50 protein-coding genes and 4 riboswitches (1 of these 54 running past the window's edge) are annotated in these 57,671 nt (G+C 41.0%); of the genes, 24 read left to right on the top strand and 26 right to left on the bottom strand.

The features are described 5' to 3' along the window. The 8 genes from ACH8E3_RS11530 to ACH8E3_RS11495 all read right to left on the bottom strand — a co-directional run. Positions 1-1,812 carry the 5' portion of a universal stress protein gene (locus ACH8E3_RS11530; RefSeq protein ID WP_458632799.1) on the bottom strand. The gene continues 513 nt to the left of window position 1, outside the view, so only the first 1,812 of its 2,325 coding nucleotides appear in the window; its start codon is at positions 1,810-1,812; its stop codon lies beyond the left edge, outside the window. A gap of 2 nt (positions 1,813-1,814) precedes the next feature. Then, positions 1,815-2,411: a potassium-transporting ATPase subunit KdpC gene (gene kdpC, locus ACH8E3_RS11525; RefSeq protein ID WP_458632785.1), complete on the bottom strand. Its 597-nt coding sequence runs from the start codon at positions 2,409-2,411 to the stop codon at positions 1,815-1,817. A 67-nt stretch (positions 2,412-2,478) separates the two neighbouring features. Beyond that, positions 2,479-4,509 (bottom strand): potassium-transporting ATPase subunit KdpB, encoded by a 2,031-nt coding sequence (gene kdpB, locus ACH8E3_RS11520; RefSeq protein ID WP_458632784.1) that lies wholly within the window; start codon positions 4,507-4,509, stop codon positions 2,479-2,481. A 17-nt stretch (positions 4,510-4,526) separates the two neighbouring features. Beyond that, entirely contained in the window at positions 4,527-6,206 is a 1,680-nt protein-coding gene (gene kdpA, locus ACH8E3_RS11515; RefSeq protein WP_458632783.1) for a potassium-transporting ATPase subunit KdpA, read from the bottom strand. Between the two features lie 49 nt (positions 6,207-6,255). Beyond that, a complete protein-coding gene (kdpF, locus tag ACH8E3_RS11510; protein ID WP_458632798.1) occupies positions 6,256-6,333 on the bottom strand; it encodes a K(+)-transporting ATPase subunit F in 78 nt (25 codons plus the stop codon). A gap of 146 nt (positions 6,334-6,479) precedes the next feature. After that, entirely contained in the window at positions 6,480-6,875 is a 396-nt protein-coding gene (locus tag ACH8E3_RS11505) for a hypothetical protein (RefSeq protein ID WP_458632782.1), read from the bottom strand. 124 nt (positions 6,876-6,999) lie between these two features. Further along, positions 7,000-7,183: riboswitch (cyclic di-AMP (ydaO/yuaA leader) on the bottom strand. Between the two features lie 28 nt (positions 7,184-7,211). Continuing rightward, a riboswitch (cyclic di-AMP (ydaO/yuaA leader) is annotated at positions 7,212-7,408 on the bottom strand. Between the two features lie 292 nt (positions 7,409-7,700). Beyond that, positions 7,701-8,531: a hypothetical protein gene (locus tag ACH8E3_RS11500; RefSeq protein WP_458632781.1), complete on the bottom strand. Its 831-nt coding sequence runs from the start codon at positions 8,529-8,531 to the stop codon at positions 7,701-7,703. A 146-nt stretch (positions 8,532-8,677) separates the two neighbouring features. Then, positions 8,678-8,980 carry an MTH1187 family thiamine-binding protein gene (locus ACH8E3_RS11495; RefSeq protein WP_458632780.1) on the bottom strand — a complete coding sequence of 101 codons (303 nt, stop codon included), beginning with the start codon at positions 8,978-8,980 and terminating at the stop codon, positions 8,678-8,680. A 202-nt stretch (positions 8,981-9,182) separates the two neighbouring features. After that, a riboswitch (cobalamin riboswitch) is annotated at positions 9,183-9,349 on the top strand. 37 nt (positions 9,350-9,386) lie between these two features. Here ACH8E3_RS11495 and ACH8E3_RS11490 point away from each other — a divergent pair. The 4 genes from ACH8E3_RS11490 (at position 9,387) to ACH8E3_RS11475 (ending at position 15,592) form a co-directional block, all read left to right on the top strand. Next, positions 9,387-11,360 carry an anaerobic ribonucleoside triphosphate reductase gene (locus tag ACH8E3_RS11490; protein WP_458632779.1) on the top strand — a complete coding sequence of 658 codons (1,974 nt, stop codon included), beginning with the start codon at positions 9,387-9,389 and terminating at the stop codon, positions 11,358-11,360. Then, complete coding sequence (gene nrdG, locus ACH8E3_RS11485; RefSeq protein ID WP_458632778.1) at positions 11,357-11,863, top strand: anaerobic ribonucleoside-triphosphate reductase activating protein; 507 nt, start codon at positions 11,357-11,359, stop codon at positions 11,861-11,863. Before ACH8E3_RS11490 ends, nrdG begins: the two co-directional genes overlap by 4 nt. A gap of 41 nt (positions 11,864-11,904) precedes the next feature. Further along, positions 11,905-14,238 carry a ribonucleoside-diphosphate reductase subunit alpha gene (locus ACH8E3_RS11480; RefSeq protein ID WP_458632777.1) on the top strand — a complete coding sequence of 778 codons (2,334 nt, stop codon included), beginning with the start codon at positions 11,905-11,907 and terminating at the stop codon, positions 14,236-14,238. Positions 14,239-14,560: 322 nt separating this feature from the next. Then, complete coding sequence (locus ACH8E3_RS11475; protein ID WP_458632776.1) at positions 14,561-15,592, top strand: ribonucleotide-diphosphate reductase subunit beta; 1,032 nt, start codon at positions 14,561-14,563, stop codon at positions 15,590-15,592. Between the two features lie 423 nt (positions 15,593-16,015). Here the strand turns inward: ACH8E3_RS11475 and ssuE are convergent, their stop codons facing one another. The 3 genes from ssuE to ACH8E3_RS11460 all read right to left on the bottom strand — a co-directional run bounded on the left by ssuE (position 16,016) and on the right by ACH8E3_RS11460 (position 17,744). Next, on the bottom strand, positions 16,016-16,564 hold the full coding sequence (gene ssuE, locus ACH8E3_RS11470; RefSeq protein ID WP_458632775.1) for an NADPH-dependent FMN reductase: 549 nt from the start codon (positions 16,562-16,564) through the stop codon (positions 16,016-16,018). 157 nt (positions 16,565-16,721) lie between these two features. After that, positions 16,722-16,922: a hypothetical protein gene (locus ACH8E3_RS11465; protein ID WP_458632774.1), complete on the bottom strand. Its 201-nt coding sequence runs from the start codon at positions 16,920-16,922 to the stop codon at positions 16,722-16,724. A gap of 180 nt (positions 16,923-17,102) precedes the next feature. Then, positions 17,103-17,744: an NAD(P)-dependent oxidoreductase gene (locus ACH8E3_RS11460; protein WP_458632773.1), complete on the bottom strand. Its 642-nt coding sequence runs from the start codon at positions 17,742-17,744 to the stop codon at positions 17,103-17,105. 189 nt (positions 17,745-17,933) lie between these two features. Between ACH8E3_RS11460 and ACH8E3_RS11455 the strand changes: the two genes are divergently transcribed. Beyond that, a complete protein-coding gene (locus tag ACH8E3_RS11455) occupies positions 17,934-18,797 on the top strand; it encodes a hypothetical protein (protein WP_458632772.1) in 864 nt (287 codons plus the stop codon). Between the two features lie 118 nt (positions 18,798-18,915). Here the strand turns inward: ACH8E3_RS11455 and ACH8E3_RS11450 are convergent, their stop codons facing one another. After that, the gene (locus ACH8E3_RS11450) at positions 18,916-19,338 is read right to left on the bottom strand and encodes an RrF2 family transcriptional regulator (RefSeq protein ID WP_458632771.1); all 423 of its coding nucleotides are present in this window, start codon (positions 19,336-19,338) and stop codon (positions 18,916-18,918) included. A 140-nt stretch (positions 19,339-19,478) separates the two neighbouring features. Between ACH8E3_RS11450 and ACH8E3_RS11445 the strand changes: the two genes are divergently transcribed. Both ACH8E3_RS11445 and ACH8E3_RS11440 read left to right on the top strand, forming a co-directional pair. Then, positions 19,479-19,955 (top strand): CcdC family protein, encoded by a 477-nt coding sequence (locus tag ACH8E3_RS11445; RefSeq protein WP_458632770.1) that lies wholly within the window; start codon positions 19,479-19,481, stop codon positions 19,953-19,955. Positions 19,956-20,162: 207 nt separating this feature from the next. After that, a complete protein-coding gene (locus ACH8E3_RS11440; protein ID WP_458632797.1) occupies positions 20,163-21,908 on the top strand; it encodes an alpha-glycosidase in 1,746 nt (581 codons plus the stop codon). A 591-nt stretch (positions 21,909-22,499) separates the two neighbouring features. Here the strand turns inward: ACH8E3_RS11440 and ACH8E3_RS11435 are convergent. The 4 genes from ACH8E3_RS11435 to ACH8E3_RS11420 form a co-directional block, all read right to left on the bottom strand. Next, complete coding sequence (locus ACH8E3_RS11435) at positions 22,500-24,179, bottom strand: alpha-amylase family glycosyl hydrolase (RefSeq protein ID WP_458632769.1); 1,680 nt, start codon at positions 24,177-24,179, stop codon at positions 22,500-22,502. After that, positions 24,176-25,012, bottom strand: coding sequence for a sugar ABC transporter permease (locus ACH8E3_RS11430; RefSeq protein WP_458632796.1), 837 nt, complete (start codon positions 25,010-25,012; stop codon positions 24,176-24,178). Before ACH8E3_RS11430 ends, ACH8E3_RS11435 begins: the two co-directional genes overlap by 4 nt. After that, the gene (locus tag ACH8E3_RS11425; RefSeq protein WP_458632768.1) at positions 25,012-26,322 is read right to left on the bottom strand and encodes a carbohydrate ABC transporter permease; all 1,311 of its coding nucleotides are present in this window, start codon (positions 26,320-26,322) and stop codon (positions 25,012-25,014) included. The genes ACH8E3_RS11430 and ACH8E3_RS11425 overlap by 1 nt, the downstream gene beginning before the upstream one ends. Positions 26,323-26,400: 78 nt before the next feature. Further along, positions 26,401-27,726: a sugar ABC transporter substrate-binding protein gene (locus ACH8E3_RS11420; protein ID WP_458632767.1), complete on the bottom strand. Its 1,326-nt coding sequence runs from the start codon at positions 27,724-27,726 to the stop codon at positions 26,401-26,403. Positions 27,727-28,199: 473 nt separating this feature from the next. On the opposite strand from ACH8E3_RS11420, the gene ACH8E3_RS11415 reads away from it, so the two are divergent. The 3 genes from ACH8E3_RS11415 (at position 28,200) to ACH8E3_RS11405 (ending at position 32,422) form a co-directional block, all read left to right on the top strand. Next, positions 28,200-29,228 (top strand): LacI family DNA-binding transcriptional regulator, encoded by a 1,029-nt coding sequence (locus ACH8E3_RS11415; RefSeq protein WP_458632766.1) that lies wholly within the window; start codon positions 28,200-28,202, stop codon positions 29,226-29,228. Between the two features lie 171 nt (positions 29,229-29,399). Further along, positions 29,400-30,074, top strand: coding sequence for a beta-phosphoglucomutase (gene pgmB / locus ACH8E3_RS11410; RefSeq protein WP_458632765.1), 675 nt, complete (start codon positions 29,400-29,402; stop codon positions 30,072-30,074). A gap of 41 nt (positions 30,075-30,115) precedes the next feature. Then, the gene (locus ACH8E3_RS11405) at positions 30,116-32,422 is read left to right on the top strand and encodes a glycoside hydrolase family 65 protein (protein WP_458632764.1); all 2,307 of its coding nucleotides are present in this window, start codon (positions 30,116-30,118) and stop codon (positions 32,420-32,422) included. Between the two features lie 52 nt (positions 32,423-32,474). Here the strand turns inward: ACH8E3_RS11405 and ACH8E3_RS11400 are convergent, their stop codons facing one another. Further along, positions 32,475-32,891, bottom strand: coding sequence for a pyridoxamine 5'-phosphate oxidase family protein (locus ACH8E3_RS11400; protein ID WP_458632763.1), 417 nt, complete (start codon positions 32,889-32,891; stop codon positions 32,475-32,477). 149 nt (positions 32,892-33,040) lie between these two features. After that, positions 33,041-33,150: riboswitch (TPP riboswitch) on the top strand. Between the two features lie 105 nt (positions 33,151-33,255). On the opposite strand from ACH8E3_RS11400, the gene ACH8E3_RS11395 reads away from it, so the two are divergent. The 5 genes from ACH8E3_RS11395 to ACH8E3_RS11375 all read left to right on the top strand — a co-directional run bounded on the left by ACH8E3_RS11395 (position 33,256) and on the right by ACH8E3_RS11375 (position 37,086). Further along, entirely contained in the window at positions 33,256-34,266 is a 1,011-nt protein-coding gene (locus ACH8E3_RS11395) for an ABC transporter substrate-binding protein (protein ID WP_458632762.1), read from the top strand. Positions 34,267-34,309: 43 nt separating this feature from the next. Beyond that, positions 34,310-34,603 carry an MTH1187 family thiamine-binding protein gene (locus tag ACH8E3_RS11390; RefSeq protein ID WP_458632795.1) on the top strand — a complete coding sequence of 98 codons (294 nt, stop codon included), beginning with the start codon at positions 34,310-34,312 and terminating at the stop codon, positions 34,601-34,603. Continuing rightward, positions 34,600-35,364, top strand: coding sequence for an ABC transporter permease (locus ACH8E3_RS11385; protein ID WP_458632761.1), 765 nt, complete (start codon positions 34,600-34,602; stop codon positions 35,362-35,364). Before ACH8E3_RS11390 ends, ACH8E3_RS11385 begins: the two co-directional genes overlap by 4 nt. Positions 35,365-35,475: 111 nt before the next feature. Next, positions 35,476-36,234, top strand: coding sequence for an ABC transporter ATP-binding protein (locus ACH8E3_RS11380; protein ID WP_458632760.1), 759 nt, complete (start codon positions 35,476-35,478; stop codon positions 36,232-36,234). Positions 36,235-36,285: 51 nt separating this feature from the next. Continuing rightward, positions 36,286-37,086, top strand: a complete 801-nt coding sequence (locus tag ACH8E3_RS11375; protein ID WP_458632759.1) for a TatD family hydrolase — start codon at positions 36,286-36,288, stop codon at positions 37,084-37,086. Positions 37,087-37,124: 38 nt separating this feature from the next. On the opposite strand, the gene ACH8E3_RS11370 is transcribed toward ACH8E3_RS11375, so the two are convergent. The 7 genes from ACH8E3_RS11370 to ACH8E3_RS11340 form a co-directional block, all read right to left on the bottom strand. Next, positions 37,125-39,563 (bottom strand): heavy metal translocating P-type ATPase, encoded by a 2,439-nt coding sequence (locus ACH8E3_RS11370; RefSeq protein ID WP_458632758.1) that lies wholly within the window; start codon positions 39,561-39,563, stop codon positions 37,125-37,127. Between the two features lie 141 nt (positions 39,564-39,704). Then, a complete protein-coding gene (locus ACH8E3_RS11365; RefSeq protein ID WP_458632757.1) occupies positions 39,705-39,905 on the bottom strand; it encodes a cation transporter in 201 nt (66 codons plus the stop codon). A gap of 39 nt (positions 39,906-39,944) precedes the next feature. Beyond that, the gene (locus ACH8E3_RS11360; protein WP_458632756.1) at positions 39,945-40,313 is read right to left on the bottom strand and encodes a metal-sensitive transcriptional regulator; all 369 of its coding nucleotides are present in this window, start codon (positions 40,311-40,313) and stop codon (positions 39,945-39,947) included. A 179-nt stretch (positions 40,314-40,492) separates the two neighbouring features. Further along, on the bottom strand, positions 40,493-40,666 hold the full coding sequence (locus tag ACH8E3_RS11355) for a hypothetical protein (RefSeq protein WP_458632755.1): 174 nt from the start codon (positions 40,664-40,666) through the stop codon (positions 40,493-40,495). 209 nt (positions 40,667-40,875) lie between these two features. Continuing rightward, complete coding sequence (locus ACH8E3_RS11350; protein WP_458632754.1) at positions 40,876-42,243, bottom strand: MATE family efflux transporter; 1,368 nt, start codon at positions 42,241-42,243, stop codon at positions 40,876-40,878. Positions 42,244-42,476: 233 nt separating this feature from the next. Next, entirely contained in the window at positions 42,477-42,707 is a 231-nt protein-coding gene (locus ACH8E3_RS11345) for a cold-shock protein (RefSeq protein ID WP_458632753.1), read from the bottom strand. Between the two features lie 164 nt (positions 42,708-42,871). Beyond that, positions 42,872-43,072, bottom strand: coding sequence for a cold-shock protein (locus tag ACH8E3_RS11340; RefSeq protein WP_458632752.1), 201 nt, complete (start codon positions 43,070-43,072; stop codon positions 42,872-42,874). Positions 43,073-43,453: 381 nt separating this feature from the next. Between ACH8E3_RS11340 and infC the strand changes: the two genes are divergently transcribed. Both infC and ACH8E3_RS11330 read left to right on the top strand, forming a co-directional pair. Beyond that, complete coding sequence (infC, locus tag ACH8E3_RS11335) at positions 43,454-43,939, top strand: translation initiation factor IF-3 (RefSeq protein ID WP_458632751.1); 486 nt, start codon at positions 43,454-43,456, stop codon at positions 43,937-43,939. 55 nt (positions 43,940-43,994) lie between these two features. Beyond that, positions 43,995-45,065, top strand: a complete 1,071-nt coding sequence (locus ACH8E3_RS11330; protein ID WP_458632750.1) for an undecaprenyldiphospho-muramoylpentapeptide beta-N-acetylglucosaminyltransferase — start codon at positions 43,995-43,997, stop codon at positions 45,063-45,065. 116 nt (positions 45,066-45,181) lie between these two features. On the opposite strand, the gene ACH8E3_RS11325 is transcribed toward ACH8E3_RS11330, so the two are convergent. Beyond that, positions 45,182-45,823, bottom strand: a complete 642-nt coding sequence (locus ACH8E3_RS11325) for a methyl-accepting chemotaxis protein (RefSeq protein ID WP_458632749.1) — start codon at positions 45,821-45,823, stop codon at positions 45,182-45,184. Between the two features lie 27 nt (positions 45,824-45,850). Continuing rightward, positions 45,851-46,900: a methyl-accepting chemotaxis protein gene (locus tag ACH8E3_RS11320; RefSeq protein WP_458632748.1), complete on the bottom strand. Its 1,050-nt coding sequence runs from the start codon at positions 46,898-46,900 to the stop codon at positions 45,851-45,853. A gap of 262 nt (positions 46,901-47,162) precedes the next feature. Here ACH8E3_RS11320 and ACH8E3_RS11315 point away from each other — a divergent pair, with 262 nt between their 5' ends. From ACH8E3_RS11315 to ACH8E3_RS11285, 7 genes are all read left to right on the top strand, one after another. Next, positions 47,163-49,082 (top strand): LTA synthase family protein, encoded by a 1,920-nt coding sequence (locus ACH8E3_RS11315; RefSeq protein WP_458632747.1) that lies wholly within the window; start codon positions 47,163-47,165, stop codon positions 49,080-49,082. Between the two features lie 155 nt (positions 49,083-49,237). Beyond that, positions 49,238-51,001, top strand: coding sequence for a sensor histidine kinase (locus ACH8E3_RS11310; protein ID WP_458632746.1), 1,764 nt, complete (start codon positions 49,238-49,240; stop codon positions 50,999-51,001). 32 nt (positions 51,002-51,033) lie between these two features. Further along, entirely contained in the window at positions 51,034-52,614 is a 1,581-nt protein-coding gene (locus ACH8E3_RS11305; RefSeq protein WP_458632745.1) for a response regulator, read from the top strand. An 84-nt stretch (positions 52,615-52,698) separates the two neighbouring features. Beyond that, the gene (locus ACH8E3_RS11300; RefSeq protein ID WP_458632744.1) at positions 52,699-54,228 is read left to right on the top strand and encodes a glycoside hydrolase family 31 protein; all 1,530 of its coding nucleotides are present in this window, start codon (positions 52,699-52,701) and stop codon (positions 54,226-54,228) included. Positions 54,229-54,507: 279 nt separating this feature from the next. After that, the gene (locus tag ACH8E3_RS11295; protein ID WP_458632743.1) at positions 54,508-55,791 is read left to right on the top strand and encodes an ABC transporter substrate-binding protein; all 1,284 of its coding nucleotides are present in this window, start codon (positions 54,508-54,510) and stop codon (positions 55,789-55,791) included. Between the two features lie 73 nt (positions 55,792-55,864). After that, a complete protein-coding gene (locus tag ACH8E3_RS11290; RefSeq protein WP_458632742.1) occupies positions 55,865-56,761 on the top strand; it encodes a carbohydrate ABC transporter permease in 897 nt (298 codons plus the stop codon). After that, positions 56,758-57,582, top strand: a complete 825-nt coding sequence (locus ACH8E3_RS11285) for a carbohydrate ABC transporter permease (RefSeq protein ID WP_458632741.1) — start codon at positions 56,758-56,760, stop codon at positions 57,580-57,582. The genes ACH8E3_RS11290 and ACH8E3_RS11285 overlap by 4 nt, the downstream gene beginning before the upstream one ends. Positions 57,583-57,671: the final 89 nt, after the last annotated feature.

The following is a 57,671-nucleotide window of genomic DNA, read 5'->3' as shown; positions in this document are numbered from 1 at the left end:
TGTTTTGAAAAAGTGATCTAACGATTGTTGCACTTTATCAAGCGCATATACCTTCCCTTCCCTCAATCTGTGTTGTAGGGACTGTGGCGCTACATCAATTAACTGTATTTCATCTGCTAGACGTATAATATGATCAGGAATGGTCTCTCTTACCCGAACGCCCGTAATTTGCTCAACCGCATCATTTAAGCTTTCTAAATGCTGAATATTCACGGTCGAAATGATAGAAATGCCTGCGTTCAGAATCTCTATCACATCTTCGTATCTTTTCTTATTTTTACTGCCCGGAACGTTAGTATGTGCTAATTCATCTACGAGCACGACATCCGGTAGCTGTCGAATAATCTCCAACGTATCCATTTCTTCAAGCTGCACACCCCGATAATCCATCACTTTCCTTGGAATCTGACGAAGTGAACCGATCTGATCTTTTGTCTCTTTACGTCCATGCGTCTCTAGGAAGCCGATCCATACATCCGACCCCATTCGTTCCAGATCATTTCCCTCTCGCAGCATAGTATATGTCTTGCCTACCCCAGGTGCAGAACCAATATAAATCTTAAACTTACCTCGCTTGATTCTTTCAATATGTTGATCGACTTCTTCAGAACTTAAACGACGATACACCGTGCTTTCATTTATCCCTTTTACTTTGGTAGGTAGAATACGTTCACCCTTATGCTCTGCTCGATCTGCAATAACAAATACATCGATATTCCATGTCTTTTTAACAATGTCATGAATGATCGAACCTTGCCAATATTCTTGCCAGATCGTTTGCTTGGAATGACCCAGTACGATCCGCGTTGCTCGATGTTCCATCGCATACTTAACTAAGTGATTAGGAAGTGACCTCCTACCACGGAAAGGAAGCTCCTCAAATCTACCCTTTAATTTTTCAACCAACTGAATCAGTGAACTTTTGTAAATTTGAGCTTCTCTGCTTGCTTTCTGGCGTGTATTTCGAAAGGCAACAACATCAAGATCCCCATTCAGTCGCTTTGCAATTTGTTGTCCCCGTCGAACGTACAGAGAACTATTCCAATGGTATTGAACAGATACTAGAATCTTCTCCGAGACACCCGTAGGGCCAATATGACCCCTATCCTCGTTGTGCTTCTCCAATGATTCATTCACACCATAAGCAACATGCCGAAGAGCCAATTCACGTAATATCGCTAAATTACTCCGATTGAACACGGTGTCCATCTGATCCTGATGAAGATGAAATTTACCACTTGCCATTCTGTTTAATAATGTTTCTGGGGTGACATCAATAAGTTGAACCTCATCCGCTAGTACTAGCGTATCGCTCGGTACGGTATCTTCTACTTCAATGCCCGTCATTCTTCTCGCTGTTTCTTCTACACCTTCCAGATCGTATATATTCGCCGTCGTGATCACACTAATTCCTTGAACAAGCAAGTATTGGATATCTTCAAGTCTTGTCAGAAATCGTGCATCAGGTCTATTGCGATGTGCAATGCCATCCACTAGAACAACCTCTGGATTTCGTTCTAAAAGAACATCTACATTCAAATCTTTCTGTTCGATCGTATTCTTCGTCCAATGGATACTGGGGACTCGCTCCAAGTCTGCCAGCTCTTCTACCGTTTCAGATCGCTGAGATGTCGTAACCGCACAGATCACGACATCTATACCTTGCGCTTTAAGCATTTGTCCCTCTCTTAGCATATGATATGTTTTTCCTGAACCACTTACGGCACCTAGGAAAATCTTTAATCGTCCTTGACGCAACTTCTGAATAGACAGAAGGATTTCCCCGGACGACTTCCTTTTGAATGTCTCCATCACTATTTAGTCATTTCTTCCATAGCCATATTCAACAACAAGACGTTGACTCTAGGTTCACCGAATACACCCAAGTCCCGGCCTTTCGTATGGGATTCCACCAATTCGAGTAATGTAGCTTGATCCATCCCCGTCTGATGGCTGATTCTTGCGATTTGGACCTTGGCTGATGCAGGGGATATGTCTGGATCTAGTCCGGAACCTGAGTTCGTCACTAGATCAACAGGGAGCTGGGAGATAGGCACTTCCGGATTAGCTACTTCCCAGTTCACGATAGATTCCTTGATACGTACCAACAGTTCTGGATGCGACGGAGCATAGTTGTTAGAACCAGAACCTACCCCATTATTCTCAATACTGGATACACGACCTTGGAACATTGCAGGATTACTGAATGTCTGCCCTATGAGTTGTGACCCCACGACTTTACCGTTTCCATCCTGCACCATGCTACCATTCGCTTGTTGAGGAAAAGCCACTTGTGCAATTCCAGTACTTACGACTGGATAAATCAAACCACACAGTAATATCATCACAAGACTGACACGCACAGCGATACCTATGATTGAATTTTTATTGGATGTCTCTACATGATTCATGTTTGTTCCCTGCCTTTCTCCATTGTTACCTATGATCTATTCTACAAAGTGATCTCATCGCTATATCTTATATCCATATGTGTACAAAAAGGTCGATGATTTTAATTCCAACAAAGGGACTGATCACGCCACCAAGTCCATAAATAAGCAGATTGCGACTTAGCAATTTACTTGCACTCATCGTTTGGTATTTAACACCTTTCATAGCAAGCGGAATGAGTGACGGGATAATTATCGCATTAAATATAAGGGCGGAAAGAATCGCCGATAACGGTGAACCTAAGTTCATGACATTCAGTACATTCATTTCTGGAATAGAAACCATAAACATCGCTGGTATAATGGCGAAGTATTTCGCTACGTCATTCGCAATACTAAAGGTCGTTAACGCACCACGCGTCATTAATAATTGCTTACCGATGGCAACAACCTCAATAATCTTGGAAGGATCTGAATCCAGATCCACCATATTAGCTGCTTCTTTCGCTGCCACTGTTCCGCTGTTCATAGCTAAACCTACGTCAGCTTGTGCAAGTGCCGGAGCATCATTCGTACCATCACCGGTCATAGCAACTAATTTACCCTGATCTTGCTCACGGCGAATGACGGCTATTTTATCTTCCGGTGTACTTTCCGCAATGAAACGATCCACCCCTGCCTCACGGGCAATCGTCGCTGCAGTCAGAGGATTATCACCTGTACACATGATGGTCTCTATCCCCATTTGTCTCAATTGCTCAAATCTCTCTTTCATACCTGGTTTAACCGTATCCTTAAGGTGAATCAATCCATAAATCACGCCATCTACTGCAACCGCAAGCGGTGTTCCACCATCAGAAGCAATCACATTCGTCTTTGCTTCCAAATCGATAGGTATAAGTCCTCCTTGCGACTCAACCCATTTCCTCACAGAGTCAACGGCTCCCTTACGTACCTGACGGCCGTCATTAAGATCGATACCGCTCATGCGTGTCTGAGCTCTGAATTCAATAAATTCACCACCTGTTGCAAGTTGATCCTCTACCTTATAATCAAGTTTTCTCATCAGTTCAATGACAGATCGGCCTTCCGGCGTCTCATCCTTCAACGAGCTGATCCCTGCCCAATGTGCTAACTCACTTTTATTTACTATGCCAACAGGTATAATCTCACTTGCCATTCGATTGCCGAATGTAATGGTTCCCGTCTTATCAAGAATCATCGTATTGATATCACCAGACGCTTCAACCGCTTTACCTGACATCGCCAACACGTTGAATTGAGTGACACGATCCATACCAGCAATACCAATAGCAGATAGTAACCCACCGATTGTTGTTGGTATTAAACATACTAATAATGAGATAAGGACTGGAACCGGCAGATCAATCTGGAAATGCTTAGCGATGGGTGCCAGGGTAACCACAACAATTAGGAATATCAGCGTCAAACACGTAAGTAACGTATTCAGCGCAATTTCATTTGGCGTCTTCTGACGCTTCGCACCTTCTACAAGCGAGATCATCTTATCGATAAAGGATTCGCCTGGATCGGAAGTAATCCGTACAACAATTTCGTCGCTGACTACTCGTGTCCCACCCGTTACGGAGTTGAAGTCTCCCCCAGCCTCCTTGATGACGGGAGCAGATTCACCTGTGATCGCTGATTCATCTACCGACGCCAATCCTTCAATGACTTCTCCATCAGATGGAATCATCTCTCCCCTCGAGACAATAACTACATCACCTTTACGTAAATCTATTGAATTAACAACTTTAATCTCCGAGCCTATACGTTGATTAGCTTGAATCTCCTGCTTACCTTTCTTCAAGGCATCCGCTTGCGCCTTCCCGCGTCCTTCTGCTAAAGATTCTGCAAAGTTAGCGAACAAGATCGTAAATAGCAATATCAAGAATACTGTGATATTAAATCCTATCTGATCTTGCGTTGCAAAATAACTTGGAAATAGTACCATCATCAGTACAATGAATGTCCCGACCTCAACTACGAACATAACGGGGTTTTTAATCATAAACTTTGGATTCAATTTAATAAAACTTTCTTTTACAGCATGTCTGGCTATCTCACCATTGAACATGCTGGTACGGTTATTACTCATCGTTCAAGCACCTCGTTCTAATGGAGTGTTAAAAATTCGGCCACAGGACCCAAAACAATGATTGGAAGGAAGGTTAGCGCCCCAATCAATAAGACAACACCAAGCAAAATAACCATAAATAATTTATTATCTGTACGGAATGTTCCAATCGTCGGCGCTACACATTTCTTAGCGTGTAATGAGCCCGCCACAGCCAGCATGGCAATGATAGATACATAACGTCCAAAGAACATACTCATGCCTGTTGATACGTTCCAGAATACGTTGTTATCTGCAAGCCCTTCAAATCCCGAGCCATTATTGGCTGCAGATGAAGTGTATTCATATAAAGATTGCGTTAAACCATGGAATCCTGGATTACTGATGGAGCCATATCCCAATGGGGTCATAAAGGAGATCGCCGTAGGTACTAAAATAATAAACGGATGTACCAGTATAACGAGTGCGATTAACTTCATTTCCTTCGCCTCAATTTTACGACCTAAGAACTCTGGCGTTCTCCCTACCATAAGTCCACAAATAAAGACCGCTAATATAGCGTACATAAGCATGTTCACAAGTCCAACACCCTTACCACCAAACACGACATTCAGCATCATGCCCGCCAGTGCTGCCAATCCACCCATAGGTGTTAATGTGTCATGCATATTGTTGACCGATCCCGTAGTTGCTGACGTGGTAACAGTAGAGAATAACGTCGATTGTGCAATACCGAAACGGACCTCTTTTCCTTCCATACTCCCTTGCGAAGAATCAATACCTAATGCATTAATCGCTGGATTACCCGTCTTTTCGGATATATAACTAACGCTTAATAGAATCATGAATAGAATCATCATAGATGAGAATATAACCCATCCTTGTTTCTTGTTCTTTGCAAACAGTCCGAACATATACGGTAACGATGCCGCTAAAACCCACATACTTAAGATTTCAATAACATTCGTTAATGGACTGGGGTTCTCAAATGGATGGGACGAGTTGACTCCAAAGAATCCACCACCGTTTGTTCCAAGATGTTTAATGGATTCCAGTGACGCGATTGGGCCCATCGCGATTTGTTGCGTTACCCCCTCAAGCGTTGTTATCGAAGCTGTTGGCTCAAATGTCTGTGGTACTCTTAAGCCCACTAATACGATCGTAACAAGAAGTGCTAATGGCAGATAGATACGAATAATGGCTTTGACGAAATCCTCGAAGAAGTTACCTACACCTTTCGCATGTTGAGTAATTCCTCGAATAAAGCAGACTGCAATCGCAGCTCCCGACGCTGCCGAAGTGAACATCATCATTGTAATGATGGCCATTTGTGTGAAATACGTCAGACCACTCTCACCACTGTAATGCTGAAGATTGGTGTTGGTCATAAAGCTAATGATCGTATTCAGAGCAAGCGATGCTTCCATATTCGTATTGCCCGACGGATTTCCTGGTAGCCATCCTTGCAGACGGAGAATGAAGTAACCAAGGAACACTAATACTGCATTAGTAGCCATTACACTCAGTGCGTATTGTTTCCAATTCATGCTGTTACGGTTTCTCAAACCGATGATCTTGTAAATACCACGTTCAATAGAACCAAATATGTTATCCGTGCGATTGGGTTCATTGGAGAATACATGAAACATATAAGTACCTACCGGCTTTACCAGCAGTATTAGCACAACAATCACAATTCCTATTTGCAGTAAGTCCATGCTTTATATCCTCCTTAAAGGGGTGAACTCTTCATATAATGAATCTTGTCTAGAATTTTTCTGGATTGATCAACGCATAAATGAGGTAGATGAAGATGACTATCATCAACGGAATCAGAATAATCATTGCTCCCCTCTCCCCCTATCTACCTGCTGTTCGCACCAATGTGTGAATAACAACAATAAACCGAAGCTACTGACTAAAGTAATGACCATGTAAACATCCATCATTATGGGTATGCCCCTTTCTTATACCGATTCTGTTCCTTCATTTTATTTCTCTGTTAGAAATCCAACATCCCCATTTTTCGTGTAAATGACATGATCTGCACCCAACCCTCTGTATATACCACGTGGGTTCCAATATCGAGTGACGATGCAAATCGCTTGAGAGGTCCACGGGCGGCAAATCTGAAGGTAACGACAACTCAAGTTAAGACTACTCTCAAAAATATAGATTCTTCCCACGTCAACCTGCGGGATGACCCATCTATTCGTTTTAAAGGTATCAATACGTATAACGTTCTCTACACCCATGTTCCGAAATTTCTGTTCTTCTACACGACTGTTTGTTAAAACTACGAATTTCCTTTTCATATCCATTAAGTGGATTATAAATTTAAGCCCATCCTCATTAGGAGCAACTACCATAATGCTCACATCGTCCATACCCAGAGCCTCCCATACATTTTAAAGGCAACAAAAAAGAAGCTCAGTGAAAAGGTGCTTTTCCCAGAGCTTCTTCGTAAGTTCATGATTAAATAAAACATGAACCAGCCAGAAGGCGGTTTGCTGCCTCTCCCTGTACGCTTACGAGGTTAGCTGTCGGATTCGGGCGAGGAAGTCGCCCTATTCTCAAGTCATTTAACACACACTCAAGAAATTCACCCCATAGAACTATCCGTTGTATCCACAGCAGATATTTCCGATTGGTTCCCCCGTTTCAGTAGTTACACTGAATTCAGCGTTCAAGACCATATCTCAATAACATTTACATATCACATTTCACTCTCAACCTTTTGCTTACGAAGTTAGCTGTCGGATTCGAGCGGTGAGAGTCGCTCTACCTCGTGAAGACTTCATGGTCCCCACAAGGATTCACCCCTGTAGCTACCTAAATTCGACTCTCACACCGAATAAAGATAACCACTTTTGGTTCCTCCGTTCTCCATCAAATGACGGAAATTCAGCCGCATTAACGATTGAATTTATTACCAATCTCTATTTCAATATGAATATTACACCCGTCGCGATCACCCGTAAAGGTGACTCAATGCCTTTCTAGAAGGGAATAAGTAGCGTGTAGATTGATAATAGCGATTACAAATTCAACTATCTCTATCCAAGTCATTCATACTCGCTATATCTCGGTTTCTTGTAAATATATTCATATTTTTGATGATTGCAACACAAAAAGGGTGCCACAGTAAAGTGGCCACCCTATATAATTGTATACCTATCTTCACGAGTGGGCTTGTAGTCAATCTAGACGAATTAAGGATTCTCCACCGTGACAGCCCCCACACTCGACGTCAGTGATAATAATGGCCCGCCCCCATTCCGCTCACTTTTTCCTTTGGGTGCTCCAACCACTTGACCAACATCGCTTTTCGCTTCGATTGTACATTTTAGTTGCTCAGCTAGGATTGCCTTAATACTTCCAACGTCCGTCTTTGCGCTCAGGGTGCTCTTGCTATCCATTTGCTGAATTCCCACAACAACACTGCCAACATTAGATGTGATTGTGGATTTCCCAACAATATGTGCTCCATCAATATCAATCGTGCCTACATCATTATGAATATCATAGGTTCCCGTTAGATTATGAAGCTTGATTTCACCTACGTTACTTCCGATATTAAAATGATCTACGGTTTCAGGTAATTCAACCTTGTAATTAATCGTAAATTTGATGAGGCCGTATTCCTCTTTCACCCATTTCCACATTTCCATTTTCTCCTTACCTTTGGGGTGTGCACTAACTTTTATTTGGTCCCCTTGTGTAATTACCGAGATCTCTGTCTGACTAATAATCTCATCATATTTGGATTCGTGTGAAGGCTTATTCGGAAATAAGAGCGTTGCGATCACTTTCATCTGGTCACCTGTAGTCGCTGTTACTTCAATGCTACCAACCTCATTTTTCAGAATCAATTCCGTTGCGGAACCTACCCCTTCTGTGCGTGAGATTTCTTTATGTATGCCGTCTTTCGTTAACTCCTTAGACCAATCAGAGACTTTATTCCCCATATCATCGTTGCATCCAACAAGTAATAGGACCGATAGTGCCACAACCGCTATGACTGATTTCTGTATTCTACGCATATCTACGAACCCCCAATTCAGTGTTATATTATTCCATCATTATACTTCATTAGATAATCAATAGAATCAATCTACAGACTAGTCAAATACTGGACTTTAGTCGGGGGACAGTACAATAACGAAATATAGAATGTTCTTCTTGTGACTTATTTCAATTTATCCAACACTGAATTCAACTTTTGTGCACTAGAAGAAGCCTTGTCTCGACGGTCATCCAACTTCACAGATGTAGAGACTCGTTGTGCTCCCGATAGAAATGGTGATTCATGTAATGCAGCAATAGCACGCCACACTAATTCAAGAGGTCCTTCAATAATGGTACTCATGGAAGTGAGTTGATACGTTATGCCTTCCTGATCTTTCAGAACCCGCTGCATGTCCGCAACATAAGCACTAAGACTCGTCGTTTGTGTTCCTATTGGAATAACCGTTACCTCTGCAATTGCCAAATGGACTTCCTCCTCTATCATTTCTTGATCTATTGTAACCATTTCATACCCTTTTCATAAAATATACCATAGAATTTTCATTTATGTTCGCTAATGTAAGTCGTAGAAGGGATGGCAAAGTTTTCACACCGCTTTCAAGAATGGATTTCATTAATTCATGTTTACAAACACAACATATTGAGTTAGATTTATATAGCACCACTAAATATAGTGCAAAACAGGTGATCCAACATAACAACCATTGTCGGGTCTTAATAGGGAAGTATGGTGTGAATCCATCACGGTCCCGCCACTGTAACCCAAGAATCAGATGAAGTACAGATTGATTTACTTGGGAAGTCAGATACCTACCTGTTCAACATACGCAACAAATCCTACGCGGAAATAGGAAAGGTGGAAATGAATTATGGTATTAATGGAATCTAGAAGAACTATTACATTAGAAGAACAAATGCTTCAAGAAGTATCAGCTATGGGACATGATATTACAGAAAGTCTAAATGTAGAAATGCTGCGTGAGAATGCCAATCTAAATGGAGAAAGCTTCTCCGGTAAAATAGGTAAGTTCGGTAGTGAATATGCGAAATGGTACGCAAGATATTACATAATCCCTAAGACACTGATGAATGCTGTTGATGAGAATGATCTATACGTTCATGATCTGGATCAATATGCGGTGGGCAGCACGAATTGTATCTTCATTCCTTTTGACAAACTGTTAGCACGAGGATTTAGTACAGGCAATGGAAGCGTCCGAACACCACAGTCGATTTCTACGGCTATGGCGCAAGTAGCCATTATATTTCAATGTCAGCAGAATTCTCAATATGGCGGCGTTTCCGGAAATAAACTAGACTATGATTTAGCGCCATATGTGGCCAAGTCATTTGTGAAGTATTTCCAAAAGGGGTTACACTACTTCAATGAGAATACGGTAGTCGAAGCACAACATATGCAATTAGGTAACCTAACGTTATCCGAATCACATCCACGTTCCTATTCTTTTGCGACGCAAGAGACTAAGGCAGAGTGCCTTCAAGCTGCTGAGAGCTTAATCCATAATCTAAATACCATGTCTAGCCGCGCGGGCGGTCAGATTCCCTTTACCAGCATTAATTATGGGACATGCACGACCCCAGAGGGGCAGATGGTTATCGATAGCTTACTCATGGCAACGATGAATGGATTAGGAAATGGTGAGACACCTATATTCCCCATTCAAATCTTCAAATGTAAACAGGGAATTAATCAATCCCCTGGGGATGCTAACTATGATCTTTTCTTAAAAGCGATAGAATGCTCAACAAAAAGACTCTATCCCAATTTCGCCAATCTCGACGCACCTAGCAACCTTCAGTATTACGATCCAACAGATCCAAATACTGAATTCGCTACAATGGGTTGTCGCACACGTGTTCTTGCTGATCGACATGGTCGCAACCATTTATCAGGTAAAGGTAACTTATCCTTCAATACGATTAATCTTGTCAAATTAGGTATTAAGCATGGTGTTGTGAGTGGCAATGCCTTTCCTAATGAGCTTGGTTTCCAACAAGATCTGTATCATTTCTTAGATATTGCACTTGATGGCCTCTTGCACAGATACAAGATTCAAGCTCGCCAACCTGCCAAAGCTTCCGACTTCATGATGCGTGAAGGTGTCTGGGAAGGTGGCGAAGCATTAGGTCCTGACGATACCGTAGAAGATTGCTTGAAGCATGGTAGCTTGTCCATAGGATTTATTGGTCTTGGTGAATGTATGAAAGCCATGTATGGTAAACATCACGCTGAGAGTGAGGATGTTCATACCAAAGCATTAGAGCTCATCTCCGCTATGCGTCGCTACTGTGATATGAAGAGTGAAGAGCATGATCTTAACATCACTTTAATGGCAACGCCTGCGGAAGGCCTTTCTGGTAAATTCACCAAGAAGGATCGAGAAGTATTCGGCTCTATTCCAGGTGTAACGGACCGTGAATACTATACCAACTCCTTCCATGTGCCGGTGTATTATGATCTTCCCGCCGCTCGCAAAATATCATTAGAGGCTCCTTTCCATGAATTATGTAATGCTGGAGCTATCTCTTATATTGAATTGGATGGGAATGTACGTACGAACCAAAGCGCTTTTCTAAAAATAGTTCAATATGCCTTATCGCAAAATATTAGCTATTTCAGCATTAACCATCCTATTGACCGGTGTGGAACTTGCAATTACGAAGGTATTATCGGCGAAATCTGCCCTCACTGTGGAACCAACGAAGCAGACGTTCCGATGTATCGTCTACGTCGTGTTACAGGTTATCTAACGGGTGATTACCAGACACGCTTTAATGCTGCCAAGCAGGCAGAAGTAGGAGATCGGGTCAAACATCGATGAACATTTGTGGCTACTACCCAGAATCCATTAATGAAGGTAATGGCCTACGGGCTGTTATCTTTCTTAGTGGTTGTCGCCACCGCTGTCCCGGTTGTTTCAACCCAGCCACATGGAATTTCAACTATGGTGAACCGTTTACGCAAGAACGTCAACAAGAGATCATTACTGAAATGGCTAATAACCCATTGCTTGATGGCTTAACTTTAGCTGGAGGAGATCCTTTCTTCTCAGCAGATGAAGCAGCAGCTTTTCTTGATCAAGTTCATGCTGTTCTTCCTAACTTCTCCATATGGATCTATACAGGCTATGTATATGAAGATCTGGTAGCATCTGTCGACTCTGCGGAGTACCGATTGTTGCAGAAATGTCACGTTGTTATTGATGGTCCTTTTGTAGAATCTTTAAAAAATATTACTATCCCCTTCCGTGGGAGTACAAATCAGCGTATTATAGATATTCATGCAAGTTTAAGACATCACGATGCTGTACTGTTGGAAATTTAATTATCACAAATTGAAATATCCATGTTGAAAGGAAGACATTCATGCCACATTTCGTAGTAAAACCAAATAATCGCCAGCTCGCTTTTGATGAATCACGTATCTCCATTTATACAGATCGCCTTCTTCAAGGTCTAGAGACTCTTAACAAAGACCAATTGATCCGCGGTGTGACTTCTAAGCTCCGTCGTGATGAAGTTACAGGAGAAGAAATTAGCAATGCATTTACCATGTCTGCCCTAGAGCTTGTTACGAAAGAAGAACCGAATTGGAAATTTGCCGCTGCTCGCTCTCTGCTGACTAGTTTATATAAAAAGGCTGCACATCACCGCCGTTATAAATCTTACGCCGATGAGCCTTATGGTGCGTTTTATCCGCTAATTACAGATTTAGTGCACAAAGGAATATACAGAGAAGAACTACTTGAATACTATACCAAAGAACAGATTCAAGAGCTCGGTGAGCTCATTGATTATAAACGTGATCTTTTATTCGATTACATTGGTCTCTTAACGTTAACAGAGCGTTACCTTACGACAGACTTCGATGGTCATATTATGGAACTTCCACAGGAACGTTATATGATTATCGCCATGTTCCTTATGCACAAAGAACCTGCTGAACGACGTATGGAGCTTGTGATGGAATCGTATTGGGCTATGAGTAATCTATATATGACGGCTGCAACACCTACGATGTCTAATGCCGGTAAAAAAGTGGCTGGACAGCTCTCCAGTTGCTTCATCGACACCGTTGATGATTCATTAGAAGGTATCTTCGATTCCAATACGGATACAGCTCGACTTAGTAAAATGGGCGGTGGTATTGGGGTCTATCTCGGTAAAGTAAGAGCACGCGGTTCAGATATTCGAGGACATAAGAACACAAGTTCAGGTGTCATACCTTGGATTCGTCAACTGAATAACACAGCTGTTAGCGTAGACCAATTGGGAACACGCAAGGGTGCTATTGCCGTATATATTGACGTGTTCCATAAGGATATTCTCGCATTCCTCGATCTCAAGTTAAATAATGGTGATGAGCGTATGAGAGCACATGATGTGTTCCATGGTATCTGTATTCCTGACCTATTCATGAAGGCTGTAGAGAACCGCGAAATGTGGAACCTATTCTGTCCTCATGAAGTGAAGAAAGTCATGGGTTGGACAGATAGCAATGGGCGTCCACTCGGACTTGAGGATTTCTACGACGAAACGCTAGGTCAAGGCTCATTCAGTGATAAATATGCGGAAGCCATTGATCATCCATCGTTATCCCGTATTACGGTTCCTGCCATCGATATCATGAAGCGTGTAATGAAGTCGCAACTAGAGACAGGTACGCCATATATGTTCTACCGTGATACCGTCAATCGGGCTAATCCGAATAGTGCACATGGTATGGTCTACTCCTCTAACCTATGTACAGAAATTATGCAGAACCAATCGGCAACGGTAGTGGAAAAGGAAGAACTCGTAACAAAAGACGGACAAACCAGAATTATTATCACCAAAGTACCTGGTGATTTCGTTGTATGTAACTTGAACTCCATTCACTTAGCTCGTGCTGTACCCGCAGGCGTATTGGATCGACTCGTTCCGATTCAAGTTCGCATGCTTGATAATGTCATCGACATTAATAATATTGAGGTGCTGCAAGCACAATATACGAATAGTCAGTACCGTGCCATCGGTCTAGGTACGTTCGGACTTCATCACTTGCTAGCTCTTGAAGGTATTCGCTGGGAATCCGAAGAAGCCGTAACCTATAACGATCATCTCTATGAGAAAATCAACTACCTGCTTGTTCGTTCGAGTATGGAATTGTCCAAAGAGAAAGGTCACTATCCGAAGTTCAAAGGGTCCGACTGGGAAAGTGGTCAGTACTTCACACAACGTGGCTATACAGATGGTCAACATGAAGGTCAATATGTAACAACAGCACAGTGGCAGGAGCTTCAACAAGATGTGCAACACAACGGTGTGCGTAACGCTTGGATGTTCGCTATTGCACCTAATGGTTCAACTTCCATTATTGCCGGTTCCACAGCAAGTATCGATCCATTATATGAGTTGCTATCTTATGAAGAGAAAACAACGTATAAGATTGCTAATCCAGCACCAGATCTTTCTGAAAAGACCATTTGGTTCTATAAAACAGCGTTTAACCTTGACCAGCACTGGTCCATTAATATGGCTGCTGCCCGCCAACGCCATGTGGATCAAGGCCAAAGCTTCAATCTATACGTGCGCCCTGATATTAAAGCGACTGATTTCCTATCGTTACACCTTCATGCATGGAGTTCAGGTATGAAGACTACGTACTATGTACGTAGTCGGGCGCTAACGATTGATGAATGTGAGAGCTGCTCGTCATAAGCCTTTCGATCCCTCCCAAACCCTCCCTTCCAAGCATATGCTTTCGAAGTGAGCTTCCCAACGGAAGCTTTCAGGAGGGCCCTAAGGGCCCTGCCCTCTGGACACCCGAAACTATTTGGTGGAGTGAGGGAGTTCGGCGCTGGATATGAGGAGAGTCTCGAGCTAGGAGCGCTTATCGTCCCCCCCCTGTTCGCTTCGCGAATACGTTACGGTGGGACCCGCTTCACTTCGTGGCGAGTAGCTCTGACTTTGTGAGCTACGCATCCTGTTCGCTTCGCGAATACGGAAGAATACAAGTATTATTGATAAAGGAGTAATAGAAATGAAATTGCAACAAATTTTTAATACAGAAGCACCTAACCAATCGACTCGAATTATTCAGGGTGAATGTTCCGGTATTCTGAACTGGAACGATATTCGTATGCCTCATATGTATAAATTGTATAAGGTACTATTGTTAAACCACTGGATCGCGGATGAGATTCCAATGTCTAAGGATGCACAACAGTTCGCAGGATTGGATCCTGAGGAGCAGCGTGTGTTCAAAATTAACATCTCACTACTTGCTGTATTAGATTCGATGCAGACGATGTTCGTTGGAGATGTGAAGAGATATTTCACAGATTCCTCGCTAGAAGCGATCTCAGCAATTATTGCTCAACAAGAAGTTGTGCACAACCAATCCTATTCGTATGTGCTGTCATCTATTGTCTCCGATCAGGAGCAGAAGGAAATATTCGAATATTGGAAGCATGATCCCGTTCTTCTAGAACGCAATCGTTTCATTTCAGATATCTATCAAAGCTTCCGTGATGAACAGTCGCCACAGACGTTCTTCCATGCGATGGTTGCAGATTTAATTCTTGAGGGTATCTTCTTTTATAGTACGTTTGCATTCTTCTATAACTTAGCTCGCGATCAGAAGATGATGGGTACAAGTCAGATGATCTCTTATATTCAACGTGATGAGAATCAACACTGTTATTTCTTCGCTGAGGTATTCAAGCAGCTACTTGTGGACTTCCCAGAACTCAACACGCAAGAGAACATGGCTTATGTGTACCGAACAATGGATGAAGCTGTTCAACTAGAGACGAATTGGGCGCATTACACGCTCAGCAACATTCGTGGTATCGATCTAAGGGAATTAGAGGATTACATCAAATATACAGCGAATAAACGTCTTACATTAATGGGAATGGACAAAGCTTATGAAGGTGTCGATGTGAATTGTATGCCGTGGATTAAGCCGTTCTCTGATGATGCTCTAAATTCTACAAAGACTGACTTCTTTGAAGCCAAATCTCGCAACTACGGTAAAGTAGGCGACGATAACGGGTTTGACGATTTGTAAGAAGTATGATCTTAATAACTAGCGAGGGTGGGAAGGGGCTTATGCTCCATACCCACCCTCTTCTTTTATTCTACTCTCAATGAACATTTAATTGAAATTCTAACGGCACACACAGACACTATTTCGCGAAAACATAACTCTATAAAATTCTAACGGAAGCACACACCTCTATATGCAAATAAACAACCTAAATACAGAGGAAAAGGCCAAATAGGGTCGCTCAGTTCTCTTAGAATTTGAAATGTACTATTTCTGCAAAATAAGGTCCTCTGCTTCCGTTAGAATACTTACGTGACTATATCCGATTATATTTTTATTCATCCTTCATTCATTGTCCTGTTTTAGTAACTACACTGTGGTCACGGGAGAAAGTCAGTTCTCTATGAACGTAAGGAATTCAATGTAGTTTCTTTCTTTGGTATCTTATTGCTTATGTTCGCTTCTGAGCCGAGTCTCCATAGCTAACTCTTCCAATGCCACATCCAGACGCAGCTGTAGCTCTTCAGCAATCTCCATCTTACCTTCATCCGTTCGCACAACCTGAGAATCTACCGTGTAGACACCACCTAGAATATGCCTTGCACCTAATGCAGACAAGACTGGCTTGAGCGCATAGTCAATTGTTAGTAGATGTGCCAAGCTTCCGCCAATGAACAAAGGTAATGTAATCTTACCGGCAAACCCCTTTTGTGGTACGAGATCTAGAAAGGTCTTTAGCACACCCGTATAAGAAGCTTTATATACCGGGCTTGCCACAATGACAGCATCGGCCTCTGCCAATAGACCGTTGGCTTTCACGATCGATTCACTTTCGAATTTGGTATGAATAAGATCTTCGGGAGGTAGCTTAGCTATATCGATTCGTGATACTTCAAATCCTGACTGAGTAAGAATATTCTCTGAATAATCAATAATGGAATGAAGTCTTGAGGTCATTGCGGGATGACCGTTTATAATAACTACCTTTGACATGTTGGCATTCTCCTTCTCTTCACAAGTTGTTGTTCGGCCAAGTGTAACGATCTGTACATATAAATGATTGACCTAAAAGAGCTATCAACCATAGTACATCTATGGTTGATAGCCCTTTTCATTATACCCTTATTATACGCTATTATAGAACTTATGATTAATGTCTCCACCAACTTGTTACTTTCATTGGTTTATCACATATCGATTCTTCTTTAGCGCCTGTTCGTTCAGGTGTGTGCAAGTTGTTACGTTCCGTTGCATATTCAAGACGGTGATACTCTTCTTGGTTAGGGCCTTGATCTCTAGAGTACTGAACACGAGTGACTACGCGCTGCATTTCGATAAATCCTTCATACATTAACTTCGACCCCCTCGAATGGATGCAAGCCTGCCCTGCCGTCAGTGATCCATTCTTAGCTACGAAGGGATACAGCAAGGATTGCCTGCTATATGCTTTTGATTACGCTTTCATTATATCATGTAAACACAATAATGTTAATGGTGTAAGCGCTCTATTGTGTTTACATTTTGTGACTGTTTAGTATGCCACAGTAAATCTTGCGCGAACGAAATACGGATCTTCCAGTTCATCGATGAAGGCCACCGCATAATCCGCTGCAGAGATGATACTTCTATCGCCTTCATCTAGAATAAGCATATCCATTCCAATTCTGAATTGGCCCGTACGACGTCCTGAGGTAAGCACGCTTGGCGGGCTACAATATGTCCAATCCACATCAGATTTACGCAATATGTCATAAGCCTGTTCGTTGGCGATCGCTAACGATTTGGATTCTGACGGATAGTCTGGCATATCCATCCACTTGTAACCAGAGGATGTTATAAGAGTACCCGCATCACCGACGACAAGCAGTCGAGATATCTTGCAACGATCTGTCACCTCAACAAGGGCTTGGGTTAGTATCAAGAAGTCATCTTCCGAACCCCGCTCAGGAATACATGCACTGATGATGGCTTGATGACCTTCAGATAATGCTGCGATACGATCACAATCCAAGGATTGTGCTTCAACGACATGTAGATTCTCAAATAATTCTGGCATTTGGGTCTGATCAGGTACTACAGCAGTTACTTCATACCCACGATCAAGTGCTTCCTTCATAATAAGCTGTCCTATACTTCCACTGGCTCCGAATAACACCACTTTAGTTTGATTCATCGTGCATTCCTTCTTCCTAGTATTAATCTCATCATACGTTATATACACCACTTCAAGATTCGCCTTAGTATCTTACCATCTTAAGCTTCATGATACACTTCTTTTCACGGGTTAGCGTCTTCTATATTCTTGTATTATCAATATTCTTATGCAATAGTGGAGATAGAAAAAAATGAAGGGGGGATCACGTTGTCCCTTGCAATCCAGGAATTTATCCATAGCTTCTCTACATCTATGGAAGGGATCATAATGGCTTCTATAGCTATTATTTTATTTATATGGATGTATATACGTACAGCTCTACATTTAAGAATGACAAGAAAAGAGCAATTAGAACGATTACATGAATCATTAATATTGTATAGTCGGGTCACCGGCCCTCTTGGAGAAATGATCGACGATGATCACCCGAGTACCGAGGATGTCAGTCATTTAGTCTTCTTACTGGAAGAATGCAAGGCCGCACCCATGCTTACACAAGACTTACATGAACATATGAATGCCTACATAAAAGAGCGAGATCCATCACGATTATCGATGCTGTATAATGTGTGGATGCGTGAGGTGAATAGACTGATTGAGGACCATCGTATGTTGTTACGAAAATGGGATCGTCCGAGTTGGGGTTTTAGCTTCTGGTTATTATTAAAGCCTGCCTTACCATTTGCAGCCGTGACATCTATTGTTATGTCGAGTTTACAACTCTCAGATACGTTATCGGAATTATCCAGTTGGGAATCCTCCCATTGGTTAATTATGAATGCATGGGCTCGATATATTTCTTATCTTGTAGCAACAGCTTCTATATACCTGTTGTTCATGTATACTCGTCGTAAATCATATCATTTTGTCCATACCATTCTTTATCTATTTATTGCTATAGCTGCTTTATTCCACGTATTGGGACTACAATCAGCCCTTTATATTGTTGCTATACAAGTGATACTCTATGTTGCTGGATTTGGCTTTAACACTACACGTACACGTAAGGACCGACCTTATGCCGGTCGTGACTTCTTAGGTGATGATCAACGTCAACAAGACGATAATTGATGAACATACACAGATACGAATATATAGAATAGCTCCGCAGTCGTTAGAACGCATCCGTAACATTGGAGGCATTTCCTTTCGACGCGGAGCTGTGATCCTTGCTTATTCAAGAACATCATTATTTAGTATTCGCTTGAATATCTCGTATGATATCTTGTAATGTGATGGTGTTGTAATGACGCTCAAGTGCCGATTCGCCACTACTGTATATTTGATCCATGATTTCTTGAATATGTTCTGATACTACGCAAAGTGACTCTCCCCCTCCAGATATCCAACTGGGTTGAAGTGAACCTTGGGCAAGTAGACGATATAAATCACCAAGCGTAACGTCGGCAGTATTCACATTCAATAAATACCCACCACCAACACCTTCCTTCGTCGTGACATACCCTTGCTTGCGAAGCAATCCAAGCACTTTCCGTACACGAGCTGGATGAGTGCATACGCTTTTAGCAATAACATCACTATTAGCCATATTATCCTCTATTAAGCTAAGAAGGGTTAAACAATGGACGGCAATATTAAACTCACTATTCATTTCATCGCTCCCTATCATCTGTAAGTGTATGCATCACAGTTATAATTGTCAAGTTTGGCATCCGTTCTTATTTATATTAATAATTAACGCTATGATATAATGATCTTACTTCATACATTAAGGAAAGGAGGGGTCTTGCGGTGTTCGATATTAATAACCCAACGGTACAGCTTGTCATCACTTTAGGAACGGCTATTATGGCTTTATTTGCGATATTTATTCGTACCAAGACAAGCAATACCCCTGTTACCATAAAAAAGATCGTTATCCCTCCCATTGGGATGTCCACTGGCTTCTTTATGTTCGTCGTACCGATGACACATATTCCAATTTGGTGGGCTCTTGTGTCTTTTCTTCTAGGATGGTTCGTATTCTCATATCCACTCATCCGTGGTACTCGTTTCAAAGTTGTAGATGATCAAGTCTACACAGATCGTTCCAAAAGCTTTATCTTTATTTTGCTTGGAATGCTAGCTGTCCGCTTACTACTCCATCAGATTATTGAACGATACATATCCATTCCACAGACTGGATCTCTGTTCTTTATTCTGGCCTTTGGGATGATCGTACATTGGCGTGTATTTATGCTAAAAGAGTACAAACGAGTCATTCAGTAAAAGAAAAATGATGAAATGAACTTCGTTATACTAAGTAGATTGCTCCAACTTTAGATCATGTGATATAGTTAAGTAGAAATCATTATTGCTATTCGTTCATGCATGACCACCAAATTAAAAGGCAATGTTACCCTAACCAAAGGTACAACCTCGACTATTTTAGTCTTGTGTTGTACTTTTTTATGTGAAAAAAAGGAGATGTTTATGATGTTATTAGAAGCTGTATATCACGGTCCGAAACATAGCTGGTGCTATGCTTATGATGCCAAGACGATACATCTTAGAATCAGAACCAAAAAAAATGATGTAGACAGCGTTTCGGTATTCGCAGGTGACAAATATGCATGGGATCGCACCTTGGTGAACATCCCTATGCGTATTCTATCATCAGATGACATGTATGATTACTGGGAATGTGAAGTTGTACCTCCCTACCGACGTCTAAGATATGGCTTTATGTTGCAACAAGCAGATGAGATCTATTGGATGACCGAGTATACATTCTTAAAAGAAGCACCGGACAATCCAGACCGGTTGTTCGAGTTCCCATTCATTAACGCGGTCGATGTGTTTGAGACACCTGATTGGGTTAAAGATGCTGTCTTCTATCAAATATTCCCGGAACGATTCGCCAATGGCGATCCTACCAATGATCCAAAAGGTACACTCCCATGGGGTGGTACGCCTGAACGAGATAATTTCTTTGGTGGTGATTTACAAGGGGTCATCGATCATATCGATCATCTTAGTAAGCTTGGTATTAATGCGGTTTATTTCACGCCTTTATTCACGGCAACTACGAACCATAAATATGATACGGAAGATTATATGCAGATTGATCCACATTTCGGTGATATCGCTCTGATGAAGAAATTGGTTAAACTTTTCCATGAACGCGGCATTCGAATTCTCATTGATGCTGTCTTCAATCATTCGGGCAGAACGTTCGCTCCGTTTATTGATGTTCAGAAGAATGGAGAGAAATCTCGCTATAAAGATTGGTTCCATGTTCGTCAATTCCCAATTACCGTTGAGAATGGCATTCCTAGTTATGATACGTTTGCATTTGAACCTCTAATGCCTAAGCTAAATACGGAGAATCCAGAAGTAAAGTCCTATTTACTACAAGTAGCTGAATTCTGGATTAAGGACATTGGGGTCGATGGTTGGAGACTCGATGTGGCGAATGAAGTGGATCATCAGTTCTGGAGAGAGTTCCGTCAAGTTGTGAAGAAGGCCAATCCAGAAGCCTATATTCTAGGTGAAATATGGCATGATTCTTCTAACTGGTTGCAAGGGGATCAATTCGATGCGGTCATGAATTATCCATTCACGAATGCCGTACTTGATTTCTTCGTTGAAGGAACCTCTGACTCACAAGGATTCTCCAATGCACTCGGTCAACAGATGCCACGTTATCCTCGTCAATCGAATGAAGTGACCTTCAATCTGCTGGATAGTCATGATACTGCTCGTTTAATCACTCTATGTGATGGAGATAAGCGTAAATTGAAACTGGCAACCCTATTCCAATTCACCTTTACGGGCGCACCATGTATTTACTACGGCTCTGAAGTTGGACTTACGGGTGGACCTGACCCGGATTGTCGGAAATGTATGGAATGGGATCCTAAGAAGCAGGACCTGGAACTCTTTGCTTTCTATCAGAAGATTATTGAAATGCGTCTATCTTACAGTGCATTACGAACAGGAAAGTTTACCTTCCTCCCTTCCGAAGAAGGTAGCCATACATTGGCCTACGTTCGGGAAGACAACGAGAACTACTTCGTCATTATGATGAATAATGAAAGTACCAAGCAAACGATGAAGACCACTGTTACTCAGGCTGACTGGGTAGATATCATTACAGGTGAAGAGATACATGCTGTGAAAGGTTCACTTTCAGTGGATTTACCTGCCTATGGTTATGCTGTCTTGAAAGCTGGGAAATAACGTTCAGAATATATGGGGTTGTCCCATAAGTAGATTTTCTACAAGTGAAGACCAGTTCTCTCCATTCTCAAAAAGTTAAAAGTCAAAAAAGCAGCGATTCTTCCGTTATTGGAGGATCGCTGCTTTTTTTGATCATTCGCAGCTTGTTTCAGTAGATTGTGGGCAAGTGAAAGCCAACCGACCTCAACCGTCACTTTTTCATGCCGCGAAGCGGAAATCTTCGGGATCCCCGGTTCTTCTTCCGTTGTTTAGATAAGCGTATTTTTCTTTAGCTAGAAATTGAAGAACCGCAGTAAATACCGATTCGAGAACATCCCGCATTCTTTCGGAACGGAAACGGTTGATGGTGCGAAAGTCTGCTTAAAGTAGCGCAGAGGACGGAACGATTTCGTAAAAGCGATAGCGGTCGCCTAAAAGCTTTCCAAAGGAAAGCTACTACGAAAGCAAAAGCTGTCTCCGAATTTCAAACGCTGAGCGGTTTTAATCCGGAAATTCGGAGACCACAGCGATTGGAGAAATGTTCCGTTCGCGGAGCGTCCTCCTAGCCATTTTCTTGACTTATGGGACAGCACCCTCATTCTATTCAATTACTTACTGCAAGATTACTGTACTATATGGCGGCAATTGGAGTTGGTTGCCTGCAAGTTGCGCATCCGATGTCGTTGTGCTCACAATCTCTTTGATGCTTCCGTATAGGTCGTTGTCTAATGGAATCGATTGTGCTTTTCCCGATAGATTATGAACGACCAGCATTCGTTTATCCTCCAAGGCACGAACATAGGCCATGATATTGGGATTATTGACCTTGTAAGGCAGAATTCCGCCATCACGTAGCACCTCGTGTTGCTTCCGCCAATGAATCAACTGTTTATAGTGATTGAATAGAGAATTGGGATCCTCCATCTGCTCGTCTACAGGAATGACATTTTCTTTGTGTAAGGATAATTCCCAACTGGTCTGCCCTTTCCCTTTAGCATCGCTACTCCATATCATAGGCTCCCGAATACGTTCATCCGGTTTCGCACCAAGCATTCCAATTTCCTCTCCATAGTAAATGAAGGGATTCCCTGGGAATGTAAGTAGAATGGAAGCTGCCATTTTAGCGTGATCCACATTGCCTTTCATTTCAGTCATCACACGGTTCTGGTCATGATTCGTTAAAAAGGTGGCATCGACGAATTGCCCAGCGGATTGCTTACTGAAATAGTCATATTCTCTGACCATAGTAGATACAATATCGGTCGCCTTTTCTGTACGTGCCGATGTAACGATTTTACTAGCGAGATCGAAATTAAACGCTGAATTTAGGGCTTTATCTAGATAGGGACCGACTACAGCAGCAGAATCCCACACTTCCCCAACCAAATAAGCATCATGATTTATTGGTTCAAGTGCTTCTCGGAACTCTTGCCACCATTCTTGGTTCTTCTTCACGACTTGCGTATCAGCAACCGAATGCTGAAAGTCTTCATAGATATGTTTGGCTGCATCTAATCGAAACCCATCCAGTCCCAGGTTCAACCAGAACTTCCCTATCTTGGCGAACTCTTCCCTAACTTCAGGATGATCCAAGTTCAGATCCGGCATACCCTCCCAAAAAATGCCTAAATAATGATCTTGGTTCGATCTATGCCATGCATGTTGACCCCAAGCCCCTAGTGTATTACTATCCAGACCTTGATCTTCTGCCCACATATACCAATCACGTTTAGGGTTATCCTTACTCTTCAATGATTCCAAGAACCATGGATGCTTATCACTAGAATGATTGACAACTAAATCCATAATCACTTTAATCCCACGTTGATGGGCTTCATCCAGCAATACCTTGAAATCCTCCATACTTCCATAATCTGCATTCACATCATAATAGTCAGTGACATCATAACCGTGATAGGAAGGGGATGGATTGATAGGCATCAACCAAATGCCTTCGATACCAAGGTCAACCAAATAGTCTAATTGTTGCGTAATTCCATTGAAATCGCCTACACCATTCCCGTCACTATCATAGAATGAGCGAACAAAGATTTCATAAAAGACACCGTCGCTTTTCCCCATATCCACCGTCTTTAGATTGACAAAAGGTTGTGTAACCTCTTCTGTTACGCCTTTGTCCTTAGACGTTTCCAGTTGACTCGTCTGATCTACGGCGTCATTACCTACCGATGAGTTCCCATTTGGTGTTAAACAACTGCTCAAAAGAGACACGATCATGCCAATCAACAGCAGCCTAGACATAGTGCCAGTAATCTTACCTTTTGTCCTCATCCTTTATCAGCTCCTGCTGTCAAACCTTCAACTAAGAATCTCTGCATAGCCATAAATAATATCGTGATCGGTAGAGCAACCAATACACAACCGGCTGCGAAGATCGTGAATTGTGTAGCGAATGCCGCATTAACCATATTGTACAAGCCAACAGCGAGCGTCTGCTGTTCCTTCGTTCTCAACACCATTTGTGCAAAGATGAAATCGTTAAAGGCACCCGCGAAAGAAGTTACGGTTAGAAAGACAATTAATGGCCTGGATAGCGGCAAAAAGATACTGAAGAACACTCTGAAGTGTCCTGCGCCATCTAATCTTGCAGATTCTTCTAAGCTCTTAGGAATCGTATCGAAATAACCCTTCACCAATAGGTATCCCATGATTGCACCCGCAGAGTATACGAAGATTAGTGCTGAATGCGTATTTAATAAATTCAAATTTAACAATAGAATATATACAGCAATCATACTCATAAAAGATGGGAACATGCCTACAACGAATAGAGATGTCATGATGCCTTTGCGACCCTTAAAACGGAACCGTGAAAATACATAACCCGACAGTAGCACAAATGTTGTACTGAATATGGTGGAGACTACTGCGATCTTTAACGTATTCATGTACCACTTGGCGAAAGGAAAGTTCTGAAATAACTCCTTATAGTGAACGATGGTCCACTTTGTAGGCAGAAAGGTTTCACTAAACAAAGATGTACCAGGACGAAAAGAGGATAGAACGACCCAAAGAGCGGGATAAATAGCAAATATCGCAATGATAACAAGGATAACATGACTAATAGTTAACCCTATGAAACGTCTAAGCTTATGTTTATTCATCATTGGAATGTGTCCTCCTCTCTATAAAAGCGTGATCTACGGAAATTGTATATCGAGAATGAGGCTAAGATGATAAAGATGATAATACCTATAACGGAAGCAAAATTATATTTACCATTGTTAATAGATAAGCTATACAGCCAAGTGATTAGAATATCGGTATGTCCTGCGTATTGATATTCACTATTCACTGGATTACCATTGGTCATCAAATAAATAACGTTAAAGTTATTAAAGTTACCCGCAAATTGGCCTATGAGAATCGGAGATAAAGCAAACATCACCGAAGGATAAGTAATCATACGGAATTTATGAAATCCATTGGCTCCGTCAATTTCCGCTGCTTCATATAAATCTCTCGAAATCGTTGTTAAGATCCCTGTGATCATCAGCATCGAAATAGGAAACCCAAGCCAAAAGTTGACTAACAGAATCGTTGCCTTCGCCCACGTTGGATCGGATAACCAAGCCGGACCATCAATCCCAAAAAACTTGAGATACTGATTAATCGGTCCAAATTGAGCATTAAACAGGTTGCGCATGATAAGCAAGGAAACGAACCCCGGTATAGCAAATGGAAGCATATATACCGTTCTAAAGAATTTCTTAAACATGATCCCTTTTTGTTGCAAAATAACAGCAATGATGAACCCACCGAAGAAACAACTTACCGTGGATAGAATCGCCCAACATATCGTCCATACAAAGACACCATAAAACGTATTCGCCCAAGTACTGAGCGTAAATAGATTCTTAAAGGTATCAAAGCCGATCCAATTAACTAAGTTAGCTGGTGGTATATGTTTGGGTGAGGAATAGTCCGTAAAAGCGATCAGAACTGAGAATATAAGCGGTAAAATCGTAAAGAAAAATAAAAAGATAAGCTGTGGGGAAATAATGAGCAGCGGGAAGTTCTCCTCCCCTAAGTCTTTTAAAGTCTGTGCAAAACTCTTAGGTTGAGCACCCTTTTCGATCTCTATGGCCGTTTTATACGCATCACGAATATTCAGAATATAAGCTATTAGGAATAACATGATGAGGAATAGAACGATTAACCCTTCAACCATCAAAAAGATGGAGTGATCTCCAGGCACCATTTTATTAATTCTACCGACCTTTTCTAGATGCTGAGCTTTTTCACCTAATGTATATAGCCCCCACAACGCACTACCTAGATTCGTCATAGAATAATAAAGCCCCATAATAAACAGTAACAACATCGATAACCCTTTCAGATATTGTCTATTTATGATTTGACCTAACCCCATAATGACGGCTGATAGAACGGGAGCGATTGTTCTACGCTTCATATATTTCACCTCATGCTTATTCATTTTAGTGAGGGCTGTCTCATGGTTGAGACAACCCTCACTACTATCATTCAATCATTATTCTTTACCTTGTTGCTCAATGCCCACCTTGATATCTGCTACTGCTTTATCAAGAACTTTCTGTACATCTTCACCATTCCAGATCGGTTCTAGAGCTGCTGTAGTCGGTCCCCATACCTGACGCATTTCTATAATGGCAGGCATAGCCTCAACATTTTTGAACTGCTCGATAAATGCTTGCGCGCGCGGGTCTTTTTGAATGGCGGCATCGTCCTCCATCCCATTACGAGCAGGGATAATGCCAGTCATCGTGTATTCCTTCGACAATGATTCCTGTGAAGTTACGTAATGAACGAACAACTTCGCTGCATTTGGATATTGTGAGAATGAACTTACAAAGTAAGATTTAATACCCGCAAATGGCTTCGGGCTCTTGCCGTTAGGCATTGGAGGCATAGGAACAGCTCCAACTTCGAAACCTAACTTCTCTTGTGTGAAGTTCCCCATTTGCCAAATGCCATCTAAGTTAATTGGTAATTTACCGGATTGGAACAACTCTGTCTTCACATCGCCACTTGCATCCGCTGCTTTAATTGGCAATGCTTCACGTAATGTTTGATAGAACTTCATTGCTTCAACACCTTCAGGTGTATTGATTCCGATATCCAATGGATCCGTTCCATCTTTACCAAATGTATAACCACCATTTCCTGCGATGAAGGCATAGTTGTAATACCAGTTATTCACTTCCCACATGAACCCAAATTTATTAGATTTCACGTCGTTATACCCTTTAGAGAACTTGATAATATTGTCCCATGAGGATAAGTCAGCCTCTGTCACTAGACTTTTATTGTAATAGAGTAGATACGTCTCCATGTTCCGTGGATATCCATATAGAACACCGTCCATCGTCAATGCATTGATCGCGATTGGGCTGAAATTAGCCTTTGTATCTTCTTCATAATAATCATTAGGAAGAATAATTCCTGCTGCCACCGCTTCTCCAAGATGATCATGTGGCATGACCATGATGTCTGCACCTAAACCAGCTGGGCCATCTGTTTTGACCTTAGCCATCTGGTCCCCTGATCCAACTTCTTGGAACTCAACAGGGATATTATATTTAGCGGTGAACTCTTTAGCCATTTCTTCAATAAATGCTTGCTCATCCACACCTTCCCAGACAATCAACTTCGCGCCATCTTCAGGAACAATATCCTCATCGACTGCTGGATCAACCGTTGGTTCAGTAGTCCCTTGATTCGTTGGTGTGTTGTTACCAGCTGTTGTGTTTGCAGGTGAATTTGTATTTCCTGAGCATGCTGAGATTAGAAAAATTAGTGTCAAACAGATTGTTAGTAGCTTTAGTGATTTTCTCATAAATAATTTCCCCCTTTAATCGTTAAGTACTACATTTAAATCATTTAATCCGCTTGTACTCATATCAATTTCTGTGTGGACTCTCTTGAATTGTCATGAAACAGTGATGTCGATATGATTGTGCAAACGTTTGTAAAAACAAACATGACTATATATGAAATCGCTTACAATGTGATTAAAACATACACAACTACTTATTGTAAACAGCCATATTCTCGCTAATTTGGATATGAACCGTAGATTTTCCTATGAATTCGCCTGTTTCCTAATCGAAATTAGTTAATTCTTCAATTTTCATAGAAAAACCGTTTGCATGGCATGTGGCAACAGTTATTTACTATATTTAACTACCGGGACCGTCTCATCATGATTTACAAGATCACGACATTAGATTAAGATTAGACCAGTATAAATATTTAAAACACGCTTTATTTGAAATACTATTAGCAAACGGTCTCATCCTGGAGGTTATTATGTCTGTAACAATAAAAGATGTCGCAAAAAGAGCCGGTGTGTCGCCCTCCACCGTATCTAGAGTCCTATCCAACCACCCTAGAATAAGCCTTGAGACTTCTCGTAAAGTAAAGGTTATTCTAGATGAAATGGGGTATTATCCCAATATTTTAGCTCAGAGTCTTGTCTCTAAGACAACCAATAGTATTTGCGTTATTCTGCCTAAATCTGCTGAAGAGCTATTCTTGAATTCATTTTTTATGGAGTTAGTTCGAGGTATTGTAACACAAGCCAATCGTTCTGGTTATGATGTCGTACTTAGTTCGGGAGGAAGCGAGCAAGAAGAGATTGATGTTGTATCAAGGCTCATTAACGGGAAAAGGGTCGATGGAGCCATTCTTCTATATTCCCGAAAAGATGATCCTGTTGTCGAATTTCTACACAGTAATCATCATCCATTTGTGTTAATTGGGCGTAGCGATAAATATCCAGATCTATTATCGGTTGATAATGATAATATTCAAGCTGCATATGATGCTACGAAACACTTAATCAACTTTGGTCATAAACGTATTGGATTTGTCAGTGGTCCTCCCCATCATGTTGTATCCATGGATCGCCTAAAAGGCTATCGACGCGCGCTCGAAGAAGCAGGCCTCGAGATGCGTAAAGACTGGATTGTTGAAGGAGAATTCTTACAAGAAAGCGGCTATCGAGCGATGTCCTTCTTCATGAATTTGCCTCAACGTCCTACAGCCTTAGTCGTGGTTGATGACCTCGTCACATTTGGTGTACTCCGTGGTTTACACGAGCTAGGATTCAAAGTCCCAGATGATCTCAGTATCGTCAGCTTCAATAATATTTCTATTTCTGAACTCTCCACTCCACCGATCAGTAGTATCGATATTGGTATCTATAATTTAGGGTATACAGCGTCTCAAGCCTTGATTCAATCCATCCGACAAGAGGGAGACAATGATCTTCAAAAAAGACATATTATATCCCATCGACTTGTCGTTCGCGAGTCTTCCATGAACCCTGTCTCTTGATGAAATACTAAACTGGCTTTTGTAATCAAGACTTCTCTGCTATAATGACTTTATATCGCTAATATTTACTTGCCTGACCTATATATTTTTGGAATATTGATGAAGCAAATTAAGCTTCATTATTATTTTTCTTGAGAGTACAAACGTTTGCACAGTAAAGGAGAATGATTTATGAAACCTACTAATCAACCTATTCATGCCTGTTTATTTGACCTCGATGGTGTCCTCGTGGACACAGCCAAATATCACTTTTTAGCTTGGAAAAGACTGGCAGATGAACTGGGGTTTGTATTTACTGTGGAAGATAATGAAAGACTAAAAGGCGTGAGCCGGATGGCCTCACTGGATATATTACTAGAAGTAGGCAATCTTCAACTTGATGAAGACAGCAAGATAGCTCTCGCTGAAAAGAAGAATAACTGGTATGTGGAATCCATCTCCACAATGGATGATTCAGAGCTCTTGCCTGGTTCACGAGCTTTCCTTCAAGAATTGAAGGATAACGGGATAAAGGTTGTTCTTGGTTCTGCTAGTAAGAATGCCATGACTATACTCAACAATGCGAACCTAGTTCCATACTTTGATGCCATTATTGATGGTACCAAGACAACTAATGCTAAGCCAGATCCGGAAGTATTCAACCTTGGTGCACAAGCCGTACAAGTCGATTCCTCACATTGTGTCGTATTCGAAGATGCGGAGTCTGGTATTGAAGCCGCACAACGTGCAGGAATGCGTACCATTGGCATTGGTCCTGCGGGATCGCTCAATCAGGCAGAATTCGTGATTTCTTCACTAGAGGAGATCTCCTACGACAAATTACAGCATATGATGTCCAATATATAAGTTACCTCGATCCAACTAACATCAAAAGGAGAAGATCAAACATGAAACAATACTTACAATTAGACCCTTGGAGCATTATTGAGGAAGGCTTTGATCCAACAAACCACGAAATATCGGAGAGTATTTTCAGTATTGGGAATGGATATATGGGACAACGTGCAAATTTTGAAGAAGTATACACAGGCTCTTCATTACAAGGCAGTTACATGGCAGGGGTTTACTATCCAGATAAGACGCGAGTCGGTTGGTGGAAGAATGGCTATCCTGAATATTTCGCCAAAGTATTAAATGCCACCAATTGGATTGGGATCGATGTTGTGATCAATGATATCGTTCTAGATCTGGCGGTATGTCAGGTGAAGGATTTCGTTCGTGAACTGAATATGAAGGAAGGGACACTTTCGAGAAGCCTCATTGCCATACTTCCCGATGGAAAAGAAGTGCAAATCTCATCCGTACGATTCGTTAGTATCGCTCGTCGAGAAATTGGTGCGATCCGATATGCTGTCACTCCGTTAAATTTCAATGGATCCATTCGATTAACGCCATATCTTGATGGTGATGTCTCGAATAAGGATTCCAATTACGATGAGAAGTTCTGGTTGGAAGTATCCAAAGAAGTTACATCTGCAGATGCTACACTAACGATCAAAACCAAGAAACTTGATTTCCATGTTACGTCTGTGATGAGTTACACGGTATCGAAGAATGATCAACCTGTGACGATCTCACCAGAACTAACGGATAAAGAGAAATATGTCGCACACACATTACAATTAGATCTACAAGCCAATGAACAAGTTGTTCTTTATAAATATGTAGCCAATGTTACTTCTAGAGATCATGAACCTGATCTACTACCGAGCGTAGGTCGTAACATTCTTCAATCTGCTATGGATGCTGGATTCGATCATTTACTTCAAGAGCATATCACCGCTTGGGACGCTAAATGGAGCGAAAGTGATATCGTTATCGAAGGGGATGTGGCAGCACAACAAGCTATTCGATTCAATATTTTCCAACTTAATCAGACGTATAACGGAGAAGATGATCGACTCAATATCGGTCCAAAAGGATTTACAGGCGAGAAATATGGTGGTAGTACGTATTGGGATACCGAAGCTTACTGTCTTCCCTTCTACCTAAGCACAGCGGATGAATCCATTGCACGAAATCTATTGGTGTACCGCTATAAGCACTTGGAAAAAGCAAAAGAAAATGCGAAGAAGCTTGGATTTACTAAAGGTGCATTATATCCTATGGTGACGATGAACGGAGAAGAATGTCATAACGAATGGGAGATTACTTTTGAAGAGATACACCGTAATGGTGCCATTGCTTATGCTATTTATAACTATGTCAATTACACAGGGGATACTTCTTATCTAGGACAATATGGTCTTGAAGTGCTTGCTGAAATATCTAGGTTCTGGGAAGAACGTGTCAATTATGTCCCTGCCAAAGACCAATATATGATGTTAGGTGTTACTGGACCTAATGAATATGAGAATAATGTCAATAATAACTGGTATACCAATAGCATTGCCGTTTGGACTTTGAAATACACACTAGAAGTGCTGGATCAGTTACAGGAGAAGGAATCCTCTAGATATCAAGAGATTATTGCCAAATTACAGCTTAAGGAAGAAGAGACTGCTAAATGGCGGGATATTATTAATAAAATGTACTATCCATACGATGAGGAACGTCAAGTATTTCTACAACAAGATGGTTTCTTAGATAAAGACCTAACGCCGGTTAAAGATCTCGACCCTTCTAACCTACCGTTAAATCAGCAATGGTCTTGGGATCGTATCCTTCGTTCTGCTTATATTAAGCAAGCGGATGTGTTGCAAGGTATATTCACGCTTCGAGACCAATTCGATCTGGATACCGTTAAACGTAACTTCGATTTCTACGAGCCATTAACTGTCCATGAATCATCCTTATCACCTTGTGTGCATTCGATCCTTGCCTGCGAACTTGGGTATACAGATAAAGCCTACGAAATGTACCTTCGTACATCTCGTCTAGACTTGGACAATTATAACAATGATACCGAAGATGGTTGTCATACAACAAGTATGGCTGGGACATGGATGTCTGTTGTTCATGGATTTGGGGGGCTACGTGTACAGGATGGTATGCTTCATTTGAATCCATTCAATCCTGGTCATTGGAAATCATTCTCCTTCAAAGTTATGTTCCGTCATTCACGGCTTAAAGTAACCGTTGGCGAGCATGAGATTACCGTTACGAATGAGACCGATGTACCTGTGAATGTGAGTGTTTACGGAACTACCTATTCGATAAATGGATTGAGTCATATCAAGGCTAGTATCAAATAACGAATAAATAAGACCCTTGCGGCAGATATTCTGCTACAAGGGTCTTGCTGTATTAGTCAATCCATTTCTTTTGGTTACCTTCTTTATCTGAGTAAAGAATATGTTCCGCATGAATATCAAGGATGACATAATTCGGATCCTTTGGTCCATCGAACCACTTCTTCAAGTCTTCATTCCAACATTTCTCCTTCAACGATTCATTCGTTGAGATCGAACAAGTGCCTTCAACTTCAACGACTTCCTTCGTACCCCCAATGTCATATCCAACAAGTAAGGATATGTTGGGATTGTGCTGTAATTCATCTACCTTCTGCGTTCTGCGATCAGTCACGAGATGAATGCTTAATCCTTCATTATACAAAACCATATACCTTTGCTTCGGTTTATTTCCTTCAATCGTTGCAAGAGCACATATTTTATTTCGGTCGAGGACCTTCGTGATTTCTTGCTCAATCTCCAAATTCTTCATATGGATTCCCTTCCCTCTCCTCGTGTTGTAATAATAAGACTATCCCTTGTATTGTACCCACCTAATCAAATAAGAATCATCATCTCATGAATTTCTTACTGGACAGCTGTGCCGTGTTGGACTATACTGGGGCAGAAGTCTAAAACTTCATATTGTACCTGGGGTGCTGGAATTGGCCGGCTGAGATTGTGTCCCACAGACACTGACCCATATACCTGATCTGGATAATGCCAGCGTAGGAATCTCTGTGATATGTCATGTACATATCTACTCTTACGCACACAAGCGTCCCGATGATGGGACGTTTTTTTTGTCGAATACAAATAGGACGCCAAACCATACGTCCAACAAAGGAGAGAGACAAGTGAGAAAGAGAACGTTATTATCATTACTGTTCACATCCATGCTAATTCTTGTTATAGCGGGTTGTGGAGAAGGTAAGAATGAACAAAGTACCTCAGCGAAAGATACAAAAGAATTACGACACATCAAAGTGGCTTTGGACTGGACTCCTAATACAAATCATACGGGACTATACGTCGCTATTGACCAAGGTTATTATACAGAAGAAGGTCTAAGTATCGAGATCATCCCACCTGGTGCGGGTGGCGCTGACACGATGGTTGCTTCAGGTGCCGTACCTTTTGGCATCAGCTATCAAGAGGGTGTAACCGTGGCAAGAACACAAGATGTACCGCTAGTGTCCATTGCAGCGGTTATTCAACATAACACTTCTGGATTCGCAGCACCTGTGGATCGAAATATTAAAACCCCTAAAGATTTCGAGAATAAAAATTACGGCGGATGGGGTTCTCCTATAGAAGAAGCTGTCATGGGTTCTATCATGAAAACTAACAATGCTGATTACGACAAGGTGAAGATGGTCAATATGGGAGATGCAGATTATTTCACAGCTGTTAAGCGAGATATCGACTTCGCATGGATCTTCTATGCTTGGACCGGTATTGAAGCAGAGCTACGCAACGAACCTTTAGATATGTTATACGTAAAGGATTACGCTACCGAATTAGACTACTACACACCTGTCATTGTTACGAATGAGAAACAGATTCAGGATGAACCAGAGCTTGTGAAGGCATTCCTTAAAGCTACATCCAAAGGATATCAGTATGCGATTGATAAGCCCGAAGAAGCTGCAGAGATATTAATTAAGGCAGTCCCTGACTTAGACAAAGAACTAGTGATTGCTAGTCAGAAATGGTTGAGCCCCCGTTACACGGATGATGCACCACGTTGGGGCGAACAGAAACCAAAGGTATGGAGTGGCTACACAGACTGGTTGTTAAGCCTTGACCTACTGGAGAAAGAGATTGATATCACCAAGGCATACACCAATGAGTTCTTACCCAATTAAATATAAATAAACTAAACTTTAAATTCGAAAGGGAGTAAATATGATGGCCAACACACTATTAAGTATTCAAGTCATTCCAAGAACACCAGGAAATGAAGATTACATTCCTTATGTAGATCGTGCAATTGAGGTAATCCAACAATCTGGCGTGAAATATGAAGTTCATCCAATGGAGACAACCATGGAGGGTGACCTCGATCAATTATTAGATATTGTAAGAGATATGCATGCAGCGCTCATCGATGCGGGAAGCCCAAGTGTTATTTCACAGATCAAGATCGGACATAATCCAAACGGTGTGAGTATGGATAAGTTAACGGAGAAATATCGCCCATGAGATTGTCGTGGAACAAAATCTGGCCGCCCTTCGTGGCGGTCTTCTTTCTATTAATCGTATGGCAGTTATGTACATCCCTGTTCGAATTGGAAAAGTGGATTCTTCCATCACCCTATAATATCGCTCAAGAAGCGCTCACTCAATCCAGTACTTTATGGAAACATACCTTTGCCACAGTTAAATTAACGAGTGTTGGTTTCTTCATTGGAACATCGATAGGACTTCTGGTCGCCATTATATTACATACGATCCCTTTTCTTAAATCAGCTCTATATCCTATCTTAATTCTTAGTCAAAATGTACCCTCCATTGCTCTGGCTCCGTTATTGATGATCTGGTTCGGCTTTGGGCTTCTTCCCAAGATCATTGTGATTACTCTCGTCTGCTTCTTCCCAGTCGCTATTGCTACGATGGGTGGACTCAAGCAAAGCGATCCTATGATGCTCAGCTATATGCGAATGATTGGAGCAAGCAAACGTCAAATCTTCATGAAGCTGGAACTTCCGTACTCCATCCCTGCTGTATTCTCAGGTATCAAGATTGCTGCGACATATAGCGTTATGGGTGCAGTTATTGCTGAATGGATCGGATCAGATAAGGGAATTGGATATTATATGATGCTACAGAAAGCTAGCTATCGCACAGACCGCATGTTCGTTGCTATCTCTATTATTGTTGTTATTAGCCTATTGATGTTCGCAGTTATAGGCTTATTAGAAAAGTGGCTCATTCGTTGGAACGATACAAAGACAACTAATTAGATCGATTCCGAAACTAATCACATAAAGGGCGTGTTTCTTATATTAGAATCTCATATACCGATAGACTATAAGCCGAATGATCCTCTTCATTCAATATCGCACGCGCTACAGGTGAATCATATTCATAAAAGCTTCAATAACAAAGGACAATCACTTTCGGTACTGAATGATGTTTCCCTTCAAGTGAATAAAGGAGAGTTCGTCTCTATTGTTGGCCCTTCAGGATGCGGTAAAAGTACATTATTTCATATTATTGGTGGATTAGTTCAACCTGATGCTGGGGAAGTATGGATGAAGGGCCGTCAAGTTACAGGTGAACGAGGTCATATTAGCTTCATGCCGCAACAACCTGCGTTATTCCCATGGCGAACCATTGAAGATAATGTCATTTTAGCTCAGGAGATAAAGGGTACCTCCAAGAAAGAAGCACGTGAAGAAGCAAAATCCTGGCTTGCAAAAGTAGGTCTATCGGGATTTGAACGAGCCTATCCTCATATGTTATCAGGTGGAATGCAACAACGTGTTGCCTTTCTACGCGCACTTCTTAGTCCGGAGGAACTCATCTGTCTTGATGAACCTTTCAGCGCTTTAGATGCACTAACACGAAGTGATATGCAGCGTTGGCTACTTAATATTTGGGAAGAGAATCAACGTTCCGTCTTATTCATCACACATAATATCGAGGAAGCTTTACTGCTATCCGATCGCATTTATGTATTCTCCAATCGTCCAGGTTCGATATTACAAGTAGTAGATGTCCCATTACCTAGGCCACGAACAGAGCAACATACGGAAGATGCCACCTTTTTGAAATTAAAAAGGGACATATCGCAATGGATGAAAGAAGAACAAAGCAAGATTCATATCTAGTATCATAATAAGCTCTATAAATAATTTCATACCAACTGGAGGTTATTCGATTTGAACACAACTATTAATACGCCATTCATTGATGCCCATATTCACCTTGATTTATATAGTGAAGAGCAATCGATACCCCTTGGAGAGCTACCCAATGACAATGTTGATGGAGTCATCGCTGTATCCATGGATTTACTCTCCAGTAAACGAAATCTTGCACTTGCACGAGCGTATCCTAACTTGGTACATCCTGCCTTTGGATTTCACCCAGAACAAGCTCCTCCGACACCAGAAGAGATTTCCGAACTGTTATCTTGGATGTCAGATCATCACAAAGATATGATTGCCGTAGGTGAAGTTGGGTTGCCCTATTATTCAGAATTAGAAGCCAAAGAGACTGGTCAGTCCTTCGACCAGTCTCCGTATATTGACTTATTAGAACAGTTTATAGCTTTTGCTAGGACATACGATAAACCGATTATTCTACATGCCGTCTATGATGATGCAGATATAGCCTGCCGTTTACTTGAACAATACGCTGTTACTAAAGCACATTTCCACTGGTTTAAGGGTTCTGTAGACACGATAGACCGCATGGCTAATAACGGTTACTATATATCCTTCACACCAGATATTGTATATGAATCTGAGATTCAACAATTAGCTCGCCGCTATCCTATAGATCAGGTTATGGCAGAAACGGATGGACCTTGGTCTTTCGACGGACCCTTTACTGGACAGTTGACTCATCCACGGATGGTATCTAACGTCATTGAAACTTGGAGTCAAATCCACCATATGAACATAGAAATTGCAAATAAGATGATCTACTCTAATACGAAGCGATTTTATGGAATCTAACTAAGTTATGGATCCTATCCTATCGATAGAATCGCTGATTATAATTTGACGCGTTGCAATCGTAGGGCGTTAAGAACAACAGATATTGAACTGAATGCCATCGCTGCACCCGCTACCCATGGTGCTAGAAATCCAGCCGCAGCGATGGGAATTCCTATTGCATTGTAAGCCAATGCCCAGAATAGGTTCTGCTTAATATTGCTCATCGTTCTACGGCTCATCATAATGGAATCCGCTACAGCATTTAGATCCCCGCGCATTAATGTAATATCAGCCGCTTCCATCGCAACGTCCGTACCCGTACCGACTGCCATGCCAATATCTGCAGTGGCCAGAGCTGGGGCATCATTAATACCATCTCCAACCATGGCGATGATTTTACCAGATTGCTGTAATTTTTTCACTTCCTCTGCTTTACCTTCTGGAAGCACCTCAGCTAACACCTTTGTTATACCCGCTTGTTCGGCAATCGCCTTGGCTGTACGTTTGTTATCTCCGGTTATCATAACAACCTCAATATTCATTGCAATCAGTCTATTCACGGCTTCCTTTGACGTTTCTTTGATCGTATCCGCAACAGCAACAATACCTGCATACTTATCATCTACAGCAACAATCATGGCTGTTTTGCCGGATTCCTCCAGCCGGTTCATATCCTCATACGCCGTTCCCATGTCTATGCCCTTCTCAGACATCAGCTTTCGTGTACCTACAACAACTTTTCTACCATCCACCCATGCGGTCACACCATATCCCGGCATATTCTCGAATTGCTTCGCAATGGGTAATGGTAACCCTTTACTTCGCTCAATGGCACTATGCACAATAGCATCTGCTAGTGGATGCTCCGAATGCTTCTCTACTGCAGCAGTCATCCGTAGTAGCGAACTCTCGGTCATCGGCGCAATGGGAAGAATATCTGTCAATACAGGCTTACCATTCGTGATTGTTCCCGTCTTATCTAATACCACAACCTCAATGCCCTGCGCAGATTCTAAATGTTCTCCACCCTTGAATAGAATTCCGAATTCCGCAGCACGACCCGATCCAGCCATAATCGATGTTGGCGTTGCCAGACCGAGTGCGCAAGGACAAGCAATAACTAGAACTGCAATAGCCTTCTCCAAGGCGCTCGCGAATTGCCCTTGTTCTATTTTGAAATACCAGACAAGAAATGTTAAGACAGCAATGGCTACCACGATCGGTACGAATATTCCTGATATCACATCAGCAATCCGCTGAATAGGTGCCTTAGAGCCTTGTGCCGCTTCTACGACCTGAATAATCTGTGCTAATGTCGTATCTTTACCTATCTTGGTTGCCTCCACACGCAGAACACCATTCTTATTCAAGGTTGCACCAATGACCTTATCTCCCATTTGCTTATCGATCGGTATACTTTCACCGGTTAGCATCGATTCATCCACAGAAGATATACCATCTATAACTTGTCCGTCTACCGGGATCTTCTCCCCGGGCTTCACGATAATGACATCTCCAACAATAACCTCATCCATTGCAATATGAACTTCTTCACCATGACGGATAACAAGTGCCGTCTTGGCTTGAAGACCCATAAGACTCTTGATCGCCTCGGATGAGCGGCCTTTCGCTAGTGCCTCGAACCATTTACCCACAAGGATTAAAGTAATCAATACACTACTCGTCTCGTAATACATCTCTATGCTATGTTCCATAGATCCCATTCCCAATGATTGTAACGTTAGGTATAGACTATAGAAATAAGCCGCAGACGTTCCCAACACCACCAACACATCCATATTAGCACTACCGTTACGCAGCGCTTTATACGCTCCTTTATAGAATGGAGCACCAATAATGAATTGCACAGGCGTTGCTAAGATGAGTTGAAACCACGGATTCATGAATAATCCCGGAACGGGGATCCATTGCGTAAATGAGAAGTGTCCTACCATAGACCATAGCAATGGAAAAGATAATATAGCTGAGATGATCCACATCCATTTTTTTCGTTGTATTTCATGTTTACGTAGTTCAGAAGAATCTTTAGCTTCCTGTTTGGGTCTAGCCTTATAACCAAGTTGATCTACTTTGTGTACAATATCATCAACAGACACAGTACCTGGGGAGTACTCCACATGTGCTGTCTCGAGAGCAAGGTTTACATGCGCTTGTGACACGCCATCCAATCGATTAAGCCCCTTTTCGATACGGACGGAACACGCTGCACATGTCATGCCTGTGATTTCGAAATCCATCGTTTCTTTCATGACTCCATAACCTAGGTCGATAATTTTCTGTTCGAGTTGTTGTGTATTCAACTGATTGGGGTCATAACTTACCGAAGCTTTCTCCAATGCCAGATTGATATTTGCATCGATGACACCTTCCATCCGTATTAATCCTTTTTCAATACGAGATGCACATGCAGAACAGGTCATCCCTGTAATTTGCATCATGAATTGAGCTTTATTCGTATGATGTGATGATTCCATCTTCAAGACTCCCTTCTTCATACCCATAATTAAGTACATACCCCACAAGGGTATCTACTTATAAAAAAAAATACGAGGCAATTGGATTTCATATCTCCCGCTGCCCCGACACTTTCATCCCTATGGCTTAATTTATAATCCTTATACGATATCGTAACCTTGATCCATAATGGCGTTCTTTATCGATTCTAAGGTCACCTGATTCTCATCGAAGTCAATCTCTACTGCCTTCGTTGGTAAATCTACCTTACCTGTTGCTCCTGCATTCTTAACTGCACCCTCTACTGCATTCTTACAGTGATTACAAGTCATTCCCTCAACCTTCAACGTGATATGTTGCATGATTCATTCCTCCATTATATAGATAATTATTACGTCTAATTATTTCATTAATTTATTTACCGTTATTAAAAGTTCGTCAATAACCTCATGGTCTCCTGCTTGAATACGTTCCACAACACAACTCTTCATGTGTCCCTCCAGTAGAAGCTTCCCCACACCATTCATGGCAGACTGAATCGCTGCGATCTGATTCAAGACATCATCACAATACGTATCTTTCTCGATCATACCTTTGACTCCACGTATTTGACCTTCAATACGATTCAAGCGAGTGACGAGCTGTTTCTTTGTCTGTTCGGAATGATGACTCTTTCGTGAATGCGTCTCTACATGGCACTGCTTTACTATCTCAACAAGATCAGATGGGTTTAGATCATCATTCATACGATCCATTATATCATCCGCCATAGTCATCCTCCCTATCCATTCATATTACCTAACTATACATTTATAGTACCATACCCCCGCAGGGTATGTAAAGCTCTATATATATGCAATGACCCGTTGAACATGGTGTTCAACGGGTCATTGCATATCATTCCATCCATATGTTATGAATTGTAAAATTTCTCTAATGTCATGTCGTGTTATTCTTTCTCACTTGTGTTTGCATCATAGGAAGCTTGATGAAGTTCCTTAATCATATGTTGCATAATCATATTTTGTTGACTGCTAATTCCGGATTGGTTATCCTCTACAATCATTTCGTGAATATCCTTCTTCAAAATCTCAATACGGCGTTCTAGCATAGCATTGTCCATAAAACTAAATCACTCCTGACTTGTTTTTGAACTCGCAAATGAAGTCCTTCCGTTAAGTATAAAGAAGAATCGAGCACATTGAAAACTTGCTTAAAATGGTTCTCCCCCTGTATATAAGGCTCTCCCTTGAGCAGAGAACGTTACCTTGTTGAGCCATACATATCCTCCCATATACGCCATGTTCCTACCTAAGTGTGGCTAAACAGCACTTAAAATGCTATTCCATCGAAAGACTGAACAGAAACATCCCTCATATGTCCCTTCCGCTTCTTCCATCTTAAAGCGACCAGAATCCCACGTAAATACTCATCTGCAATCATTGCGATATACACACCAAAGAGTCCCATCTCTAGCACAATTCCCAATAAATATGCTAATCCAACAGATACAATCCACATCGAAATGACGCTTGTTATCATAACATAACGTGTTTGCCCCACTGCATTCAGGGCGTTACCCAACGTCATATTAATCATTTTACCTGGTTGGAGAACAATATTAACGACCAATAAGAATACTCCTGTAGCAATAATAGACTCATCCGATGTAAACCAATTCAATATATATTTGCCGAATATGACGAGAAGTAGCGTATTCACTTCAACAAGCAAGATCCCCCACTTCACAGCCTTCCATGCCTCTGAGTAAGCTTCTTCACGTTTTCCCGATCCATACAAATGGGCAGTACGAATTTGTACAGCCATAGCTATAGCCATTCCAAATAAAAAGGCAAATGACTCCACAGTTGATAAATATGAACGGGTTGCCAATTCCATAGCACCCATCGTTCCTATGAACGAGGCAATGACTAGCTGAGAAATCGAATAAGAGCCCCCACTTAAGGAAAGCGGTATGCCAATCTTCGCTATCTCTTTCACAATCTTCTTATTCCATTTCACAAACTCACCGAACGTTAGGCGTGAGCTAAAGCTATTCAATAAAATCATAAACAGCATAATCGCCGCAATAGACCTACTTAAAACGGTTGAGATCCCCACTCCCACCATACCTAATTCAGGAAATCCAAATGAACCAAATATAAACAAATAATTAAATAAAATATGTATTAAATTCATCCCTACAGCAATCATCATCGTCACTTTTGTATTACCTGTATTCCGAATAATCGTACTACAAGTTTGAAGGAGCGCCATCATAAGTGCACCACTTCCTACGATATAAAGATATTGCTGTGCCAAAGGTCTAATTTCCATAGGTACTTGGAGTAGAGCGAGTATTGCATCTGTATTAAAATGTATGACTAGACTGACTACAATTCCAATCATGACATTAAATGAAAAGGCCAAAGACGCAGCCTTGCGAGCTTCTAACTCATTACCCGATCCAAGCTTCTGAGCAACTAATATGCCTGATCCACCACTAATCATCGCAAATAGTACGAACAAAGCTGCAAAAAACTGATTACAAATCCCTACTGCAGCAACAGCTTCATCTGATATTTTGCTCACCATAATCGTGTCAACTGTCCCCATCATAAATTGCAGAGACATTTCCAACATAATTGGCCACGCTAAATTATACAGAGAATAGTTGTGCTTATTTCCCAAATCCGCCAAATCTCTCTACCCCTAGGTTCAATTGGATTTATTTTCTAAGTATTATTTTCATATCCGCCGCTAATGATACCATTCATTCATAAGAGTCACAATGACCTTTTCGAAATACGTATAACTCATAGAGCTCTTAGAAATATAAAACAATAACTTCAACAAATATCTCTTTATATCACAAATACGAACAGACCGTAATCCATATGGATTACAGTCTGTTCTACATTCTTCATATTACCTTATTCGATTTGAACGCCCTTCTTGATTGACTTCAAGTCACCATTGGAATTGTTAAGTATCGGAAGCATCTTGTTATCTCGGACCATCGTAGAATTACACAACCGACAAGTCGGCTCATGCTCAAATGCGAAGTTATCACGCATCCATCCCTTACAATTCTCATCTGTACAGGACCATATTGAAGTTTCTTCCTCCGGAATTTCCTCTAACGACTTTTTGCGATAATTCATACTCAACCTCCTCATTGGACTTTAAAAAACCAAACAAGTAAAGACGGATACCTATCCTAAAAAGCGAAAGCGGCACCCGTAAGTATAGAAAAAACCTTAATGTCATTTATATAATAGTATAGAAAAACTGCCCTTAACAGACGTTAAGGGCAGTCTTGTTTGTATTACAGTTTTACAACGTTCTCTGCTTGTGGTCCACGGTTTCCTTCAACTACGTTGAATTCAACACGTTGTCCTTCGTCTAAAGTCTTGAATCCGTCGCCAGTGATAGCTGAGAAGTGAACGAATACGTCGCTTCCGCCTTCAACTTCGATGAAACCGAAACCTTTGTCTGCGTTAAACCATTTTACTGTACCTGTTTGCATTTGTAATTCCTCCAAAAAATTTAATTTAATGCTGATCTTTTTTTACACTTACATATAAAAAAGTTTCACACATTGAGAAAAGTTCAATGATCTTTGAATCCGCTTCTCAATACGTGAAAGCGATCAATATTTCCTAACTGAGTTCAGTGTAACATATGAAAAGATGAATAGCAAGGATGCTTAAAAGTATTTCTTTTCTCTTGTGTACATATCTTCCCTGAAACAAGATCTAATCCATACATGATATGACCTACTTATATATCATACCCAATATACACAATTATATAACACGTTGTCTACCTTATACATATAGTTGATATTTCACCTTCCACACGATAATATGGGGTCATTATCTACAATGAAAGTTCAGGTGCCTATGATATGATTAAGAATGAAAAGATAAGAGCGTCCGAGGTTCATGTAACAGGAATCCATGGTGAAGATTTAGGGATTGTCTCCACCACAGAAGCTCTATTGATGGCTAAACAGCTGAAAGTAGACCTTATCTGTACTTCCCTTCTAAGCAGTCCTCCTCCCTGTCGTCTTATGAAAGCTGCTACTGCAAAGAACGAAGCCCAGCATTCTAAACAACAAGCTCGCCCAACAGATCGAAATGCTAAGCTCAAGGAAATACGCCTAACTCCACATATTGAAGAGCATGATTACGATACGAAGAAGAATCAAGCATATAAACTTTTGAAATCTGGTAAGGCTATTCATCTCGTTGTTCGCATACAAGGTAAAGAAGGACCTCAAGCCAAACAATTGTTAGAACGGTTTGTAAAAGATCTTCTTGAAGTCGGTAGCAAGCAAACAGGTATCCAAGTAAGTGGTAAACAAGCGATGGTTCAACTTAACCCTCTATAAAGATGGTTATACTAACTGGTCACCAGAGTGACCAGATCAATGTGAGGTTAGACATATGTCCAAACGTATCTTATTTACAGGTGGTGGGTCGGCAGGTCATGTCACTGTAAATGTAGCACTCATTCCAAGATTAATTGCTCTAGGATGGGATGCTTCCTATATTGGTTCTTTTAAAGGAATCGAATCAGATCTCATCTCTAATATGAAGGAAGATATCGACTACTATGGTATTTCAACAGGTAAACTAAGAAGATACATGAGTATCGAGAACCTGAAAGACCCCTTTCGAATTGTTAAGGGTGTCTATCAAGCTTATCAATTGATTCGGAGAATCAAGCCAGATATTCTATTCTCCAAAGGCGGCTTTGTATCTGTACCCGTCATTATCGGCGCCAAACTTAACAAAGTGCCGATCATTATCCACGAATCTGATATTACACCTGGACTTGCGAATACCATTGCACTCCCACTAGCGAACAAGATATGTGTGACCTTCCCAGAGACATTGGAACATATTAAAGGTGATAAAGCCACCTATGTGGGGGCTATTATTCGCGATGAACTTCGTTCTGGTGATGCAACGCGCGGTTTGAACTTCCTACAATTTAATACAGGCAAGCCTGTCATTCTCGTAATGGGAGGTAGTCTTGGTTCGAAGAAAATTAACGAGACCATACGAAGCAATCTCGCGTTGATGCTCGACCAGTTCCACGTGGTACATATCTGTGGTAAAGGACAATTAGAACCTTCCATCCAGCTTCATGGATATCAGCAGTTTGAATATCTCCATGAAGAGTTATCCGATGTGATCGCTTCAGCTGATTTTGTTGTCACAAGAGCAGGTTCAAATTCCATCTTCGAATTTCTAGCACTCCGCAAGCCGATGTTGTTAATCCCTTTATCTAAGGCAGCTAGCCGGGGAGATCAAATACTTAATGCTGAATCTTTCGAAAAGGCTGGATATGCAGAAGTTCTATTAGAAGAAGAATTAACAAATGAATCGTTTATACTCTCTCTCCACACACTTATCTCTAAGCAGACTGTCATTGTGAAGAATATGGCACAACAGAATTTAACCAATCCTATTGACGCTGTGATACACCTAATTCAGGAAACTTCTAAGTAAGAACAATGGCTATTCATTCCACATTCTATATTCGTTATGAACACAAACAGGCAGCCCTATATGTTACAAGGGACTGCCTGTTCATTCATTCCATCTTATACTTTATACTTTATACTTTATACTTTGAATCGACCTACAAGTTGGTGAAGTTCCTCAGACATTTGCGAAAGACTGTACGCCGATGAACTGATCTCCTCCATCATGGCAAGTTGTCCTTCCGTCAGTTCTGATATTTGATTCACACTACTCGCTGCAGCCTCCATCGTTCCCTTCACTCCTTGCATCGTACATGCCGCTTGCTCTGAACTAGCAGATAACTGCTGGGTTGCGGATGATGTCTCCTCCATTTGATTAGCAACGTCATTTATCGATTGATGAATCACTTTAAATGACTCGCTTGTGACAAAGGCCATCGCTGCCCCATCAGCAACTTGATGCGTCGTTTCGTCCATCGTCTTCACGACATCTTCTGTTTCCCTCTGGATCAGCCTAACTAACTCAGTAATTTCATAAGCTGAGTGGGCAGATTGCTCCGCCAGCTTGCGAACTTCACCTGCGACAACTGCGAATCCCAGACCATGCTCACCAGCCCTTGCCGCCTCGATTGCAGCATTTAGAGATAACAGATTCGTCTGTGCTGATATGCCCGTAATCACCTCAACAATCTGATCGATTACAGCAGTACGTTCACCAAGTCCCTTAACAGATGAGGATAATCCTTTAACCGTATTCTGTATTCCTAACATCTGTTGTTGCATTTTTTCTGCTAACTGCGAACCTTCTACCTACTTATCAAAGGCATAACCTGCCGTGCTGGACACCGCTTGAGCATTGGTAGCAATCTGATCAATACCTTTTGACATCTCATCAAATGTGATCACGCCGTCAGCAATATTCCTTAATTGCTGACCTGAACCCATTGCCATGTTCTGAAGAGAACTTGCATTCTCCTCGGCTGCTCTGCTTGTCTGCTCGGAACTAGCCGTTAGCTCTTCAGACGATGCCGCAACTTGTTGTGCTGTAATTCCAATTTGTCTAATCATGTCACGAAGATTGCTGATCATTTTGTTAAAGGATTGCGCTAGATCACCCACTTCATCTCGTGATGAGATGTTAAGTACCTGCGTCAGGTCACCTCCCCCTTCAGCTATGTCGTGGAGTTGTCTATTAATCTGGATCATGGGACGTATAATTCGACGAATGAAAATCATACTTATGAATACAGCCAGCAAACCTACGATGGCCATAAGGATGTACACGATGGTTAATATCATATTTACCTTGATATCGATTTGATGAATTGAAGATGCCACAGACCATATCCCAATCACTTCATCACTCTCATTCTTAAGAGGACTATATATCGTTAAATAAAGTTCCCCAGTTACATCCGCTTTACCAACGTACGTCTTACCATGCTTTATGACAACATCCGTCACTAATGGGTCAACTTTGGTTCCAACGTTTCGTTCTTGCCCATTGAATATGTTGGTTGCTACCCGGACATCTTCTTGTGCGAGGGTAACCGCTCCCCCCGTGATTGTCCCCAACGTATCAACAAATTCGTTCATGCTGTCTATCTTTGTCGTTCCCTTAAACAGATGACCATCCTTCAACGACCATGCTCCAGGATACTCTTGATCTAAAAGGTTGTAACCCAACTCGGAATCGATCTCAATTCGTTCCTGAAAGAGTTCCATCATTACCGTACTAACCTGTCTTTGAACGACCATCGTTATCGATATCGATAACACCAGAATGACACCAACAATTAACAGACCCATCTTCGTACCAATACTCACACGGACTTTACGACCCAACTTCAACTTACTCATGATGCAACCTCCTGAGGTGACTACAATGCCTTAGACCTTTACCGTCCACAGTGCTTTTGACCACCATTATCTTTTATTTATTAGTAAATAATACCTATTATTGTATCCTACTAATTACTTAGAAGATGTGACATTCGCTACTATTTTTGTATTTTTACAGGATTTGAGATACAATAGGCATTGATTTTTCCGATTGGTGACTGGTGGCTTAGAACCACCTTAACTATTCATCCTATTAATAAATGAAAAGAAGTGAAATGATATGTCATACGATTGGGAATTCAAAAAAGTACCTACGCTAGTTATTGTTTCTTTTCTATTGATCGCTAAACTATGCTTTCTACGTTACTTCTACTTCAATGAGGTTACGGCAGGTGGGCTACTCGCAGATACGTTCTCTGTTCTAGCATTCATGAGCTTGCTAGAACTTATTCTTCCTAAGAAAGCTAAATGTACCGTCTACTGGAGTATTCAGATCATCGTCTCCATGATATTATTTGCTGCAACGTTATATCATGCTCATTTCGGTTCTGTGCCTACATATACAGTGTTCAAGGAATTTGGGCAAGTCGGACAGGTTCGCGGCAGCATCTTGCCATTGATCAGACCCATCCATTTCCTATTCTTTATCGATCTTGTTATGGCACTCATTATAGCGATCATTCGATTCGCTCGTCCTCGTCGGGATGTATATTCGTTTGCTAATGGTCCAATATTTACATCTACTTATAATAGAAGAAGGTCGGGATGGAAGATCATTGTTACCCTAACCTTAATCGTTAGTGTCCTTGGTTCAAGCCTTATCATTCATCGTTCCCTAGCGATAGACAACGAACTTGTCCAAGCTAATAAGGTTGGATTCTTGAACTATCAGATTGTAGCCGCTATGAAGAACAAACAAGAAGCTACGATGATCAATAATGGTAGTTTAGAAGAGACTACAGCAGATGTTCGAGCTCTACAATCTAGCTATCCTTATCAAATAAACAATGACTCTATACCTGAACAGTTTGGTATAGGTAAAGGAATGAATCTCATCGTGGTTCAGATGGAAGCATTTCAGAGCTTTCCTATCCACCTCAATCTTGGTCAGCAGGAGATCACCCCTGTCCTTAATCAACTAGCACAGGAAAGCTATTACTTTCCCTACTTCTATCAACAGATTGGACAGGGTAACACTTCCGATGCGGAGTTCATGTCCAACACGTCCATCTACCCTACCGGAACTGCTGCGATGTCTTCTGGATTCGGGGACAGACAACTGCCTAGTCTCCCTAGGTTATTGAATCAGTTAGGATATCAAACGGCTACGTTCCATATCAATGATGTTACGTTTTGGAGTCGCAATCTATTATATCCTGCGCTTGGCTTCGATCAGTATTATGATAAACCCTTCTATAACAATGATCATTTCAATGATTTCGGCGCTTCCGATCAGGAGATGTATCGTGTAGGAATAGAGAAAATCAAGGAGATGTCGGTTAACAACAAGCCTTTCTATGCGCAATTCGTGACAACATCTAGCCATGCACCTTTTGTTGTACCTACAGATCAACGTAAGCTACAACTTCCCAAAGATATGGAAGGAACACAATTAGGTAACTACTTGGACGCTATGAATTATACAGATGATGCGTTAGGTGAACTTATTGAGCAATTGAAGGAGAATGGACTGTGGGATAACACGATTCTTGTGGCCTATGGTGACCATTTTGGGGTCAACCCCAAGGAAACCGACGGTGCGGAGATTACAGCGAAATTGGGTATTCCTTATGATAATCAGATCAGTCGATTCAACATTCCTCTTCTCATTCATGTGCCTAACCAGAAGAAAGGTCAGGTTGTCGAACTTACAGGGGGGCATTTAGATATTATGCCAACGGTAGCCAATCTGCTGGGAATATCCCTTGAAAAGGAACAATACACCGCATTCGGACGGGACCTTCTGAATACGGATCAGCATGTTGTGGGAATGCGTTATTACTTACCTACAGGATCCTTTTTCAATAATGATGTGATGTTCGTTCCCGGCACAGGATTTGATGATGGTGTCGCTACTTCTTTGAAGACACTTCAACCGGTCGACGATATAACCGCCTATCGTTCCGACTATGATTATATTATGCAACTCATGAAATTATCTGACGTATATGTTCAACTGTTACCGAAGCGATCTCCGTAAGCCCGCTATATAGTTCAGGAGATCTATCATCTGTTCTATCAGTTCTGACAATATATTGTCTCACAGGTCCACCTTCATGACTGGTAATCCATTTACCAGTCTTTTTCACCTTTGTAGTATAATGTGTTCTATATCAATACTAGAGGAGTTAACTCATGAGAAGGCCTAGGTCACTAAGAAGTAAAATTAATGTCTATTTCTTAACAATGTTCATTGTTATTCTAGGGATATTCAGTCTGGCCATTACCCAATACTTCAAGGAAGCGTTGCGCGAGAATGCAGTTAGTAGTGGACAACAGATTGTAGGACAATCCATTGCAACCATGGATACGTACTTCAGCCACCTCAAGAAGATCATACAAGTATTAGGAAGTAATGAGAATATATTAAAGGCAGTTGAGTATCGGAACTCTATCGATGAAATCGACTACAGATATGAGCTATCTAATAAGTGGACCGTTGAATATGCCATGCGAAATGCAATCGGTTACAATTACGATATCAAAGACATTGTTATTATTGGTAAAGAGGGTACACCTCTATATCATTCAGGCGGATCTATCAAGAACGAGTACAATTTCAAAGAGCAAGATTGGTTCCCGAAGGATCAGGATGATTATGCTATCGTTAATTTTTCAGGATTGCATGCACAAGACTATTACTTCAATAAGAATGATAAGCAAACGTTCTCCATGTTCATTCCTGTAAAAGACTATCGTAACGTACATAAGAATTATAACGCCACGTTAATGTTCAACTTTTATGTCGATAAGATGTTTTACGCTGGCGATTTACCGTTCTCCCATGCCATTATCATCGTCGATGAACACGATCATATTATTTGGGACACATCAACTGGGTTGAATGAGAAGCAGATAATGAACATGCAGAAGCAACTGATTGGGGATAAAGGTAGCTTCATCATCGATAGGACGGATGCAGGTACTTCACCTTATTCTGTTGTATACGATACTTCCCAGATCACGGGTTGGAAGAATATCGGTCTGAAATCACTTGATGAGGTTGACCGACACATTCATGTACTGGTGATGTTCTCCTTCTACTCCGTTCTTGTTACCATCGCTGCTGTATTAATATCTTCCATGATCATCTCTAAAAGTATAACGAAACCAATTACAAGACTAGCTCAGAAATTCAAACGGATTCCTTCCGAAAGTCTAGACGTCGATTTATACGATGATAGCACTAAGGAAATCCTTATTTTGTCCACTACTGCCGAGAAAATGATTAAGAAACTAAACGATCTAAACATAGAGATTCTAATGGAGCAAGCCAGTGCCAAAGATGCCCAAGTCCGTGCACTACAGCATCAAATCAATCCTCATTTTTTAAATAATACACTACAAAATATTAAGGCATTAGCTCTTAGCAATGACTCACAAGCCATATCAGAGATATCTACCATTCTCGGTAAAATGTTATCTTATTCGATCTACCAGCCCTATGAATTAGTTGAATTACATCGCGAAATCCTTCATGCAGAGAACTTTATTAGAATACAAATGTATCGATATCCTAATATATTTGATTACGAAGTGGATTGTCCTGAACATTTATCCTTTATAAAGGTTCCTAAGTTGATCCTGCAGCCTATTGTTGAAAATGCTATTCAGCATGGCATTTTGAAAAAAGGTCACGGTTATCTCATGATCTCCATTCATGAAGAACAAGACAACATCCTTATTTCTGTCATTGATAATGGTGGCGAGATGTCAACAGAACAACAAGAACAACTAGAATTCGAATTGAAAAGCAATCATGTGGGTAGCAAACCAAGTAGTATCGGGCTTGGCAATATTGATGAAAGAATGAAAATCACATATGGCGCAGACTATGGTATTCGTATTCACTGCGACTATGGTAAACATACAACGATTTCTATCGTGATTCCCAAATAACAATATTACTGTAACTAGAAGGGGTGCACTATATGATCAGCGCATTAATTGTAGATGATGAACTGTTAACGGTACGTATGCTAGAGAATACCATTGACTGGAATTCATATGGTATTCAAATCATTGCAACAGCACAAAGTGGGGAGCATGCCCTAGAACTATATCGTAATTATCAGATGGAATTAATCATTACCGATATTAATATGCCCGGGATGAATGGCATAGAGTTCATACAGCGCGTAAGAGATAACAGTAAAGAGACACGGATCATTCTACTTAGCGGATTTGGTGAATTTCATTACGCTAAACAAGCCATGAAATACGGGGCATCTGCTTACATTCTCAAGCCAATGGATGAGGTTGAATTAGACTTGGCCTTAAAGGAAGTTGTTGTTGAAATCTCCTCTAACAAGAAAATACAGAAAATGATCGAACAAAATAAGCATACTTCCCTAAGCAGATTAATGAAAGGTGTTATGAAAAAAACAATTTCAGTGAACTCCCTGCTTGGGATTGCTAGTGAACTTGATTTCAGATTTAATCATTATATGTTATTCAGTATGAATATTGAGAATGAGACGATGAAAGATTTCATGGATATTAGTAATTTACTTCATTCAAAGAATAGCTATGTTCAAGATCAATTCAGTCATGTTGTGAAAGATTATGGTGAACATATTATTCTGGAGTATGAAGAAGATAGTTGGTATATTCTCATCTCCCATATTCAAGCGGAACAGGCTTCCTACTGTGCCCAAAAGTTGATAACGTCACTTCTAGATACACTGGCTATCCCGTCAAACGTATGCTTTAGTAGCATCTATACGACAATGGAGGAACTACCTCAAGCCTACGAAGAGGTAGAGAAGCTGAAACGGCTCAATCAATATACGAATCATGGTGGCATTATTTATCAAGGGCATCATCCTGAACTCAACTCATTTGATAAATTACAGATGCTTGAAGATGAGAAAATGATTGTATCCTATATTCTAAGTGGTAAGATCGTCCCTGCACGTGAAAAGTTAGTTGAAATTCTACAGCATACCGTCCATATTAATTCTTCTTCATTGGATGATGTCTACGATTTCTGTTTCAATATCCTGTCTGAGATTAAAAAATACCTACTAGAAGAAAAGTATATATCTTCGATATCCAATGTGATTATGAATGTGAACTATCAAGATCTGCTACGGCTCTCTTCCATCGATCAACTTATTAACTTTATGGTGAAATTGATCAACAGCATTAGCACCATGGACGCTAGCGCTGATACCCATGTGAATAAGCTTGTGGAGAAGAGTATTCAATACTTAGAAGATCATTACAGCGAGAATATATCCTTAGAGGAAGTGTGCGAACATGTGGCAATGAGCAAAAACTACTTTTGCTATTTGTACAAGCGTGAGACTGGAAAGAGCATGTGGGTGTCTTTAACGGAGATCCGAATGGAGAAAGCCAGATATATGCTTGAGCATACCGATATGAAGAGTTATGAGATTTCGTATAATATTGGCTATGACAATCCAAGCTACTTCTCTAAGCTTTTCAAAAAAATGCATGCCATGACACCTAATGAGTATAAGAACAAACATAGCAACATAAAAAAGTGACATAAAAAAGTAATATACTTCATGTAAAATTTGCCTAGTAGATGATAAGATGACGGCATGATACAAGATGACAAAGGAGCGAGTATGTTGAACCTCACATTCGAACTATTAGATAACGAATATTGGTATGGTGGATATTCACATTTGGGTTGGGCTCAACCTTGGGGAAACCAATCTGAAGGCAATATGGATATGACAATCAACAGCACAGTAAATCAAGCAATGCCCTTTATGGTCTCAACAAAAGGAAGATATATCTGGTGTGAGGATGGATTCCATATTCATTTCAATCAAGGTATCCTGTCCATTGATTATGACAAAGGTGTACCTCAATTGGTCGCTGGATTTAACACAATGAAAGAAGCATACATCGATGCGTCTGCCAAGCATTTCCCTGTAAAAGGCGGCTCCATTGGTATAGAGCTATTCACAGCACCACAATACAACACCTGGATTGAACTAACATTCTATCAGAATCAACAAGATGTGATGAAATATGCTTCTAGCATCACGGAACATGGATTACCCAGCGGCGTTCTCATGATTGATGACGGTTGGAGTGACTACTATGGTAAATGGTTATTCAGTCACGAGAAGTTCCCAAATCCTAAACAGATGATTGATGATTTGCACAATCAAGGCTTCAAGGTGATGTTATGGGTATGTCCATTTATCACACCGGATACAACCGAATTTAGATATCTGAGAGATCGCAACATGCTAATCTCAACACCAGAGGGTGATGCCTTTATTGCAAAATGGTGGAATGGTCACTCTGCAGTATTGGATATGTCCAACCCGAATACCATCAAGTGGCTAGATGATCAACTGGCCGTTCTTACTGATGAATATCATGTAGACGGTTTCAAATTCGATGCTGGTGATAGTCCATTCTATACCCATGACATGGTGACCTATGGACAGACAGATCAGAATACACAGTCCCGTTTATGGGCCGAATATGGCAGTAAATATGAATACAATGAATACCGTGTGACGTGGAAAGCTGCTGGTCTACCTCTAATGCAAAGACTAGCAGACAAGAATCATAGCTGGGATGAGCATGGCATACAATCACTCATTCCCAACACCCTTGTTCAAGGAATCACAGGTCATCCATTCGTATGTACGGATATGATTGGTGGAGGCGAATATTTAAACTTCCACCAGAATCATCACAACTTGGATGAGGAATTATTCGTTCGTCACGCCCAGATTGCTTGTCTACTTCCAACGATGCAATTCTCCGCAGCTCCATGGAGAGTCTTAAGTCCAGAATACTTTGATCTGATTAAGAAAAGCGTAGATCTACGTAACGAATACTTACCTGCGATTCTTCAACTCGTAGATCATGCGAAGCTTAGCGGTGAACCAATCGCTAGATTCACAGATTACGTCTTTCCTAATCAAGATCTAGAGAACATGACCGATCAATTCATGTTAGGTAATCACATCTTAGTTGCCCCTATTCTTCTCAAAGGCGCAGTTGATCGATTAGTTAAGTTGCCCAATGGAACATGGAAGGATCGACATGGTGTGTTGATCGAAGGTGGCGTTACGGTTACCTTAAGCCCTTTAGCGGGCGAACCTATCGTGTTAGAATTACAATCATAACCTATTTATTTATAACGACCCATGACATTACCGGTGAATTGCTGCCGGGTAATGTCATGGGTTTTTTAATATAAATATCGATCGGAATATATTGATAGAATATAATCGCATGTATCCACTGCATCCGATTTTTCCTTTTATATCTATATCTATTACATACCTATACGGTAATATTGTCATAATAACTCATGAATATTATTGATTCATCACATTGCGAGAAAGCGCTATCATTAAGAGGTAAAGAAGAGATAAAAAAACTACATTTTCGGAGGGGTATACATGAAGAAAAGAATGATGTTAATGCTTACGGCTATATTACTGATTTCTGTCGTTGCAGGTTGTGGAAAGGCAGATACGAACCAGAATGCTGATTCTAGCAATAAGCCAGCCACAAATGCTGTGGAGAAGGTTAAAGTTCGCCTTATGGCATATAACCAAGAAAGCAGCAGAAAATCATATTTGGAATTTCTGAAGAAGGAACTTCCAAACATTGAAGTCGAGTTTCAATTCGTAGCATTGGATCAGTTCAATAGTGTATTAAATACACAACTTGCATCTAAGCAAGGACCTGATCTTATTGAGACTGGTGGAGAAACAACGCTATTAGCTTCAGCAGGATATCTGCTTGATCTTACAGATCAAGACTTCATCAGCAATTATACAGACACAGGGTTTCAAGCTTATACACTGAAAGATAAAATCTATGCAACACCTCTACAATCTTGGTTCGAAGGTATTTATTATAACAAAGGTATGTTTAAGGATAATGGATTAACTCCTCCACAAACATTTGATGAGTGGATGCACATTCATAAGACTTTAAAGGACAAAGGTATTAAGCCACAATCTATGGGTGCCTCATCTTGGGAGCCTATGATGAAACAATCTATGGGAATGGTTCTTAATGAATTCTATTCCAAGCAAGAGAACAAAGGCTTTGATGACAAATTCAATGCTGATGAAGTATTACTTGCAGATAACTGGGGTCCAGCTCTTAAAGAATGGAACAAGATCATAGAACAAGGGTACTTGGATCCGAAGATGCTAGGTACAGACTACGACCAAGCTCTAGATGAGTTCGCAACAGGTAAAACAGCGATGTGGCAATCTGGCCCTTGGGCATTAGAGACACTTAAAGAAAAGAATCCCGATCTACAAATAGGGATGTTCCCATTCCCTGGTACTGAAAAAGGTACAGGTTGGATGATCGGTGGACCTGGAAGTGCATTAGCGATTAATAAAGATTCGAAGAATGTTGATGCAGCATTAGAAGTTCTACGTCTTACAGCTACACCAGAAGCTCAAAAAGCTCTGATTGCAGATAACGTAGGTAGCTCATTCGTAAAAGGCGTAGAGGTTGATCTAGGGGAAGAATTCGCCGATTCCGCAGCAGCGTTTGAAGCTGGGAATGTATACGGTCCGTGGTTGTACTGGTTAGGTGGTAATCCAATCGTTGAAAGTTACGGAAAAGCACTACAAGAAGTACTATCCGGCTTAAAGACAACGGATGAAGCGTTGAAAGATGCCGACAAGACTGCAAAAACCATTCGCGATTCCATGTAAATTAAACGATTAGGTATGTAGAGAATAAGGGGACTATCTTAGTCCCCAACTTCTGCATAGGGGAGGATCATCTATGAAATCGGCAGTCGCCAAAACACTGAAGAACCATTACGTATATTTATTAATGATTGCGCCAGCGCTTATTGGTTTTATCATTTTTTTCATTGTGCCTACGGTCATGAACTTTGGTTACAGCTTAACCAACTGGTCAGTATATAAACCGAATTACAGTTTTATTGGATTCAAGAATTTCGTTGATCTCTTTCATGACGTTCAGACACTAGCAGCGATAAAGAATTCATTTACTTATGCAATTATTATGACGATTTTACAGAATACTTTAGCTATTCCGTTAGCTGTTGCCCTATCTCAAAAACTCAGAACAGCTAATTTACTAAAAACGGTGTTTTTTGCACCAGCTATTCTAAGTATATTAATTGTGGGTTATTTGTGGTCATTTATTATGACTTCAGCAGATCACGGCTTGTTAAATGAAGTTGTCCAATTCTTCGGATTCCAACCTATCAACTGGCTTGGTAATTCTAAAATTGCATTATATTCCGTCTTATTCACACAATTATGGCAATGGACGGGATGGGCGATGGTTATCTATCTCGCTAACATACAAAGTATTGATGAAACATTGTACGAGGCTGCTAAGATTGATGGTGCCAATGGCGTACAACGATTCTTTAAAGTCACACTTCCGTTACTATACCCATCCGTCTCATTTAATGTTCTGATGAGCATGATTGGTGGAATGAAAGTATTTGATATTATCTTTGCTATGACATCAGGGGGTCCCGGATATTCTACCGAGACCATCACGACGATGTTAATTCGCAGAGGATTTACAGAGGGAAGAACCGCATACGCAGCTGCCTTCGGTGTTGTCTTCTTCTTCCTAGTATTATCTATGTCCAAGATCATCACTTGGAGCTTTAATAAGTGGGAGGAGAAAATATCATGAGAAAACGTAACTTACTCCTGCTTGAAATATTCCTGTTGATCGCTGCTGTTATCATGCTAGTTCCGATCTACTATCTACTTGTCACAACATTCAAGACACCTGCAGAGGCTGCCTTAAGTCCGATGGGTCTACCTAAGAGCTTTATGCTAGATAACTATATTAAAGCTTTTACAGCGATGAATTATCCACGAGCATTAATGAATAATCTCATTATTAATATTAGTTCTGTCTCTCTACTCGTCATCTTCTCATCTATGGCTGCCTATGCCATTGCACGTAGACCCGAGAAATTCTATAAGCGAGTATACGGATTCTTCTTAATCGGTCTTATGGTTCCTTTTCAAATCTCGTTAATTCCATTATATAAAATAGTTACCGGATTAGGCGTGATGAATACATTAGTTGGCGTAATACTAGTTAGTGTATTCTGTATTAATATGTCTTTCTCTATCTTTCTGTTCAAGGGATTCATTAACACGATCCCCTATGAGCTAGAAGAAGCTGCTGCCATTGATGGTTGTCGTAAATTCACGATTTACTGGATCATCGTATTTCCATTACTTAAACCTATCATCGCAACCGTATGTATTCTGAATGCATTAGCGGTATGGAACGATTTCATGACTCCTTTGCTATTCCTACAAAGCCCTAACAAAGCTGTGATACTTCTTGAAGTATACAAAAATGTAGGACCGTTCTCTACGGACTGGACCGCATTCTTCCCTATGATGGTGCTAGGAATCGCTCCAATGGTCATATTCTATTTATTCATGCAAAGATTTATTATTAGCGGTGTCGTTGCAGGATCAGTAAAAGGATAACGAATAAGCTTAATCCAAAAGAAGCCAAGGCTATCCTAAAATGTACCCTTTGTAAAGGACAATTAAAAAAAGACTAGGCAATTTGAAGT

The organism is Paenibacillus sp. CMAA1364 (assembly GCF_054373195.1).
The sequence above is the reverse complement of the archived record's forward strand: the minus strand, read 5'-3'. Positions and strand labels throughout refer to the sequence as shown.

Bases quoted from the DNA above. Each gene is read 5' to 3' on its own strand.
- ACH8E3_RS11340 (WP_458632752.1), bottom strand. From the start codon at position 43,072: ATGCAAACAGGTACAGTAAAATGGTTTAACGCAGACAAAGGTTTCGGT.
- ACH8E3_RS11310 (WP_458632746.1), top strand. From the start codon at position 49,238: ATGAGAAGGCCTAGGTCACTAAGAAGTAAAATTAATGTCTATTTCTTA.
- ACH8E3_RS11370 (WP_458632758.1), bottom strand. From the start codon at position 39,563: ATGGAATCATCACATCATACGAATAAAGCTCAATTCATGATGCAAATT.
- ACH8E3_RS11390 (WP_458632795.1), top strand. From the start codon at position 34,310: ATGGCCAACACACTATTAAGTATTCAAGTCATTCCAAGAACACCAGGA.
- ACH8E3_RS11385 (WP_458632761.1), top strand. From the start codon at position 34,600: ATGAGATTGTCGTGGAACAAAATCTGGCCGCCCTTCGTGGCGGTCTTC.
- kdpA (WP_458632783.1), bottom strand. From the start codon at position 6,206: ATGGACTTACTGCAAATAGGAATTGTGATTGTTGTGCTAATACTGCTG.
- ACH8E3_RS11505 (WP_458632782.1), bottom strand. From the start codon at position 6,875: ATGGACGATGTGAGCATTATGGTAGTTGCTCCTAATGAGGATGGGCTT.
- ACH8E3_RS11300 (WP_458632744.1), top strand. From the start codon at position 52,699: ATGTTGAACCTCACATTCGAACTATTAGATAACGAATATTGGTATGGT.
- ACH8E3_RS11355 (WP_458632755.1), bottom strand. From the start codon at position 40,666: ATGGACAATGCTATGCTAGAACGCCGTATTGAGATTTTGAAGAAGGAT.
- ACH8E3_RS11430 (WP_458632796.1), bottom strand. From the start codon at position 25,012: ATGAATAAACATAAGCTTAGACGTTTCATAGGGTTAACTATTAGTCAT.
- ACH8E3_RS11400 (WP_458632763.1), bottom strand. From the start codon at position 32,891: ATGAAGAATTTGGAGATTGAGCAAGAAATCACGAAGGTCCTCGACCGA.
- ACH8E3_RS11320 (WP_458632748.1), bottom strand. From the start codon at position 46,900: ATGAGTAAGTTGAAGTTGGGTCGTAAAGTCCGTGTGAGTATTGGTACG.
- ACH8E3_RS11440 (WP_458632797.1), top strand. From the start codon at position 20,163: ATGTTATTAGAAGCTGTATATCACGGTCCGAAACATAGCTGGTGCTAT.
- ACH8E3_RS11330 (WP_458632750.1), top strand. From the start codon at position 43,995: ATGTCCAAACGTATCTTATTTACAGGTGGTGGGTCGGCAGGTCATGTC.
- ACH8E3_RS11500 (WP_458632781.1), bottom strand. From the start codon at position 8,531: ATGCGTAGAATACAGAAATCAGTCATAGCGGTTGTGGCACTATCGGTC.
- ACH8E3_RS11305 (WP_458632745.1), top strand. From the start codon at position 51,034: ATGATCAGCGCATTAATTGTAGATGATGAACTGTTAACGGTACGTATG.
- infC (WP_458632751.1), top strand. From the start codon at position 43,454: ATGATTAAGAATGAAAAGATAAGAGCGTCCGAGGTTCATGTAACAGGA.
- ACH8E3_RS11480 (WP_458632777.1), top strand. From the start codon at position 11,905: ATGCCACATTTCGTAGTAAAACCAAATAATCGCCAGCTCGCTTTTGAT.
- ACH8E3_RS11325 (WP_458632749.1), bottom strand. From the start codon at position 45,823: ATGCAACAACAGATGTTAGGAATACAGAATACGGTTAAAGGATTATCC.
- ssuE (WP_458632775.1), bottom strand. From the start codon at position 16,564: ATGTCAAAGGTAGTTATTATAAACGGTCATCCCGCAATGACCTCAAGA.
- ACH8E3_RS11315 (WP_458632747.1), top strand. From the start codon at position 47,163: ATGTCATACGATTGGGAATTCAAAAAAGTACCTACGCTAGTTATTGTT.
- ACH8E3_RS11365 (WP_458632757.1), bottom strand. From the start codon at position 39,905: ATGCAACATATCACGTTGAAGGTTGAGGGAATGACTTGTAATCACTGT.
- ACH8E3_RS11460 (WP_458632773.1), bottom strand. From the start codon at position 17,744: ATGAATCAAACTAAAGTGGTGTTATTCGGAGCCAGTGGAAGTATAGGA.
- ACH8E3_RS11490 (WP_458632779.1), top strand. From the start codon at position 9,387: ATGGTATTAATGGAATCTAGAAGAACTATTACATTAGAAGAACAAATG.
- pgmB (WP_458632765.1), top strand. From the start codon at position 29,400: ATGAAACCTACTAATCAACCTATTCATGCCTGTTTATTTGACCTCGAT.
- kdpB (WP_458632784.1), bottom strand. From the start codon at position 4,509: ATGAGTAATAACCGTACCAGCATGTTCAATGGTGAGATAGCCAGACAT.
- ACH8E3_RS11415 (WP_458632766.1), top strand. From the start codon at position 28,200: ATGTCTGTAACAATAAAAGATGTCGCAAAAAGAGCCGGTGTGTCGCCC.
- ACH8E3_RS11290 (WP_458632742.1), top strand. From the start codon at position 55,865: ATGAAATCGGCAGTCGCCAAAACACTGAAGAACCATTACGTATATTTA.
- kdpC (WP_458632785.1), bottom strand. From the start codon at position 2,411: ATGAATCATGTAGAGACATCCAATAAAAATTCAATCATAGGTATCGCT.
- ACH8E3_RS11465 (WP_458632774.1), bottom strand. From the start codon at position 16,922: ATGTATGAAGGATTTATCGAAATGCAGCGCGTAGTCACTCGTGTTCAG.
- ACH8E3_RS11295 (WP_458632743.1), top strand. From the start codon at position 54,508: ATGAAGAAAAGAATGATGTTAATGCTTACGGCTATATTACTGATTTCT.
- ACH8E3_RS11450 (WP_458632771.1), bottom strand. From the start codon at position 19,338: ATGAATAGTGAGTTTAATATTGCCGTCCATTGTTTAACCCTTCTTAGC.
- kdpF (WP_458632798.1), bottom strand. From the start codon at position 6,333: ATGATTATTCTGATTCCGTTGATGATAGTCATCTTCATCTACCTCATT.
- ACH8E3_RS11435 (WP_458632769.1), bottom strand. From the start codon at position 24,179: ATGAGGACAAAAGGTAAGATTACTGGCACTATGTCTAGGCTGCTGTTG.
- ACH8E3_RS11475 (WP_458632776.1), top strand. From the start codon at position 14,561: ATGAAATTGCAACAAATTTTTAATACAGAAGCACCTAACCAATCGACT.
- ACH8E3_RS11405 (WP_458632764.1), top strand. From the start codon at position 30,116: ATGAAACAATACTTACAATTAGACCCTTGGAGCATTATTGAGGAAGGC.
- nrdG (WP_458632778.1), top strand. From the start codon at position 11,357: ATGAACATTTGTGGCTACTACCCAGAATCCATTAATGAAGGTAATGGC.
- ACH8E3_RS11360 (WP_458632756.1), bottom strand. From the start codon at position 40,313: ATGGCGGATGATATAATGGATCGTATGAATGATGATCTAAACCCATCT.
- ACH8E3_RS11420 (WP_458632767.1), bottom strand. From the start codon at position 27,726: ATGAGAAAATCACTAAAGCTACTAACAATCTGTTTGACACTAATTTTT.
- ACH8E3_RS11285 (WP_458632741.1), top strand. From the start codon at position 56,758: ATGAGAAAACGTAACTTACTCCTGCTTGAAATATTCCTGTTGATCGCT.
- ACH8E3_RS11345 (WP_458632753.1), bottom strand. From the start codon at position 42,707: ATGAATTATCGCAAAAAGTCGTTAGAGGAAATTCCGGAGGAAGAAACT.
- ACH8E3_RS11425 (WP_458632768.1), bottom strand. From the start codon at position 26,322: ATGAAGCGTAGAACAATCGCTCCCGTTCTATCAGCCGTCATTATGGGG.